We start from the raw sequence: 57,671 nt of genomic DNA, 5'->3' as shown, positions 1-57,671 counted from the left end.
GGCTGTTGGTGCTTGTTGTACAGCTTGATAACACGACGAGCTCCACTAGCTGATAGGCGGCCTTGCTTAGCTGCTAGTTGAAGTTGTTTTACTTCGTCAGCGTCACGTTTGAAGATCTTAAAAAACCAAGAATCAGACGGGATACCGTTATTAATTTTATTTTTACTCTCTGTAGAGAGATCTTTTGTATTTATAGTGCCATTTTTGTTTTTGTCTGATTGCTCGCAAGCCTTGTCAGCACTGGCCTCAAGAGTTTTTTCCACAGAAGCCCCCCCTGAGTGCCGTTTTTGTCTATTAAAACGCTTTTGTGCAGCTTGTAGCGCGTATTTGTATGCGCCAGCGAACATTTCTTGGATGGCGTCTACGCATAGAGTGATGTGACGTAGATTCTGACCTGTTGCATTGTTTGGCTTCTGTTCTCGGACAATTAAGTTCAAGTCTTCTGCTGTTTTCAGTTGTTTTTTGAGAGTGTCAAAAGTGGTTGGACGACAACCATAGCGATCGCAGTTCTCGTTGTAGACCTGTACCAATCGAGTAGTTGATGCAAAGCAGGTATGGCCATGCTTAAGAATATGGCTTGAGATAGTTTCTAGTAGGCAAGCAAGTTTACGTTGTGCCGACGGTTTATTGGCTTTGATATTGGAGGCTTGGGTTCTGAATCCTGACTTCCAGTAGCAAGGATGCAGTAAAAGCGGTGTGTTTTGCATAAAATTTGCTCAAAAAAAAGGCGTAAAAATTTGCCACCGATCTCTTTGAACGTTATACTTACACCTGCTTTGGTGTGGTGTAATTTGTGTTAACATTCGCTGAGATTGATGCTCAATCTAAACTGTTAAACTAATTACTAACCATTTGAGGCATTAGTCGCCAACTAAATGTCTCGCCTGATTAGGCTTCGGTCTAATTCATTACGGCATAATGACTTTCCTTAAGTTCGTTTGTCGTGACGCTTTAAGTTAGCCGCTTAAAGCTCGATTTCAGTAAGAAAGCCCGCTCGCCAAAGCGGGCTTTTTTATTTTCTGTTGCCCGAAATCGAATCACTTTCTCTCTATCACGGTATCGCCATGATCTAATTACAGAAAAACTCCCCTATTATTGATCGTAAATGGTTGATCAAACAAGTCTCTGTATCAAAGAGATTCCGAACAAGGTGCGTTACCATCTGGCGCTAGAGTTTACCAAAAATTTTATCTATTTAAACTCCTTTTGGACGTGTTAATATTCCGAACACATCGAATTTTGTGGATAACTCTGTGATGAAATTTACTCCTCCACCAAGTGCTGAACAGCAATTAGAAACTCAAGTTAACCAATTAAAACAACAATTTAAGCGCCGACAGTTCCCGAAAAAGAACGCCCCAGCGCTACCGTTGGATTTGTTAGTAACAATCTCAGGTTGCACCTTTGGTTTGCATAGCCAAAAAGACGGTAGACTCGTTCTAAAGGCCGATAAGGCGATTAACTTTGATAAGGGTGTCAATGTGTTGCGCTCAGTGTCGTATATTACTGGCGCGCGAGATAGCGTATCTATCGCTGGTTGGGACTGGCGACCAACGCACTTCAAGAAAGATAAACTCTATTTTCGTCCTGTCGCGCCTAGTGATTTATAAAATTCCGAATTGGCCACCAGTATTTTCGATTTTATTGAGTGTTTTTTGTACTTAATTACTAATCGCTGGTGGCGCTTTTTAATTGATCAACTTATTGGAATTTTCGTGCCGAAGATCCGAAGTTGACGAACTGCTGTTTAATTTGAGGCGCAACACTCACTTTTTGCTCTACTGGAACGTAGCTATTTGTCGGTAAAGTCGCCATTTTTCGGGAACCTAGCGACTCAAACATAGCTCGCACCACTTGATGATCTTCCTTGCTGGCCATGTTGGCGATCGCTTTGCGCTGCGCATCGGTCACATAGATAGGTAAAGAGTCCACAACATCAAGCAGCATCGAGGTTGCCTTAGCGTTTTGCTCTACCTTTTCACGCAACTCTGCGTTCACGCTTTCTAGGTACATAAGCTGGTTAGTAAGATCACCGACAAGCTCAACATTAGTCTGTTGAGTCATGTTCGCGTAGATATTACGCGCGGATTCCTCATCAAAACCTTGTTCCTGTAGCGATTCGAGGATCATTTGCTCGCTGTTCGCACTTTCCATCATCATGGCCGGATGGTCTAGGCTGATATAGTTCGGCTGCAATACGTAGTCCATACCGTGATATGAAGTCGTGATCGATGCCTCGCGTGTATCTTGGCCACCAGTCGCCCAGCTCCAACCACCAGCACGGCTATTGTGCAAACCTAAAGCAATACGGCCTGTGTCGGTATCTAAAAACTCTTGAGTGTGTTCAACAATACCGTCATCTGAACAGGTGATAGAGATTGTGCGGTTAGATGGCACGTTTTCTACCACAACCGGACGACCATTAATCATGATCACCTCAGTCTCACCGATTGAGAGCTTATTCGCTCGCTGGCGGGATTGATGGCCATAGTAACCATACGCTTCACCGAGTCGTAATAGCTCTTGAGTTCGTGGGCTGTTGAGCATCGCTTGAACGGCTTTGATGATGTAATTGCGCTTGTTGGCGCTAAGCTTGCGACCGTCATTGAATAGGCTGAAACGGTCGGATACTTGTTTAAGTGCTTTTGCTGTCACTTTCTTTTCTCCATTAATGGCTTTGGATTTCGGTTAGTAGGTCGAGAACTACGTCTCTAACGAATCGTTCCGCTTCGCTTTGGTCAGTCATGCCAATGGATTCCATCATTTTGTCGTTTTTAGAGACTTGAGCGGCCAGCTCGGAAATGACTTCCTTGGCCAGCTCGGAATCGAGGCCAATAACAGACGTGTAAAGGTGATTTTTGAGTTTTTCGGATTTGCCGATTGGGGATTGCTCGATAAGGTCAAGCACGGTGGCCAGCATGGTTGCGTAGTTCGCTTGAGATTCCATTGCATCGGCTTTCTCTTGCTCAATAGCGGTATTGAGAGAGTTAAAGCGGATCTCGAATGGCATATCGTTATCGTTCCACACCTTGCCGTCTCGGTAGATGGTGTGAATATCGATAGCGCGCTTAACGAACGCCACCACGGCTGCGCGGATTTGGTTGGCGCGTAGTGCAGATTGAATCGATGTGCGGAAGAAGCCGCCCTCGCCTAGTCCACCAGAAAGAAGATCACCAAACCCAAGCATGGATGGGTCTACGCCAAGCGTTCCGGCTAAGCGTTTAAGGTGAAACATAATGTCTTCGATGTGGGAGATATTCGGGTCAGTGGTAAAGGTATCGATCTGCAAGCCACCTTTAGCGCCGCCCATAAAGGGCAATAGCGTGTTGATGACGGTTGGAATGAAACCTAGCTTGCGGGAACGGTCTACCACCTCTTGACGGTCTTGCTTCATCTGGTCAGCGACCATGTTGATGTATTCCGCAGCTCCGGCCGCATCTAAGCCGTCAGTGTTTACCGCTACCATGCGATCGATAAGTGAAGCATTCACACGACTTGCGCCGAGCGCTGCAATGGACTGGCGAAGCATCGACCAAGCCTCAAAACAGGTAAGAAGAATGGATGTGCCGTAGTTCTGCGTCTCGATTGGCATGCGTGAATACGCATCGTCATAAAGTGAGTAGCGCTGGCCAGTGTAGTTAACTGGCGGTATATCCATATCTGGCCGCCAGATTGGCATTTTTAGTGGGATAAGCGCCCAAGGTTCGGCAAGGCGTACCAGTTCGCCGTTCGCTCGGGTTTGTAGATATTCCGCAGTAAATCCCGCTAGCTCGCCCGAACGTTCGTACTCACGAATTTGGTTTGGCAACGTGTAGTAGTTGGCCTCAAAGTGAGTAATACCCACGCCCTCTTTCGTGTATGGGCGAACATAGTTAACCCCATAAACCAGCGTTGAATACGTCCAGTTCATTAGGTTTTCGTTGATTGGAGTTAGCAGCTCTCGGTTAAGACGGCCTACGTACTCGGCGTACTTCTCATCGGTTGGATGAAGATACACAGCCATGCCATTGTCGTTTGATACCGAAAGAGCGTGACCAAGGTGCAGATTGAGCGCGGCATCAATCGTGCTGTCCTCGGCCATTTCCTTGAGTATCGGATATAGCATGAAGCGATCTTTCGGCAGCTTGTGCAGAAAAAAGCGGTCTGAGCTTTTTCGACCGTCATTGGTCAGAGCGCCGTTGCTTTCATCTAATTGGTGTTCGCGATCGTGGAATGGCGATCCCGTGTATCCAGCGCCAGATTCAAAACTTATCCCACTCTCTTTATCGTCATTCTCGTTAAAGAAAGGGAACGCTTGTTTTAAAGCTGCCGCTAGCCCAATTGATGCCTTATTTTGCGACATGTGCGACCTCGGTAATTTGAGGCGCTTTTTACAGGGATGGGGATGATCTTGGATGATAGCGCATCGCGTCAATGTGACCAATACGCTAATAAATCATTGATTTTCTATGCGTTAATTTTTTTTAGTCAAAGTTCAATTGCTTGCCTTTGAATCTTGGTTACTCACCAAAAACACTAATTTTTATTCTTGATGATAATGGCCGTGTTCGGAATAATTCTTTTGTCCCTAAAAATCTACTTCCTTAGATATTTTAGATTATTCATTAACTTAAATTGATATTGATAGTGGCGTTTTTTTGGGATGGGGAATAGGAAAGGAAAAAGTCGGGCGAAAGCTCGACTTTTTTTTTGGCTTTTATCCAAAGAATAAAAGGCACGTTCAATGAACACTGATTTAACCCGCAGTATTGAACAGGCGACAACAATCGATGAACTGGTACGCCAGTTTGAAGCCTTGCTCGCTGTCGATATTAGCGACACTCCAAAAGGCCACCAGCGCCTTAAGGCTAACCAACTAGCCAAAGATATTCTCGCCAAGTACAACGGCGACTACTCCAACGTTTCACCCGAAGATAAAGCAGCTCTGCGCGACTACACAGGTTTTGGCGGCATCGGTGGAAGAAGATCGCCTACGTGCAGAGGGCGAGAAGCGCGGCAGTTGGCAGCACAAAAACTACCAACGCACCAAAGGCAGACTGTTTGCCCTAGAAAGCCAAATCAAAACCTTTGAAGCAGCGATCAAAAACCGCGACAAAGCGAGCGATACCATCAAGAAATTGAAACCAGCAATGACGGTGTGTTAAAGGATTACCCTGACTTCCTAACTCATCCAGAGTTGTACATTGTTCGCAATGGCGTGATTGTGCGTAATGGCTACACCTACAAAGCCGAAGTTAAGAGCCGTTCTTGGAGCGCCGAGTACGATTCAAAAGCAACAATCATGATCACCAACTTCGACCGTAAATCTGGCACGGTGGACGGATTCATTACTGAAATGGACGGCGAACCAGCGTCACGCAACTATGTCGATCTACCTGTTGAGCGCATCATTGAAATTGCGCCAGTGAATCAGGATAGAGCAGCGCTAGAAGCAAAAGCGCTCCAAAGGTGTACCACTAAGTGAAGTCGCTCATACGTTTGACCGTGAGATGTTCTTTGAACTGGTCGCAGAAAAGAAAATGAAAGCCTACGGTAACAGCCGCCGTTGTTTGGTGCGAAATGCTGACGGCTCATTCTCTACGCCGTGGGATTGGATGTTGAACCAGACCAAAAGCTGATTTATCCAGATACGAGCCATAAAGCGATCGTGAAAGCCCTACTCGACCAAGTAACCAAGCAATTGGAAGATAAAGGTCGCGTGATGTTGGAACACGACATTCTAAGTTTCTTTATCGGTAGCGATTGGGACAAACAGGCGATGGAAAACGGCAACCAAGTGAGCGAACAGGCAGTTGTTGAACTGGTGACACTTGAGATCAAAGCATTCGAGGAAAAACACCCTGAGCTTTATCAAGAAGCGCTACTGAAAGCAGAGACGACTTACAAAACGTCTATCACTTTCCTTAAAGAGCTAGATAACCATCTAAGCAATTTGAAATGGACAGGTTACACCAACGCACACGAAGCGCGCCGCCTATCGGCTCGTGAGTTCACTCGTTACACCGATATTCTGACCGAACGCTCTAGCGAATACCGCACAGAGCTGGAAGATAAGCTCTTCGCTGACTTCACTAAGCTGGTGGCTAACGACCCTGACCGTGCGAAACGTCTATCACAGATCGCGTACTGGATGACGCAATACAAACCAACGACCGATACTCACCTACTGAAAAAGGTCGATGCGATTTACGGCGAAAACTCACAAGAAACCATGCTTAAGGTATGTGCCGACCTACACGCTATTGGCGAACGTGAGTTCCTATCCGGTGATGGCCTAATCTTCTCGGATGACTGGTCATTGAATCGCATGAAAGGTGCGTATGGTTCGCTATTCACTTACCGCAGCGCACAGCGTGAGGAATTTATCGAGAAGTACCTAAATGCGAATAAGCCGGAAAAGGCCGAGGTTAAAGTGACCGAAACGCAGAGAGTGAAAATCGATAATATCTCTGCCATTAACGTAGAGAGCATCGAGAAGTTTAGCGAACTAATGTCAGGCATTGGCATCGACGTTAAAATGGTGACTTCACCAATTAGCTGGAAGCCTAAGCGCGGTCGCAACCGAAAAGAGATTGTTGTAGAGCCATACGAGCGCATTGGTTTGATGGACAACAATGGCCTTAAAGGTTCGCTTAAAGTGATGTTCGCTGGTGACAAGGAAGCTAAGGCCGAGTACGGCGCTGACTTCGCATCAAACGCAAGCAGTGAATTTAATGGCGGCTGGTGGTTTATCTCTGCGAAAGCGGATTTGGAATTGCTAGCGAAATCGCTATTAACCATTCACAACACAATGGCCGAAGCTGCCTAACTCAAATTTTCGCATGCGAAAACTTTTTGGAGACAACAATGATTACCCAAATGAAATTGCCTACCGTTGAAGATCTACAGCCCTTACTCGATGAGGCGCTAGAAACAGCGCAAAGCAAAGAAGCATTTATCCAAGCTCAAGTAGATGGCATTTACAAAACACTTAAAGCCAATCCGCTCATGTACCGTCACTATGGCGCTTATTGTTGACATCCTCCCCTAGCTGATTCGCTAAGGGATTCCCATTACATGGGCGCACGCTAAATTGCTTTAGGTGCAAGTTCCTGATTCATCAAGCGGCTAACGCCGACTCTCCACAGGCTAACAAGCGGTGTCCCCGCTCTAAAATATTTAATGCGCCAACAATATCTGCATTGTTGGTGTAACCACACTTAATACACTCAAAATGAGATTGAGTTTTACGGTTATCTTTCGATGCATGACTGCAACAAGGGCAGGTTTGGCTTGTGTATTGCGCTGGCACAGCGACAACTAAACCACCATTCCATAATTGCTTGTACTCTAGTTGTCTTCTGAACTCATACCAACCCTGATCAAGTATTGATTTGTTCAGCCCTGACTTAGCTTTCACGTTTTTACCGTGCTTTTCTGCATTGCCTTTTGCTGACTTAGACATGTTTGATACACGTAAGTCCTCAATCACTATCATCGCGTGGTTCTTGCTGATTTGATGTGAGGCTTTATGTAAGTAGTCCTTGCGACAATTCGCAATGAGAGTGTGTAGCTTTTGAATTTTGGCTTTCTGTTTCTGCCAGTTAGCAGAAAACTTAACCTTTCTTGATAGCTTGCGCTGTTCGACAGCTAAGCGCTTTTCATGCTTACGGAATGCGTTAAGCGGTTTTAGATATGAGCCGTCTGACAATGTGACTAACTTGGCAACACCCATATCAATACCAACGGCAGAGCTAGAGGTATGCTTAGGTTCATCAATTTCTTGCTCAACTTGGAACGAGATATACCAGTGACCAGACTTAAAACTAACAGTACAGTTCTTAATGTTGCCTTGTACTTCTTGTGATTTGCGAAACTTCAGCCAGCCAAGCTTGCTCGGTAGCTTTACACGCTTACCATCTAGTTCGCAGTATTTGTTGAAGTTAACAAAGCGCACTGAATCTTGGTTTTTGCCTTTATTTTTAAATCTAGGCTTATCAGCAGCTAATGACTTGTCGAAGCATCGCATCCAAGCCGTATGAAGGTCTTTGAGCTTTTGCTGTAGATTGTCAGTGTATGCCTCTTTGAGCCAAGCAAGATCGTCTTCTTTCTTCCATTGCGTGAGTTGCTTACACAGTTCAGCGTAGTTCGGGATCTTCTCGCCAGAGTCCAACTTGTTTAAGCAGTGGCGCAAGCCTTGATTCCACACAAATCGAGCATGACCGCAAAGCACAGCAAGTCTAGCCGCTTGGGTAGCGGTAGGCTCTAACCGAAATTTGTATGCTTTGCGTATTAACATGACAATCAGTGTGAATCTTGATAATGTATTTATATTATCAACTTACATACAAAAGACAATATCAGTGTGCGATAATTTTAATAAGGGCAGGCATAGTTGTTATTCACTGCATTTACATATCGTTTTCGTGACAAAATACAGAAAGAAAGTGTTTGGAGATTTGCATCTACAAAGTCTTGAGGCGACTTTCAGGGAGCTTTGTTTGGGCTTTGATGCGGAGCTAAAGGAATTTAACGGAGAGCCTGACCATGTTCATTTGCTAATATCAACATCTCCGAATACACCTAGCGTTGCAAAATTGGTGAACTCGTTAAAAGCAACCAGTTCACGCAGGATTCGCAGGGAATTTAATGATGTAGCAGGAGCGTTTGGTAAGAATGTGCTTTGGAGTCGGTCTTACTTTGCTGGAACATGTGGAGGTGCGCCACTAACTGTTATTCGTCAGTACATCGAGCAACAGGATAGACCGCATTAAGGCGCTATCGCACCTTTGGCTATTCCCCTCCCTGCTCTTTCGCAGGGAGCACCCTAGCCATTAAAGGTGGGCGGTTAAATCGCTCATGGCCAAGCATGGTTATGACCTGGCAGCGATTCAGAAGTGATCACAGAGCAACACTTCAATTTCGAAGACCCTGCGATTTTGTTGTGTGCTGCGTGGGCGTACCAGCAAGAGCAAGTTGATAAAGGCTACTGGCAAGCAAACCTACATACCTACTACGTCGATGATGAAGAATTTGAATATTCTATCGAGGACGTAAATCTCGAAGCGTGGAGTGTTAACAGCAAATCGATGCATTAAGTTTTCGCATGCGAAAACTTTTGAGATAGAAAAAATAAACCCCGCCACTGAACAAATGGCGGGGATTGCACGTTGAACAGATAAGCTTTGATGCAATCAATCCTACCCCTAATAGTTTTGTTGCCGCCTATCTGTAATTTAATTTATGTGAAATAGTTTTCATATTCAACAGGTTTTTCAATATTTTTTTATTAAAAACAATGAATTATGCAACTAGGTGCTTTTCCTTCTTATGCCTGTTGACGCTGCTCTTTGTAACCCAGTTAAGTAATAGAATTGTCAAAAAGTTTTCGCATGCGAAAACACATGGAATCAATCTCACAATTTATCTGATGTTCTCGCATGCGAAAACTTGTGCAATCAGTTCTGTTTGTTACTTTTTTTCTTGTACTGTTGCTACTGGCAACGTATAGTGTGTGCCTGTTGCCAGTGACAACAATCGAGAGGCATTGATATGGCATCCAAGGAACGATGCGAAAGATTAAATCAATTAGTCCAAAAGGCAGGAAGTACCAGAAAAGCCAAGCAGCTCATTGATGGCGTTAAGGGTGTAAGCCCTTGCCACACTGCTATTTACAAAGCAATGCACGGCGGCGGTACAACTGATTACGTAGTTCAGTGCTATATCGAGGATCTTGAGGTAGCACTGAGCAAACCAAAACAGCAAACAAATTCCACCAGCAAAGGAAATTAATTAATGAGCATTATCATGGCGATTGCCAATCAAAAAGGCGGCGTTGGTAAAACAACTTGTACTTACAACTTTGGCATTAGCATCGCTAGCCAAGGCAACAAATGTCTATTCCTGGACTTTGACCCACAAAACAACTTAGGCGGCTCAATCGCACCGGAAATGGTCGAGAATCCAGAGTACACATCTGCGAGTTGCCTACACAACGCTTACAACCTTTTTGAAAATCCAGTAAAGGCTAAACCTTTCGAAGTCAGCGAAAACGTACACGTTATTGGCGGCGATAAGCGCATGGGTAACATTACTCAATCACAAATCTTAAACGTGGCTGAGTCTATCGACCTTATCAAAGACGACTACGACTATATCTTTATCGACTGTCCACCAGCGGCGAACGCGCTACAGCATGCAGCGCTACTTGTGGCCAGTAAGCTACTTATCATTAGCCAAGCACAAAAAATGTCGATCAAAGGCGTTAATGAGCTGGTTAAGACCTCGCGCCAAATCCGTCGAATGAACCCTGACTTGGAAGTATTAGGCATTGTCCTAAACCTTATCGAAGCCAACATTACAAACGACCAGCGCGAACAGGAAGCGGAACTTCGTAAAGAGTACGGCAACCTAGTTTTTGAAAACAAACTGATTAAAACAACGCGCGTAAGTGAAGCTCTAAACCAAGGCAAAGCACTGATTGAAACCAACCCTAAAGCGGCTGAGAAATTCGGCTTTACAGCGGTTTGTGAGGAACTTTGCAAGCGCATGGTAGAGGTGACAGCATGACCAAAAGTTTAAGAGATCGAATCAAGCTTAGCGACCTAGATAATCTCTTGGATGAATCAGAGGTAGAAATCCGCGATGCAGCGAAAGTGTTGGCTATCCCTAAAGACTCTTTGTATTCAGTTGAGCAAGTTCGTGAAGAATTTAACGATGAATCACTACTTGAGTTATGCGAAAGCCTAGAAGAAAACGGCCAAATTCAACCTGTCGTTGTTTACCCGTTCGATGGCAAGGGATACAAAATCCAAGAGGGTGAACGCCGTTGGCGCGCCACTATGTTGAGCGACAAGCTGACTCACGTTGAATGTATTATCCGTGAAAAGGGCGATATTTTTGGCCAGCTCATTGAAAACATCCAGCGAGAAGATTTAACGGCAATCGAATTAGGTAAGGCGTTTGACCAAGCTAAGAAAAAGCACAATCTGGATAACCGTGGCTTAGCTAAGCGCCTTGGCAAATCAGACGGCTACATTTCAAAATACCTAAATGTGCTTAAAGCCCCTGACTTTGTTTTGGAAGCATTCAAAAAAGGGATTATTGGTGATGTTGAGTCCATCAACGAACTACGCAAAGCAACCATCGATAACTCTGAGCGAGTTCGTGAAGCACTGGAAAGCGGCGAGAAGCTAACACGCCAAGATTGTGTAAAACTGCGCACTGGCGAGCTAGATAGCAAGGTGGAAGTTGCACCTCAACCTAGCAAACCAGAGAAAGCAGAAAAGACCGATAAGACACCAGTAAGCAAAAAGCCTACGGCAAACCAAAAGCCTACCAGCATTTGTGTGATGGTTAATGACCGTCATGGTTTGGTGTTCGCATCTGGTAAGCATAGCGACAAGCTAACGGTACTGTTTGATGATGGCGAACTTGAGCAAGTGCCAGTTGGTGAAGCTCAATTAGTTGGGTATCGTGTGTAAAGTTCTCGCATGCGAAAACTTTTAAAGCGGGTGGCTAATTAGCCGCCCGTTTTTCGTTAGGACGTAATACCCGCCGTCACGGTAGACACCAACCACATAGTGATCGAGCGGCACGTCTTGCCAGCCAAATAGCCCTAGTTCGTCATCGCAATAAGCGACGATATTCACCAGCTTTACCTTTTGGATATGCAGTAGATAGATATTATCTAGCGCCCCTTTAAATGGTCTGTAGATATACTCGCCATCTTTCCTTAAAGCGGGGATCTCATTCCCTGCGACTGAATGGCCATCGGCAACGCCGTCTTCGTTTATGTCGATTAGCCCGTAGTGATAACGATGCCTGATAGTAAACATCCCCTACTCCCAAATGCAAAAACGCCAGATTTGACAATTAAATCTGGCGTTTTTGTGTCTATAAAGGTTGTATAGGCAATATATGCCAAGAACTATTTTATAGCATGCCTCGAAGCGTTTGCAAGTTCGTCCAGTTGCACACTAGACTCGAACATAAAGCCTGTTTGTACCCCCTCGTTTTCTAGCTCTTGATTTACACGCCCAAGAATATCAATAAGCGATGCACCGCCGCCGCCAAACATATCCCCGAGCGCTTGGCCTTGGTGAAGCAGCTCACTATTGATTGCCTCGGCCATTGCCTTAAATGCCAGTGTCATGCGTTTTGCGCTTCGGTTGTTAGCAGCAATGAATCTCGCCAGCGCTTCGGCCTCGGGATCGTTGTCGCCAAACAAACCGGACTGAGCCAATAGCTCATCGATGTGCTGACCGGAATCTTTGGCCTGCCTTACTAGCTCGGTTGCTTGCACCAGTGAGTCAAGTGCTGACTTAGCGAGGTCAGGTTGTGAGGCGTTAATTTCCACGGCTTCTGCCAGCGTTCCAGACGTGTTTTTATGCACCTCTCCGCTAAGGTATTGCATCTCAACAAACGCGCTTGCTGCGCCGTTTAGCGCGCTCAAAATGTTGCGAATTTCGGGATCGGCTTCCTCGGCTACCAGCTTCACCAACTTCTCGTTTTTGTACGCCTTGGCAAACACGGCATTTTGCATGCGCTCAATCAGTTGCTTGGTTGGTCGGCCATCTTCGGTAAGTAGTCCGGCGGTTGAGTTATCCCCAATTTCAGTTAAGAAACTGTTTATAAATCCTTGGTTAGACTTGGCCAAAAGGTTGCCTGTTTCGCTCGGTTGGAATAGAGCAATCATGCGGTCATCGATGCGCTCTGCGTCAACCCAAGCTGTCTCGGCTGCGCTCATTTGTTGCAAGTCAGAGAGGTTGGAATCTCGGGCAAACTTAGCACGGTTAACTTTGGTGACACGTTCTCGAACCAACACTGGCTCGCGCATGCTCTCAACTTTCTCCGGTGATAGGTCGAAGCGCTCCGCATTGTCGATTAGGAACTGGCGGTACTTATCAGCCTTGCCCTCTCGATACGCCTTGATGATAGCTATGGTTCGACCGTTCCCCGACTCCACCACATTATCCGAGCCAACAATCGGTGCGCCGTGGCTAGATAGTCCAGAATCGGTTAATTGTTGTGGACGCAAATCGTTGGCCATCTTTGAGATCTGCAATTTTGAGGATACGCGAGTACGGTCGCGCGGTTGCAGTTCTTGCGGGAAGTTCGGATTGATTCGACCGTCTAAGTCGTTCGATGGAATAAGGTCGCTGGCTTCCACGACTTTAAAGCCTGTTTCTACTTCGTCGCCTTTTGCTGTCACAACGTAGCTGGTGCGACCTAGCTTGGGTTTTGGATTGTCTGTTGCGTACAGTTGAACAATCTCGGCTAGGTCATTGATGTTTTTCGCCTCTTTGATTTCGGCGCTAATTGATGTGAGTTGGTTCAATTTGACCGCTCCGGTTGGATTGGCGAGTTTTCGCATGCGAAAACTTTTGGGACAGGGAAAAGGATTAAAGGCTCTTAAGCAATGCGAAAAGCGCCTTGGCGTAGTTATGACGTTCGCTGGCTGCTAGTGCAAGGTTTAAAGATTGCTTGTAGTAATAGTCTGCTCGGATTTTAGTGAAAACATTCATCGTTTTTTCTCAAGTTCTCTGAAAAGTTTTCGCATGCGAAAACATCCGTGTCTTTCGCGCTCCATGCAAAAAGTTCTCGCATGCGAAAACTTAAGCGGCCAGTTTGTCAGGATTGTGCTCGAACCATTCAATCGCTTTTTGCTTGATGCTATCTAGCTCCAAGCCCTCTGAGTGAACGTCTCGCATTACATCAACAAACAACGATGGCTTGGCTGTATTAAACTCCCCTGCAAGGAATCTCGCAACCAGTTCGCTTTGTTCAACTGGACGTTCGCCATTGTCGCGCTCATTCTGCTCAATGTGCTTAGTGATGATCTTGATAGCCTTGCTACGGTCAGCGCGCGACCAGCTACCAAAACCACCATTTTTCTTGGCTGAGCCCGCATCGTTTTTCCAGTAGTCCAAACCGCGCGCAACATGCCCCTTGTAGCCAAACTGGAAGTTTTCGCCATCCTTGTAAACAACGTAGTTATCCCCCTTTTCAACCATTTGGTAGTTAGGGAAAAACGCCATTTCGTATTCGTACCAGTTAGGCAGAAGTAGCACTTCATTGAGCTTTTCAATCTTATCGGAGCGGCCTAACTTGGAAAATTCTTCTACCGATATTGGCTCATCCGAACTTGATACCGGTTCCTGCTCAACCTTTTGGTTAGCGCCTGTCAGTTTATTAAGAATTTCCACCAGCTCACGGTTCTTTTTGATGCGTTCACCAATCGATAGCTGGCCACTCTTAAGCTCTTTCAACAAACCCGCAGCATCGCGGTTGAGCGTCATTTTTTCTCTTAAGCTTAACACTTGATTCTCTCCGGTTTAGGCCGCCGAAGTGGCGGCCTTGGTTGTGATTAAATTTGCGCTTGGATCATGCTTGTGATGTTGCTTAGAGCGGCATCCATCAACGCTTCGTTCTCTGCTATTTGGTCGTTAGCTTCGAAGTGGGCGTAAGCCTGTTCTAGTGCGGTTTGGAACTCATCAACCAATTCCGGCGTAGGTTCACCAGTGAAATCTCGGATTTCCTTTAGTTTCTCTACATGTTCCATTTCTTCGTTATTGCCCTCTGTTTCAGATTGAGGCGCCTCACTACTTAGATTGAACGCTTTCACTAATAGCGCTTCCATTTCCGCTGTATCGTCAAATTCACCGATCAAGTCGTTGCCTTGGTATAGCGCGAACTTGTACTCGCCATCTTTAGCGATCGGATAAATGTCAGCGTGGCTTTCATTTAACCATGAACGGGCGATTAGCGGAGCGTACACGTTCGCTGGCACTGAGCCATTTACTGAGTGGATACCTGCCGCAACACTTGGTTGTACCAATGCGCCTTTTTCGTTGTAGTAGGTATCCACAGATTGCCAGTCCTTAATCGTCTCAAGTTGAGCTTTCGCTTTTTCGCTTAAGTCGGTCGCTAGAATGTCGAATAGAACGTCTAGGCTGTAAGTGAGTCCGTCCTCATCTTTCGCATTAATCGACTTCACTCGGCCTGTTGGGAAAGTCACTTCCTGCTTACCAAGTTTTAGCTCTAGGTTGGTAAAGGCTTCTAGCTGCTCAAGCGCTTTCGCTTCTTCTTCATCTAGGCTTTCACGGAATGAGGTAACGTCTAATACGTCATCCTCTGCCTGTTCGCCTTGCTGGTGCATTTCAGTTAGAGACGCGAGCTCTACCACTTTGCGCTCTTTACCAAAATCAAAGTCCACGGTTAGGCGGCCACCAAAGAAATTGCGATCGTGGTAATCGGTCATCGTGTCGCTGTTGTTGTAGTCGTATTGGCCTACATAAGCGTTAACGAACTCGATCAGCTGATCTACTGCTTCGGTATAACGGCTCATACCGTGTGGCGCTGGCGAGTTAGGGTTATCAATCTCGAACTGTAGGTAAGCTGGATTGTAGAGCATGACGTTTCTTGGCAAGTCAGTCAGCGTTAGGTCTAGTGTGCCGTAGCGAGGCTTGCGTACTGAGATTTTAACGTCATTACTGATCTTGCCAGCTTTCTTAAGCTGAGCGATAAAGGCGCGGATTCGCTTAGCGATTTCACCCGTATCTCGAATGCCCTCGCTCTCATAGATTGAGCCAAATGAATATTGAGTTGGGTCTAGTGCGAGAAGTTGTTTTTCTTCCTCGGATGCACCCTTGCTCACTTCATCTGCTGTGTCAGATTCTACGGCGTTCTTAGCACCCAATAGCTCAAGCAGTTTGTTAGCACCGTCAACCGTTAGGTAGCTGCGAGAATTGGTGTTAGCGATAAAGCGTAGCTCTTTACCCTTGTTCGACTTCGCAGAGAAGAAACTGTAGCCAAATGTATTTTCCATTTGGTTCTCTTGTTCTTCGGTTAGCGCAATATCGTTAATCTTGCCGTCAGCGTCCACCTTAGCCAGTAGCTTGTCGGCGTTCTCGCGTAGTGTTGGGCGCGAGTGAAGCGAACCCGAGCCGTTAATGGCTAACGTTGAATACAATGATTCAAAGCCGTTGATTGTGGTGAACATGGCCGGACTGACAGGCTCTAGTGGTGCGCTGTATTCCGTCTCTGCAATTTGCTCAAGCGTTTTGCCGTCCTTAAACATGTTAAAGATTGCAATAGTGCTTTCTTTCACTGCTTGGTCGTTTAGTTGAGTCGCGTTTTGCTGCGCTGCTGCGCCCTCTAGGCCAGTTTCTAGCACCTTGCCTGTGTACGTATCGATAACGCTAAAATCAGATTGGCCAATAGTGCCAACTGGTGCGTAGCGTTTCTCGCGTGTCGCCTTGAATTGACCTTTATGGTTCAAGTCAGGCAACGCAGCAAGGCTAGGGAAGCCACGGCTTTCGTATTCCGCTTCGATAGCTTTTGTGTACCACAATGGCATGACCGAGTTATGGATAGCGCGCGCCATCTGGTCATTGTCGATCTGCTCATCGTTATCCAAGTATCTAAAACCATGAATTGCCAGGATGTCTTGGTTGGTAACACTTGCCATTGCATAGTGCTGAGCAAAGAGCTCATCTGAACTTAGTTCGGATAGGTCAGGGTAGATACCGTCATCAATCGCCTTAATGAAGCGCTCAACTTTTTGGTAGTCCTCGCCTTGGTCTGCCATTGCTGGAATGACGGTTTCACCTTTTGCCTTGGTGTAAGCTACGTCTCCCTCATGGTAAACCGTAGTCGCGCTAAACGCTTTTTCTACGTCATCCAGTGCTAACGCTTCGCCGTTCTCAAACTTCTCGTATAGGTCGCCACGTAGCGCGCGTAGGTCGAACATTTTCGCCGTTGCACTAAAGAATCCGTCACGGTAGTTCAAGATAGCTTGCAGTAGGTCAGCGCGTTTCGCACGGCGGTTAAATGGAATGCGATGAGCCGTTAGGAAATCAGTGATCTCTTTGCGGTTCTTAAATTGCGCTTCCAGTGACGCTAGGGTTTCACCTTGTAGTGATTCCACTAGGTGCGCTTGTTCTGAAATACGCTTAGCTTGGTCATCCACTTTCTCGCCACGTTTTAGTGTTTTACCAGTACCTAGCGTTAGGTCAGCTAGCATAACAAGACGTTTGCGATCGCTTGGGTTTACTGACTGCATATCCTTAAGTTGGGATAGAGCTGCTTCTTGGAAGCGCATGCGGCCTTGCGTGTGTTCTGCTTGGCGCTGTAATTCAGCATCGCTTTGAACCAGCATTAGGTCTTCGGCAATCTCTTGAATCATGTCCGGCGTCACAAGGTCAATCGATGCGCTCCATAGCTTGTACGCGTTTGGATTTTCCTTGCGGTTCTTCATTTCTGGTTGCTGGCGTAGCTGCTTAGCGAACGCTGCTTTGAAGCCCACTTGTTTTAGGGTATCGAGCGTAGACTGAGGAATTTCATCAACGCCTTTGTCCTCAACCCATTGGTCTAGCGCTTCGGTTGCGATGCGCTCCGCTTCTTCTAGGTCGCCCTCAACCATGCCAAATAGCGGCTCTAGGTCAAAGTTACTTACTAATTCTGGTGGCAGTTTTTGGTCATAAGCGATCGCACCGTGGCGAATGCCATTACCAGCGTCAGCGAATTGCTCTTTCGCCGATTCTGGATCGAGGTACTTAACCACTTGATGTTGTGGCGGCGTCGTACCCAAGCCATAAGGGCGTAGACGTAGGCCATACCAGAATAGGTTATCCGTGGTTTCGTCTTTGTCTTGGTCGTTCGCGTTTGGCTCGTCGTTCTCAATTGGTTGTGGTTCTTCGTTGCTGTCATCGGTATCTTGAAGCAACTTAGATTCGCGATCGTAGTCAGCCAGAATAAGTGATTTAGCAGCTTCCCAACCTTGTAGATCGTCGCCACCAGCAAGCGGTGAACCCTCGCCGTAAGTGACAGCCAAGGTTTGGTTATCGCGCGCGTGGATCATGTACTGGCCAAAGCTATCATCGTCGTTCGCGTCAGGCGATTCGAAGTAGACAAACGGCTCGCTATCTTCGCCTTTATCCATCTTCCAGCCCTTAGCAATGGTCTTGCGACCAATAAGAGCCAATAGCCATTCTTTGCGCTCGATATTTGCTTTTCGTTCCCGTTCTTCGTCTGACAACTGAGGAAAATCGTTTTCAATTGAATCACGGATGTATTCTTTAGCCTCGGCAAGCTCTGATACCGTCATAGCACCTTTATCGAGGTCATAAATCACATCATTGATGTACGACTCTGAATAAGTGCTAGGAACGTTTTGATTTGCTGCACCTGCAAACTCTAATGAGTCTTTAAACTCTTGGCTTAGCTGCTTAACAAAGGCATCAAGATCGCCATTGAAAGCACGGTTAATGATGAAGTCGCGTTTCTCTTGCTTAGTCCATGAAGCGTCCCATTGCTCGATCACTTGAGACGAACTACCACCAGCGTTTACATTTTTCGTTGCTGTATTTGCTGCTGGCTTGATAGCAGCAAGCTGTTTTCGTAGTTCTTCTTGGATTTCGTTCTGCGTAGCAATCTGAGTTTCCAAGCGCTTCTCTTTCTTGGCCAGCTCATCGAGCTTTTGTTCCAAGTCGGTAGCTTCTTCGCCTAGTTGCGCAGCTTGTTCATCAAGTTCTTGTGCCTTTTGTTGCGCTTCTTCCAATGCTTTCTTGTCAGCGTCTTTCTTGGCCTTAGCAGCGACAAATTTCTCGCTGTTGTTTTCAAGCAACTGCGCTAGCTTGTTGGTCACTTCCTTAAGGGATAAATCCATGTTGCCCTTTGGCGCGACTACGTGAGTAATATCGCGCGAGTTCATTAGAAAGCGGAACGCGATTAACGTGTCATCTGGATTGATTTTTAGCGGATCGTTATCCGGCGCATGGAACGCAATAGAAATGCTCTGGCCATCTGAAAACGGGATTTTCACCATTTGGACAGCAACCGCACCAGACTTGCGCGGTTTGCCTACTTCAACGGCTTCTACCGATAAAGTAGGGGTTTTACGCTCCAAGTGCTTACCGAATTGCTGAGCACGAAATTCAAGCCTTGAGGCTTTCGATTTGAACGCCTCTAGCATCATTTGTGGCACAGGTTTGCACTGATACAAGTAGGTGTTCTCCAAATCCTCAAGTGACAATGCTTCTAGGATTTGATCGGCGTTTTTACCTTGCAGCACCGCTTCAATCTGCTCCGGCGTGAGTTTCTTGGCCAGATGGTCGATGCGATCCACAATCTTGATTTGATTTTGACTGGTAAACATCATGACTTTGCCGCCTCTAATTGTGCTTCAAGTTCTTTGGTTTCTTGCTTCTCTTGCTCTAATGCAGTTTCGAGATCTGCTATGCGGCGTTGTTCTTCTTCCAACTTAGTGCGAACGCTATCCCGAGCGGCTAGGGCATTGGTGTAATTGGACTGAGCGACTTGTTCAGCCGCTTTGGCTTCTTCAAGTCGCTTAGCAACAGAACGTGTAGCTGGTTGAATGTCTGAGGTGTCTTTAACGGCTTTAGCCGCTTTACGTGCAACTTGCTTGTCAAACTTGCTTTGGTTGCGCTTCATTAGGCGAACCATTTCACGCGCAAGCTCGCGCTCGTTCTTCACGCTAGGGATAGGCTGTTTAGTGCTGTTGAGTGTCATTTGGAAAATATCACCCTCATCACCAATAAACAGCGTCATTGACTGGCCATTATCAAAGAATAACTTGGCGCGTTTAACTGTCTCGCCGTCTCGTCTCGTTCTCTTGTTCGAGGCTTCTACGTCTGTAACAGTCGCACCAGCTTGTTTTAACGCAGTGATCAGACTCTTAAGGCCGCGTTCGGTCACGTTGTCAAAATCGACCACCACATAGTTATGTGACTGGTCTAGTGCAAACTTACTGTTGTTACGCAATTTCAAATTCCTCTGAATATGTCGTACAGGTAGGAAAGATTTTGTACAGCGGATTGATTAGGGAACAGGAGCGCTCAATCTTAACGTCCAGAATCCACTCGCCATGCAGCTTTTCCCCCGCTTCGAGTTCGAGTAACTTGCGATCGAACGTCAGGTATTCGCTGTTATGTCCGGCGTGTGAAAAGTCGAGCTTACGTGTGCGAGTAATGACGGTTTTTGGTCGTTTTTTACTGCGCAACGAATAGGTTAAAGTCCCACTCGTTATGGCTCGCTGAGATTGATAACCAAGAACGAATCGAATCACATCGGGATCGTCCATCTGGTTTGCATGCAGTATTTTTACTGCGTTTCGTTTAAGCAAAAATCGGTCAGCAATGGCTAGGCCAATTACTGCAAATTCCATCATTTGCCTTGACCTCCGGTATTAAAAAATCTCGCTAACATTTGGCTAGCCAGCTTGCGGATAAAGTTGATCGAGTCTGCTCCGTTGTTCGACGCAATGAGGACAAGCGCGCTGGTATAACCAGCCTCCACACCCTCGCTTTCACACAAGTAAGCGACTATCAAACCGACCACCAACGCCAGCGTTAGCTCGGTTAAAAAATCAAGGAATCCACCAGCTAGACGTTGCTCGCGTATGCCTTGGAGATATGACCCAACACCACTGAGGACAGATAGAGCCAGTACGCTAATCGCAAAGCTCTCACCAACAACTGACACTGGCATTAAATCCCCCTTTTGTATATCACCTAGCGAGTGTATTCGGAATGGTGGCTTTTGCTCAATAGACGGGCGTTACTTACTTTTGAATGGGTATCAAATAGGGCTGTTTTGCGGAAAAAAGTTAGATTTCAAGAGCCTATATAAAAAAGAAGCCTCTCACCCAAAAGGCTGGTGAGAGGCTAATCCAAGCGTTTTGTTGCGCGGCAACGCATACAAAACTTCCAACGAGGATAGTCGAGTCGAATCGATATTTGACGAGGAAGATTATATAAATATTGATTTTCGCATCAATATGCGCCCATGTTTTCGCATGCGAAAACTTTAGGGAATGGCATGTTTTAAAGTTCTCGCATGCGAAAACTTTTGCAAAAAAAGGGACAGCATCGTGTCCCTTTGGTTGATGGTTATGGCTTGATGTAGCGGATCGAGAAATGCGAACCCCGAATAGGCGTGGATGCACCTCTGTCTAAGAATTGAATAAGCTCACCGTAGTATAATTTTCCTACCCATCGACAAGTCGTTGGCACGGCATCGAAGTCGTTGGAATCACTTTGAGCCTCCGCTATAATTTTATTGCTTTTGGCGATTGCAGAGTACACAGTCGATGAGTTTGAAGCATTGCGGCGTCGTATCGCAGTCCATTCAATTTCGTAATACCCCTCAACACGAACATCAAAACCAGCAACCGGAGCGTTGTAGTTAATCAAATCAAACGGATCGAGGAAACATCCTATCCAATTCTTGAACTCCCATGTAATGCCATCTATCGTAAGGTTGCCCTCTCTTAGCCCCGCATTACAGCCCAAGGCAACCTCTCCAGCGCGTGATGAAACACCCGCTAGTTTACTATCAACGTAGTCTTTACGTGCGAGAGAGTTACCAGCCGAGCTCTGAGGCGAACCTGCATATACATTGCCGTCCTTAATGTCTACATAATTACTGCGGCGGTTAGTGTAGAAGCGCATCCGACCCTCTGAGTTAGATAGGATCTGAATACCAGAACGGATATTGGTGCCATCATAGTAAGAGGCTAACGCCCAATGCGCACTTGAACTATCTCTACAGTTGATACTGAATCCCGCACGGCCATTCGTCGCCCATGATGAATCCATAAAACTATTATCCATACGAACGGAATCAGTCGAACCACTCCATGAGCCAACTGTTATTTCACCATCAGTACGAAGCAATGAGTTACCGAAAAAGACACCAGAAAAGCCACCAGCATCGTTAATTCGTAACCAAGAACCATCTGTAGCTCTAATCCCTTGTTTACCACCAAAATCCAAGGTTTGGTTTAAATTTATATTTAGACCCGAAGAAGCTACGATGGGATTGTAGAAATAGAAACCACTCGATGCTTCCGTTTGGAGGTGGCACCAAGAAGAATTACGAGAACCAATCCAAGTTTTCTTTGTAGAGTAATCAAGCTCTAAACCCTTTCCATCAACAGAGTTAATTGCCCCTAAGTCTTTATTGTAAGACGTATAGCTAGTGACCATTCGCCCTTTGACAATACCCGCTGGCTGGCTTGCCCCCTTATTGCTAACGTATGGCGTAATGGTGTGACTACACATGTATCGAATAAGAATGTTCGTACTGTAGGCACTACGTGTTTTTACATAGATGGCGTAATTGTCACCGCTAGTATTTACCCAACCAAACTCACTAAATGGTAAGCCGCTAGGATGGTCTGTAATAACCTGACCATTTAGACCTTTAGGGTTTCCGTTACTGGCTCTCAGAATCATTTGATGTCGTGACGACTGATAGTGCAAGTCAGTGTTAAAGCCAGCACCACCAAAGAACTCAATAACCGCAGTAGAGCTTGATTGAGGCATCGTTACGTTAGCAACCTGACACCAAGAATTATCACTTCCTAAAGAGGTACGGACAACTTGAGTACGGTTGTTCGCCTCGGTGATTACCTTTTGCCCTTGAATCTTGATAGGAACATTGGAATTAAGCTCTGAGCGAGTCAGATCTAGCTTGGCCACTCCACCATTATGAGCACCACCCACCGCGATTTGAACGTAAGCATCCGACGAATTAGAACCGTTCGTTAAGTAAACCGCCCGACGATTACCAATCAACCCGTACCCGTCCAGCTTAACTTGCTCGCTCGATGGAACGTTATTACCAGCGCGAGTGCCTTGCACTTCAACACTACGATTCGAAGATACCGACTCTGTAGCGTTTAGGGAGCCGTATAGTGTTGATTCACCACCTTTGCGGATCTTTAATCGACTTGAAACGTCACTTTCTACAACCTCAAAGGTGCCATCGGTTTTCGTTTCAACATGAAAGCGCTTACCTGCATGACCTATGTGCAATTGAGAAACATTGGAACTGCCCTCATCAATGAGTAGGCCACCAGTCAATGTACCGCCTGACAGTTTTAGGTAGCGGCCATCGGCTTGCGCTTGAGTCATCTTTGAGGCTGCAAGGTCATACGCTTTCTTAACGGCACCTGCCGCCGCAAATTTCACATCGCTAGCATCATTAACCGCTGCTGTGAATGCGTAGTTCGGCACGTTTGATAGACCAACTTGAGCTTTCGTAACCTTGTGTGGGTTCGAGTTGTCTGATTTGTGTTGAGCAATGTTGGTTGTAATGGCCGCTACCGCATCTTCTTGATCCATGAGCGCGTCACCAAGCTCTTTGATTGTATCGAGCGCTTCTGCTGGCGCACCACCAATCAAAGTGCTGATACGTTCGTCGGTGTGCTTGTTCGCGTTTGTCTCTGCTTGCTCTGCGCGGTCATAAGCTGCGTTACCGCGATTTAAACCCTCAACGCCTTTGTCGTATGCTTGTTTAACAGCACCAGCGGTCGCAAGTTTACTGTTGGACGTGTCTGATACCGAGCTGGTGGCCGGATAGTTTGGTACGTTACCTAAGCCTACTTGTGCCTTTGTGACTCCGTGCGGGTTCGTTTTATTGCTAGCGTGCTCATCCACTTTTGTCGTGATTTCTTCACGCAATTTTCGAGCTGGACTACCACCAACTTGAGTCAATTTTTTTAATGCCATTCAGAAATATGCCTTTCTCAATTCATTGACTAGCAACTCCGACAAAGCGCCGGAGCACATCGTTAATGGGGAAGTAGGAAAGGTCATGGCTTACTTGAAGCCGATAACAGTCACAATGTCACCAGCTTGTAACTGCTCACCAAACGTAATTGTGTTGCCAGATAGGCTCCATACACCTGCGTTCTGCATTACACCGCACACGCTTAGAACAAGGATTGCTGACACTGTACCTGCTGGCAGAGCCACCGTAGTTGATGCAGATTCGACAGTAATATCTACCGTTCGGATCGCGTCTTTGATTGAGACGCCTAGGCTATCCTTGGTGGCATACTTACCGTCAGATTCCGCTTTGGTGTATGACGCGCCGCTAGCTGCTAGACCGCTACGCGCTTGTGAAATGATTTGAGATTTAGTTGTGTTCTCAAGCTTCGCTGCGTTAACGGCAGTTGCGCCAGCGTCTAGTGCGCCCACGTCTTCTGCGGTTAGCTCGACGTTTGCGCTTAGCGCGTGACCGTTGATGGTGCGAGTCTTTGGCACTGCATTCACAACGCGAGAGTCGTTACCCTGCATCACTGTGTGAGCGGTAGTACCAAAGTCTTTGTTGAATGCTGTTTTTTTCTCAAGCGCTGGTTCCGCGCCAACGTCAGTCGCTTCAAGCACTACGTTACCGCGCTGACCATTAACCGACGAAACGGCGTCAGTCGGTGTTAATAGTTCTTGCCAGTTCGCTAGTGTGCTCGCTGGTTGGCGCATAAGAACGAATGATTTACGCAGATCCGAACGGATTGCCATATCACCCTCTTGCGCTGTAAGAGCAAGCATTTCCGCTTCTGACTTAACAGGGAACGTTTCTTTGATAGCGATAGCTGGCAATTGGCCTTGTGGGATCTTACCAGTGCTATCTAGTGTAGCCACACCCTCTGCAACGCCTTTCTTGTTGTTAGGGATGTAGTCGTGCGTGTGGCTTGCTGGCGCTGCGCCCACATCTGAGTGAGTCAGAGTCACATCGCCCGTTAGTGGTTTGTTATTGATAGTGCGAGAAGTTGGGACAAGATTGGAGCGCGCTTCACTGACAACTTGTGCCTTGGTTTTCCCCTCTAGTTTTGATGAGTCTGTTGCGCGAGCGCCCGCTGGTAATGCACCAACGTCTTGCGCTGAAAGATCAGAAACAAGACGGTTGATGCGAGTTAATTTGTTTTGTGTAGCCATAAAAAATCCAATTTCGTTGTTAGTAAAAAGGGCATTTATGGGGAATAGGGCTAGGGGAATTTGAAAACTGATTAGCCGACCAAGGTGATCTCCGTTCCTGCTGCAATTTCGTCAACAAACTGGATAACATCACCGTCCGGTGAGATGGTGTAAGCAATATCTTTTGATTGCTGCACACCCTGTAGGAACACCAGCTTAATCGCGCGTTCTTCAAAGACTGGTGGAACAGTGAAAGTATTCGACGTACTAGCGAAGTGGCTATGGAATACTTCCATAGGCGCGCCAGCGATACCGCTGTTTATGATGGCTTCAAGGTTATCGATATGCTCTTGAAGCTCGGCAATGATAGAGCTTGAGCTTAGTGATGGGACACCTAGAGTAATCACCACTTCATCACCCGTTTCAAGTGGTTCGGCTACTTCAACCTCATTAGTGTCTTTCAAGAATTGCCAAGCACTGTCTTTGGTCTGCACGATACCTTGGATAGACAATGAATCTACTTCCGGCACTTCGTAAGGCAATGCGATTTTTGTTTCGCCACCAGACGCAATATACGGCCAATGTTCAACCGACTTGTTGTATGCAGCAGCAGCTTTGTCGTGAACCAACTTGATGGCTCTCGCAGTGGCATAAAGCTGATCGTTATCTACGTTTATCTGACTGGTTGCGTCCCAGTTGTTTACCAAGCTAAGGCCAACTTGCGCTTTGGTTACATGGTGCGGGTTTTCACGGTCTGCGTAGTGCGCATTGGCTTCGGCGCGCATCGCATATTGCTTATGTGGATCGGGATGTGAAACGTGACCTTGTAGGTCATAACCGCCTTGTTCACGATCATCAAAGTTAAGGTGTTCACTTTTGAGTTGGGTAACGCCATCTGGCACGGTAGCGCGACACAATATCAAATGATGATCTTCAACCGCTTCCTGCGGAAGCACCTTAATTTCGGACGCTTCAATGTCTGACGCTAAATCGACTTGTTTTGTCTTTACGCCAAACTTATAGAACGCTTCGAGCACCACATAAGAAGTGGCACCAGCCGGAATCTCCACATCAACATCGTGTTGTTGTCGAACGGTTAACACATAGTCGTCGCGCTCAACTAACGCCACGCCAAATTGTTCACCACTGCTCACACGCAGTTTCATTCCACCAGCAGGAGCACATTCAAAACCACGGAAAATACCAGCGCGAACGATGCCGTAAAACTTACGGTTTAGGCTGTTACTGGCCAGTGGTTCTAGGTACTGCGTATCGGTGATAAGCGGTAGCGCTTGCCAGTCCGTTAGCAGTGGCGGGATGATGATCGTTTCTTCGAAGTTTGGGCGACTCATTAGGCACCTACCTGCGCCAATTGAGCGCTATCCGTGCGAGCCGTGTTAATCACGATTTCTATCGATAGACCACGGTCAGAGTAGATCCAAACTGGTTGAGTGACAGCCACTAGAATCAGACCGCCGCTCGCATCTTTCACGCCGACGCAAGAGAACTGGTATTGTTCATCTTCTGCTAGCGTACCCGCTGGCAAGTTTGCCGTGATTACGATATTGCCGTTCACATAGGCGTAGTTCGCCTTAGAACGGTAAAACACGTTTTCAACGGTTGTCTTATCCAGTGGGATAGGCATGCAGCTAGGCTTGCCCTCAATTTCTTGGATAAGGTCAAAACCCCATTCAAGATCGCCAAATTGGAAATAAGGCTCAGTACCATTGGTAGGCAACGACGACAAGGCGCGTTCGTCGTAATAACGATTAAGCAGTTCACACTGCGATAGGACTACTTTTTGTGTAAGCACCTTTACGACCTCGTATAAGTCGTGGCGCTTTAATGGGACGGGGAATAGGAATAGGGTTAATAGTACCGTCTATCAATGGAGATCGCATCTAAGGGGATCGCATCCATTCTAGGTGTACCATACATAGGGCTAGCAGGGCGTTCTTCCTGTGTCGTCGTTCCAGTTTGAACGAAATCCTGTTTATAGATCGGTGTTGATTCTATATCGGTCGTGGTCTGTTTTCCAACCGTAACATGGTCAGAATAGCTAGGTATTTCCACCATATCCATGACTTCAAATTCAATAGAATACAATTGGCCATCTAAAACAATTCGTAATGGGATAAGAGGATGCACCACTCGCTTAATCTTCGCTTCGAATGCTCGAATGGCTTCCTCGGTAATGCCGTCCTCACCTGCAATGTCGTTCAAAGGGATGCGAATAGCACCGCGACTAGTCAGAAAAAAGTCGCTCGGGTTTAGTCCGTTTTGCAGCTCTAACTCTGACTCGGGAACTAAGAACGTGCCGTATGGAAATTGCTCTTGGTCTACTGGCGCGTAGATTCGTTCCCACTTAACACGTAACCCTTTAAATTCACGCGCGAGCGTTGAGATAAGTGGATAAATGGTCTTTTTAAAGTGAATTTCGTCCTTACGCTGCATCACAACGTGTGGCAAGTCCTCATCGGCCACTTCGCCTAGTGGGAAGATTTTTCGCAGCTCTTTAATGTCTTCTAGCAGCGATTCTTTGTCCATTTCGTACAGTGAAGAACGCGCTTTGAGCTTTTCAATGTATGACTCTACGTGAGTTTCAATTGACTCTGCGATCGCGCTTGCTAAATCTACCCAAGCGGTTTCCTTTTGACGCGCCTTGGTTAGCTGGCCAGATAGCCATTTTCTGAAGTCTCCAAATGCCATGTTTTTCGCCTTATTGGTGTAAAAGTTTTCGCATGCGAAAACTATACGGGATGATGTTTCTTAAAGTTCTCGCATGCGAAAACATCCGTGTCTTTCTTGCTCCGTGCGAAAACTTCTATGAGTAATCGAAGTTCAGTTGAATGGTTGACGCATTCACATCTAAATAGTGGTAAGTATCAATCGGGATGCGGTCAAGAATCCCAACGACTTCAACCTCAAACTCTTTAATACCCAAAGTCACGTTGAGCTCTTGGATGGCATCCCAAATTTGGTTTTTGGTAATGCGCTCATTGCGACTTGTCTGTTTGCCAAATTTCTCATCTAACGCATCGGCCAGTACCTTTGTCGCCCATTCTGGATTTGAACTTGGGTAAAGCTTACCTTTGACCGTCACGGTAAATGGCACGTCCTTACGCTCCACCAGCTTATAGCGCTCGTTATAGCCCTCTCGGCCAGCGAATAGAACTTGGATTTCCTGATTCAAAATCTCGTCGGTTTTATCGGCAGAGTAAGCACAAATAAAGATCGTATTGATGTTGCGAACGTCCGGCGTTCCTGTGAGTTTTTCCTGCTCCGCTTCACCCCAAATCGACAACCAAGTAATACCAGAAATATTGCGCTTAACAAAGGTCATGTAATCCGAGTCCCACGCTATCTGCTCGTCATAGATTGGCGAGTAAAGGGCGTTGTTTCGGATTGATTCAATGTCTTCCGGCTCTGCACCGCCGATAATGCTGGTGGAAGTTTTGATTGAGAGCTGGTCTTTATAGGCGCTTTGAACCCCCATATCGATAAGCTCTAAATACTGCGCATCGAGTAGGGTAGTCACACCATTAGTCAGCCATAGCTCAAACTCAATTACATCACCTGTCGCTGGCGCACGACCGTTATTGTTGTTACCAAAACGAACGCCTAGCTGGTCGGTTGGCTTGTAATACTCCATGTAGGCTTTGGATTTGCCGTCTGTATTACGAAACTTAAAGACGTGCGTCCATTCTTCTCCGTTCACGCGCACGATGATGTTATGAATACGCTTAGTCAGCTCTTGAGGGAACGCCACGGCCAACCAGTTTTTTCCTTCATCGACCGTGTAGGTCATCTTGGACACTTCGAACTGTTGCACCTCTACTGCGGCGCTTTCTTGCGGCATAAGATCAATGGCTTCCATTAGCGTATAGCGCAATTGATTGTCAGCCACGCATTGGCTGTATTTCGGCAAGGTAACGCGCTTTGTTCCAGTATTGGTCACTAGCGCACGGCCTTTCGATGGCGCTGCTTTTCGCCCTACATAGCCCTCAGTTTCAGCACCCGCCAAAATGGAGGTGCGTTTAGTGGCTAGCGTTAGGTAGGATTCTTGCAATGCACGGCTACTGATTGCTGCCATGCGTTCAACAATCTTGGCCACAAATAAGCAAAGGTAGTCAACGAACTGCGAACCAATATGACGCGACCACCAGCTTGAACCAGCAATCGCCTCGTTAAAGGTCTTTTTGACTTCTTCTAACTTGCTCAAAACGTAATACCTCTCTCCAACGTTTGACCGTTCACAACGATCGTCAATTTGTAGGCATCGATACCGTTCACGCTTGGCTCTACGGCAATGCCTTGAACCACCGCGTCTTTCACGTCAATTGGGAGGGTTAATAGGATTGAGTTTTCGATAGCTGCTGCTGTGGTTTCGTTTATTGGTTCATGCTTGTATGCCCCTAATCTGTTGCCCCATTTTGGAGCGCCCCAAACTTGGCCTTGAGGTGTATCGAGCCATTCAGAGACGCGCGCAACGATCGCGTGCTTCTCATCGGCTACTTTTACACCGTCAATATCGACTCGTAGTAAGTAATCAATTTCTTGGCTCAACTATCACTCCATATCAGCGCTTTGACGCTGTAACGAACGGTCATCAAAGTTGAGAGGAATAGAGCCGCTAGCCTTAGTGGCTGACGCTGGTTTGTCTTTGCTTGAGCCACCGCTAGGCGCTGCAAAGATAGTGGTTGGTTTGGTTGCATCGCTGCCGCTAACCGCGCGCCCAATGGCATCCAATGAATGCTTGCTAAGTTCCACGGTTTGAGGCTTGCCGCTCTCTTTGAGGTCTTTCATTGCTGCCTGTGCTTGCAGCTCGCTAACTCGCTCATTGCGTTGGATGGATGATTGAGTTGCAACCGTCTTATTCGAGGTGTTTTCGGTATCCACTTTCACCACGGATTGAGTGTCCGTTTTCTGGTTACTTAGCTCGGTATTGATGGATGATTCATGGCTGGCTGTGGTCACGCTGTTGGTTTGCGTGTTGTTTGCTGCCTTGGTTAGAGCGGCTACTGCCTCGGCCTCTTTACGGCGTTTGATCTCCGCATCGACGGCGGCAACCTGCTCGGCTTTCTTCTCTGGCGAGTAGACTTGGCCAAGTTCGGGATGCTCGACCATACCGGACATATCCATGCCAGTTTCCTTGGCCACTTTCACACGTTTGTCCTGGCTAATGCCTTGCTCGCTGACATTTTGCGATGCCTCTTGGGAGGTCACTTGAGTTGAGTTTTTCGCATCAAGTTCGCGCATGGTTTTCTCGTCGCCGGACACTTTAGCTGTGTGGTAGGCTTCGGCGCTCTTAAGGTGTTCCTCTTTCTCTGGCTTGGCCTTTTTGTCATCCTCAATCTCGCCGCCAAACAGCTTGTAAATGCCCTTGGCTAGATCGTTAGAATCAAAGGTCAACGCTTCCTTAGCACCATCAAAACCGAACGCACCAAGCGCCGCACCAAGCAAACCAGCACCACCACTGACTAGACCACCCAAATCGAGCACGTTCGCCAATGCCATTGAGCTTTTCTGGCCAGTTGTCGCCTCTTGGCTATCTTTGAGGTTGAACGTCTCTTTCTGCTTGTCTTTGTCAGTGAATTCGCTAAACGCATCGTAGGCCATTAAGGCCGGAGCAAGGAAAGGGATCGCCTTGCCAGCAACAGAGCCGATTTTAGACATACCTTTAAAGGCAGCACCCGCCATCGATACGCCCTTGCTGGCCACGTTTGAGGCTTTGCTGCCAATGCCTGACATAAGCGATTTGATTCGGCCACGTTTGCCACCCGCTTTACGGCCAGTATGTCCACCAGCGCGCCCACGGCGGCGTTCAAACATATCGCCAGCGAGATCTAATAGACCGCCTTGGCCATCGTTCGCCGCTGCTTTGGTTGCCGAAATCAGATCATCAAGCTTATCTAGCACATCATCGAACTGGCGTTCGCGGTCAGCACTGGACTCGTGCAATACCTCAAGCATGTTTGCTCGGTAGCTCTGATCTTTGGTGCTTGTTAGCTCACTGGCCTTGCTTATCCGGCTAGAATCGACCCCACCACGATTGACAGACACGTTACCCCTAGCACCATCACGGTTAGGTCGATCACTAGGCGTAATTTGCGTTGAATGGCTTGTCTCGAACGAATCTTTTGTCGCTGATAGTTGTTCATGGCTAACTGTCTCTATGGCTGTAACGGCCTGACTGTCTGCCTCGGGCGCTTTCTTGCCTCGGGTAAAGAGTCGGCCTAGTTTCGATTCTTTTAGCTTGTCTTTGGTTGAGGTGGCTTTTTCGGTCACTTCATCCAGTGCGTCTTTAGCGTCTTGCCCTAAGTGGTAAAGCTCTTTAGCGGAGTAGAAGAACGAACCACCAGCCGCAGCGCCAGCCGCATCGGTCGCGTCGTTTTCTTCCTGTAGGAACTCTTTCACGTTATTGATGGCCAGTTGCTTAAGGCTGGTGGCCACCTTGGCAAAAACGTTCTGGCTTTCCTTTTCCGTGTCGGTTTGCTTTTCAATTTGGCGCTCTAATGCGGTTTGTTGTGCGTTCTTGTAAGCCGATTGCTCTTGCTTACTCGCATAGCGACCATCGGAGCGTCGAAGCTTGCCGTTAGCGTCTTCCCAATAGCCCTCAAACTCTGCCAGTGCGTCAGAGACAGCCTTTTCTAACTTCTCTGGTACATCATCAAGGATTGAGGTATCCAAACGTTCAGAATTGAATTCTGGCGCTTCTACATTCACGACAACGGGCGCTTGTTTTACTGGCTCGCGCGCGTCCTCGCTTTTGAGCGTGTCAGCAATCGACTTTACGCCACTTACAGAGCTGCTTTGCTCGATCGCTTTGGCGTCCGGCTTGGCTTGTGTTTCTGCTGGCTGATTCGGCGCAAATGACAACTCAATTTCACCTGTACGCTTGGTCTTGGTTGCACTTGGTTTAGGTGTGTCGCTTGATTGTTGTTTTAATCCTTTTTGTAGATTAATGCTCGGAATAGTAGAGACGTTAAGAGAGGCATTGGAAACGCCCTTAGTTACCGCCTTTTCGATGCCCTTTGTATCCACTGCAAGGACGGCCTTTTGTTGGCTCTTTGGTAGAGTCTTGCCATCGAGTTTGCGACTAATCTCAGATAGCACGGTCAGCTCTTTGTCACTGGCTCGCTTCACTGCATCAACAACCAGTGAAAGATCAACCTCTTGTTGGTTTCTGTCCATTTTTCACCTTGTCTTGGAGCGCTTTATCTAGGCTTATGGCCATCGTTTGAGGTGTTTTGAATACCGCATCGATAGGCTGGCCACCGTAGATCGTTAAGTTCTCAATCAGTACGTTCCAACCAACGTAATCAAAACGTTGTAATGAAGTCGTTATGCCGAAAGGGTAAGAGCAACGTTCGAGTTGCTTCACCTCCTTGCTCGATAACTTTCTGGCACTGCGGAATGGTGGCGACTAGGTAGTAACGCCCCTCGTCGTACTTGGTGAGCAATCCGTGACGCGCGTTGCGTAGGCACTTTTCAACCTTGGCAAAGGCCACACGAAATTCCGTGTTGAGGTACATCGATTTCAATAGGTCGATTTTCCACACTAGGGCATCGTCTTGGTCTTTGGGTTGATCTTCGAACGTTAGGCAGTAGGCCAGCTCAGTGAGCGCCATGTGATTCGCTTGCTGCTTCCATTCAGCGCTGTCCGGTTCGTACTGGTCGCGCTCATTGCGAATGTTCTCAAGTTGCTCCGCTTCGTAACCGGTTAGTGGTTTCACGTTCGCTAGGTATGACTTGCCTTTCACGCTTAAGGTGATCTCTTGTTTTGGCAATCCATTGAGCGCTTTGGCCGATTCCATTAGCTCGCCCATATTGAGATCGAGATAGTGAGTTTCTTTGCAGTGCTCGCACTCATAGCTAAAGGGAATAGTGCCTAGCTCGCTGGTGGACATAAAAATCCACCACAATGCTGCGCGGCGATCTTCACCAGTCCATAGGCCGCTATCACTCATAGGGCGCTTACTGGTGTCTTGCATGTGGTTCAGATAGCGAGTTGTGTTGGCTTCCTCTTGGTACTCGTTGAGGTCGCAGAACAATAGAGCGTCTTCCACGGTTGGGACTCGAAACTCAATCACTTCTGAAATGTTACTTGGTAGTGGAAATGACGGAATGTGCATTACAGTATCTTGTTACCTACAGACATAAATTTTTGGAGAATGAGCGGGAATGACTGGATCTGGTTGCCGTTTTCGCGTGAAAACATCACGTTGCCAATCTTGGTAGGAAAGACTTGATAGCTCTTATAGAGAGACTTTTTGCCGTCCTCATTGAGCGTAAAAATGTTGACCTTAAACACGTACTCTTTAGGGATGTTGAGTGTGCCGTCTTGGTTTCTGACTTTCTTGATTCGGTTTTCAAACCACTTGGAGATAGTCAGGTTTTGGTCATCACGAACCGTTAGCGTGATTTCGCCAACGCTGCTGTATGTAGGCAGCGCAATCGAGCCAGAACCGACTTGGAATGAATCCGCATCGATAGAGCCAGCACCAAAATCAATATCCTTTACGTAAATATCAAAGTCCGTTGGCGCGTCCGGCGAGTCGATTTCTACCGCCCATTGCCAGCCTTGCAGCCACGGCTTATTCATAAAGTTATTGGTCGCGCGTTTGGCGAGCTGCATGTATGGATTCATGGCCACCTCGCTTAGAGCAACGATACTGGTGGAACAATGGCACGGTTCGCGCGCATTGAGTTTTCAATCTCGGCTTTACGTGCGGCTAGATCAGGTTCGGCAGCAATATCGGTCACATCCAACTTGCCAGCGATGGCAATACGGCGTTGACGCTCTGCGTTCGGGATAGTGATCAGCAATTCCAGATAATCGCCAAGTAAGCTAATGCACGGCGTTGGAAGCTGGAACGAATCAAACGGCTCATTGAGTACGTTTTGCATGTACATCAATGTCAGTGGGAATGTTTCTGCGCCCGTTAATTTCAGTTCAAGAACGTTGCCCCAAACCTCGCTACGCACATAACGGCCACGGTCATCTTTGACCACCAGCCTTGCAGCAAAGTCGGACGGTAATTCAAACTGATTGCTATCGGCTAAGTCGCTTTGTTGGATGCGGATTTTAGTGGTAAATCCGGCAATCTCTTGGTACTTGGCCAGCGCTTTACGCAGTAGGCTTAACAGCGCCTTTTCGTCGTCGTGGAGCAAGATAGGGAATCTCGCTTTCACGTCTTCGAGTAGTTCAATCGGTGTCATGGCCGCTCCGGTAGTGGCGGCGCATTTTGAGATAGGGGATAGGCTTGGTGAATATTAACTCAAACAAATAGGGCACGCGATTTAAACTTTGTTATTGTCGATGGACAACAAAGACCGAAACTCATTTTTGGACAAAAGTGAGTTAGGACAACCACTTCACTCACTTGTAAAGCATAAGAATGTTTAACGACCGACTTTGCAAACCTACACACTCATCCCATGTGTAGAAAGTTCAATAAGATACTTGTCTTTCCTCAGCTCATTTGACTACGTGATTCATTGTTTTTATACACATAAAGTTGCACAATGTTCTCAGTGTGTTTTTATTTGAGAATAATCAAATGAGTAACTTTATCTATCAAGGTGGTATTGCAATTTCTGAGGATGACTTTCAAAGTCATCTAGGCTCTTTATGCCAATTAGAAAACATTGGTGTTCTTCTTGGTGCTGGTGCATCCGTAGGATGTGGCGGTATGACAATGGAAGGAGTATGGCTTGATGCAATAAACTGTTCGCCTGATCTACTCGATGAATTACTTACTTTTAATCTCATAACTCAAGAAAACATCAATAATAAAGATGTAAATGTGGAGCAACTTTTAGATCAAGTAACTCAATATTTATCGGTATACAAAAAGACAACACCATTAAACATCGAAACAGATTTTGAGTCCCAACCAGTGGGCAAGCTTCAGAAAATCCTCCTTTGCTTATATCAATCAGTAACTAAAGCTGCACTACTGGTAAAGCAAGAATCTTTTGGTGATGAGAAATTAGGGTCTCAAGACAAGTTCCAATATCACAGAGAACTGCTTGAAAAATTAATTTCAAATCGCCAGCCAGGTCAAGCAGCTCCGATGCTTTTCACCACCAACTATGATCTTTCATTAGAGTGGGCGGCCGAAGAAATAGGTATACAACTTGTCAATGGTTTTTCTGGACTTCATACGAGAACTTTCCAACCCCAAAATTTTGATTTGAGCTTCAGAAACGTTAATGCAAAAGGTGAAGCTAGATTTGGACACTATCATGCTTACTTGCATAAATTACATGGCTCATTGTCATGGATTCAAGAGCATAACAGTGACATTAAAGAAGTCCCCTCTGCTCTGGCTAAAAGTCGCTATATTGATCCATTGATAAATGGAGAGCATGTTTATGACAAGCAATTCTTAATTTATCCAGGTGCGAATAAGTACCACCATACAATCGGCTTTGTATATGGCGAGATGTTTCGTCGGTTTAGTGAGTTCTTATCAAAGCCTCAAACAGCTATCATCATCAACGGATATGGTTTTGGTGACTACCATATCAATCGGATAATTCTAGGTGCACTACTAAACCCATCTTTACATATTGTTATTTTTTATCCTGAACTTGATAAAATCTCGGTAGATGCCGAAGGTTTAAGCGAATCTCAAAAGTGTATTAAAAAGCTCAAATCACTGTCATTGAATCAAATTACAATTGTTGGTGGAGGCTCATCTGCTTACTTCGATTCATTTGTTAAATACATCCCGAAACCAGTTTTATTCCCTCGAGATACTTCAACGCAAGATCTTGTAGCTGCGATCAATGATTTAGTTCAAAGTGGAAATCAGATATGAGCATTGAGACTATTGATTCTATTGGGTATGTGGTTGCTCTTGAGGGAACGAAAATTCGCGTTAACTTACTGGAAGGACATAAAGGTCAATTAGCATCTCACCGACGCGGTATAAGCTCTGTTTCTCAGCCAGGTGATTTAATTGGATTAGATGCAGGTACTAATCTTGTGATTGCCAGAGTTACAGACATGGCATTTGTTGATCCTGATAAAGCCCACTCTTCTAATGTGGGGACGATGAATGTAATTGACACCCCTTTAAGGCAACTCATAGCGTATTCCATCGGCTATGTATGTCAGGATGGTGATAATCGAAAATTTATTTCTGAGAGTTGGAAGCTACCTACGCTAGGCGCGAAAGCTATTCCACTATCGAGCGACTACCTAGAAAGTATCTATGGTGTTAATGAAGATGAAAAGAATTCCACTGTTGAGCTAGGCCGAGATTCTAGAACTAAAACAACCAAGATTAATGCAGGCCTCAATTCTCTACTATCAAGACACCTTGCCGTCCTAGGCAGTACGGGCTATGGAAAATCAAACTTCAATGCGTTATTGTCACAAAGAATTCGTGCGAAGTTTAAAAGCTCTAGACTCGTTATATTCGATATCAATGGCGAATATGCCGATGCTTTTATTGGACACACACGAGTGAAAGAGACGATCTTAGGCAGCCGTCCCGCCGCTAAAGTATTCCCGCCTATAGCCGTACCACCTCCGCCCCCCGAGGTTTTTGATGGTAAGCACCCTGACTATCACCAAATTCCTTATCAGGCATTTGGTTATGCAGGCTTGATCAAGCTACTAAGACCGAGCGATAAAACACAATTACCTGCATTACGAAATGCCTTGAAATCACTTCATATGGTCTGTGCAGGCAACAATGGCACTATATTTACAGGAGAGACCATACGGCCTTCTACAACTACAAATTGGTTCGAATTGGTTGATGATTGTCGGCAAGATGGACAAGAACAATTAAGTCAATGGTTGAGAAAACTAAGAAGCAACTCACTTGGGTATTTTCCAACATGGCCTCCTTTTAATGCTCTAGCTAACCTTGTTGCGGAGTTTGGCTGCCAAGCATTCACGCCCAACGGTACAAGTAAAAGGGATGCTTTTAGTTATGGCAACGTCTTGCCATTAGTTAAGATTATCCAACAACTTGTAGACGACCCTCGCTTTAACAATGTAGTTAATCTATCTGGTGGCCAAGCTATCAATAACCCTGCGATCATGTGGGACGAAGAAATTGAGAAAGAAGTTGACTATATTTTTGGTAAAAAATTGGGGGAACTGCAAGATTGGGACGTTCATATCATTAATTTGAAAAATATTGCAGACGATCATGCCCCAATGATTTTAGGTTCACTTTTAGAAATGTACTCAGATGTGTTGTTTAAAAGAGGCCAAGATCAAAATTATCCAACAATGCTTCTTTTAGAGGAAGCACATCATTACCTTAGAGACCCTTTTTCGGAGGAAGGTACTCAACTTAAAGCATACGAAAGACTTGCAAAAGAAGGGCGTAAATTTAACTGCTCTTTACTGGTGAGTACGCAGAGGCCTTCAGAGCTATCTTCTACAGTTCTTGCCATGTGTTCAAATTGGATTTCTTTGCGTTTAACTAATGAGCGGGACATCAATGCACTAAGACATGCGATAGAAAATGGTAACGAACATACTCTTAGTGAAATTTCTGGCTTACCTAGAGGGGACGCTATCGGTTTCGGTTCAGCTTTCAATATCCCTATTCGCTTTTCTATCGATGAAGCTGAGCCTAAACCAAAATCTTCTGATGCCGCATTTGCATCAATATGGACATAAGTATCTCAATTGGAATATTGGCTGTAGTTGCCAGACTTAATAACAAGTCAAAATTGGACGAAAGTAAACTATGAAGAACTGGTTTCGTCAACCCCGCTGTCAGTTTCAATTTCAGGTAATATACCTAAAGGACAGCAACTACATCTATCATTGCAAATCGCTTTCGTTTTGTCAGAGACCTCGCAGAGTTCTTTATCTGCTTCGGTTAATAACGTATCGATTCGACTCATATTCGAAACCCTCCATAGTCATATGGATTGTATATCAATATTTAGCATTAGAAATAGGTATGAGAGAGCAGGATACCCAAGAATTAGCCAAGGGTGAATTAGAGCAGATTAACCCTAGTTGAGCGTGCTGATTTGCTCTTGAACGAAAGCACCGATATATATACTTAGCTTAGCGACAATCCATATAGTCTTTGTGGTATGTCTCGAGCAAGTTACCACTATCTTTGAATATTGTCGCAATATTGTAGCCTATGCGTATTTCACCCGATAGAGGTTCTATTGTTACCGATCTTAATCTCTTCTGGCTACTGTTATACCCATCTTCTTCTTCTAAGAAAAACAATACACCGTCTTTTCCAAGGGGCATATAGCTCTTTATAGTATTAGTCTCCGTTTTTCCGTATCCAGAGATATTAATTTTACTTCCAACCTTAGATATCATTTCCTTTTTTGAGAATGTGGTATCTGTACATGTTAGGTAAAAATCTTCAGTAAGGAATTCATTGGCATAAGAACATGGTATGGAAACTATTGTCGCAACTAGAAGTAACACTTTATTCTTAATTTTTTTCACTTTATTCATACGACTATCTGTTTTGTTGTGAAGCAGCTACAGGTTTAAGCTTGCGGTAAGGATACAGTTTAATGAATTGCTATTACTTCTTACAATCGACCTGATTTGCTCTCATTAAAAGACCATTTTCAAATTCTGCCGAATAAGCAACCGTCTTATCTAAATGAGTCTGGTTCCATAGCCTAACATGAATCTCTACGTTAGCTACTGGCTTAAATACGCCTGTTACAGAATAGCTATCTTTATCAACCACCTTAAATTTGACTGGTTTGCCTCCCATTTCAGTAACTAACCAATCATCAATTACAAACATTGTTCCATTGTCAGTTTGACACGATAAGGGGGTATTATTATCTTTAGCTTGGGTGTGCATCGCCGTAAATAACGCCAATGCCAACACAATGATTATTCTCATGTTTTTACTTTCAAAACCAACCTACAAGCCTATTGAGTCATCATAATCGCATTAGGTTTAATAAGTCAAACTGTAAAGGATGGTACGGTTGTAGTCGGAGACCATGGCATGCACTGGTGCAGAAACGCTTTAGAGTAGTAGCACTAAGTCGCTTTTGTCCCCAAGCTAGGCGTCGTGAGACGTCTCTGGACAATTATCATTTGCCTTTTTAGATAATCTGGCTGATCACACATGAGATAAATTATTGCACCACCTTTGTAGGACCAAGGTGGCACTCATTAATAATTGCTTATGGGTTTACCAGCTCTGCTTGTTCTAAAACAAGCTCGACAGCTTCCGCCTGTTCATCAGGCGGGTAGCCAGTACGTTTAAGTATCTGCTTAATCTTGAGGCGCATCTTGGCTCGAAGGTTTTTTCGCTTGGCCCAGTCTGGTTGTGCACTCTTACGAATTTCCTCAGCAAGCTTTCTAGCAATAGTCAGAATGTCTTTCTGCTGCATTGCTTCACGAGCAGAATCATTAGCGATTAGCGCATCAAAGAAGGCCAGCTCCTCTTTGGTTAAATTCAGCTCTTCACCGCGATCTGCTGACTCCCGTAACTCCTTAGCCAGCTTAATCAGCTCTTCAATAACTACGCTGGTCTCAACCGAACGGTTACGGTATTTATCAAGGGAGTTACGTAGCATCTCAGAGAACGTCTTGTAAGCGACAGCGTTCTTAACCGTGCGCGTCTTTATCTCATCTTGAATGAGCTTTTTGAGCATCTCTACTGCTAGGTTCTTGTGCTCACTTTTTTCGACTTCTGCAAGGAAATCGTCATCGAGAATGCTAATGTTTGGCTTGTTCAATCCTGCGGACTGAAAGACATCTACAATCTCACCAGAAACGATAGTTTCAGACACAACTTGCCTCAATGCCGTTTGAACATTTTCATCAGACATGCGCTGTTTTGAGGTGGTCGATTTCTTAATGGCTGCGCGTAGTGTTTCAAAGAAGGCGATCTCTTCTTTGATATCTTTGGCCTCATCCATGCTGCTACATAGGCTGAATGCTTTAGATAGAGACAGGGCCGCTTTATCGAACCGTCTCTTACCATCTTCAAGGTTAAGAATGTGGTTCATGGCACCTGCAAGCAAGCCAAGAGTATTAGTTCGATAGTCGCTGTAGTCGAAGCCGTGCATGATCCCACGGCAAATATCTAGCTTGGTCATGGTCACAGCCAAAGCTTCAGCTAGGTCAATTGTCGGAGAGCCGTTACCGCTTGCTGTGTAGTTCGCAATTGCATTGCGAAGCTCAGGCGCGATACCTAAGTAATCGACAATCAAACCACCTTCTTTATCGCGGAATACACGGTTAACACGAGCGATAGCCTGCATCAAATTATGGCCTTTAAGCGGCTTATCGATATACATGGTATTCAAACAAGGCGCATCAAAACCTGTCAGCCACATATCGCAAACAATGACCAGCTTCAGTTCATCTTCAGGGTCTTTAACTCGCTTAGCGATCTTCTTCTGAATTGGTTTTTTATGGATGTGCTTTTGGTACTTGGCTGGGTCATCAGATGTGCCTGTCATGATGACTTTCATGCAGCCTTTCTCTGGGTCGTCGTTTGCCCAATCAGGCTTGAGTTCAGCAATCTTATCGTAGACCTGAACACACGCCTCACGACTAATACAGACCATCATCGCTTTTGAAAGAGACGTCTCTTCGCGAGAGGCAAAATGCTTCAATAAGTCGCGAACCAGGCGATCTACACGGTCTTCAGCACAAACTAGAGCCTCTAATGCCGCATTTCGAGTTTTGGCCTTAGCTTGATCATCTTCATCATATTCAGCAACCAACTCATCAACTTTGGAGTCTACGTCTTCCTCATTTGTACTCTTGCTCATATCAAGCTTGATTAGACGGCTCTCATAATAAAGCGGTTTGGTTGCACCGTCTTTTTGGGCCTGCTCGATGTCATAGACAGAGACATCGTCACCAAAGACGACACGAGTATCCTTGTCTTCCATTTCAATCGGCGTACCAGTGAAGCCAATGAAACCTGCATTGGGTAAAGAGTCCCTAAGGTGCTGAGCGTAGCCATATTTCATTTCACTAGTTTTCTTGTCTACACGAGCTTTTAAACCATACTGTGAGCGGTGTGCTTCATCTGCTGCAACGACGATGTTATAGCGATCTGTGAGTGGCTTACAGCGAGTCTCTCCCTTGGGCGGAGCAAATTTCTGCATGGTTGTGAAGATGATGCCGCCAGATGGGCGATTATTTAATAGCTCTCTCAGTTCATCTCGATCTTTGGCTTGAACAGGAGTATCACCAAGTAGCTCTGCATTTTCAGCAAATGTTTCGAATAGCTGCTCATCAAGGTCATTACGGTCAGTCACGACAACTATTGTTGGGTTGTTCATCGATGGCGATGCCATCAGCTTGGCGCTGTAAAATGTCATCGAGAGTGACTTACCAGAGCCTTGAGTGTGCCAGTAAACACCGCAACGTTGGTCGCCATCATGGCGAGTCGCTCGAATCGTACTTTCAACAGCAGCGCGAACACCATGAAATTGGTGATAACCAGCGATCTTCTTAATGACCTTCTCATTATCGACTTCGAATGAGACATAGTATTGAAGATAATCGAGAAGAAGCTCTTGATTGAAGAATCCACGAACCATCACCTCAAGGGCCAATGTATCGACAGTGTCATCACGAGAGCCGTCAATCGTTCTCCAAGGAGTAAATCGGTCTCTATTGGCCGTTAGTGAGCCAATGTAAGCTTCAGTCCCATCTGAGATGATTAGGGACTCGTTAAAGACAAATAGATCTTTGATGGCTTGCTTGTACGTCTGAACTTGATTGTACGCTCGCCATACATCGGCTTTGGTATCGGCAGGATTTTTGAGTTCAAGAAGTGAAATAGGTAAGCCGTTTAGAAATACGACGATGTCTGGTCTGCGGTTATCGATCTCACCATTGGTGACACCGTTGACTGAAAATTGCCTTACGGCCAACCAGTTATTGTGCTCATTATTGAAATCAACCAGCCTGACCTTATCCCCTACAGGGTGCCCACGTTCGTCTTCATACTCAACTTGAATGCCTTCGATGATTTGACGATGGAATGTGTGGTTAGCACGTTCAACAGACGGAACTGTATTGAGCAAGATACCAATGGCGGTATCGATACATTCTTCTGGCAAGTGTGAGTTGATATTCAGCAGAGCTTGGCGGAGCCGAGGTTTGAGAACGACGTCAGAGAGCGACTCTCGCTCTGGTGTACTACCTTTCGGTTCTAACTCACTGCCGTTTAACGTTTGGTAGCCGAGGCTTCCAAACCAGACCATACAATGGTCTTCTAGCATTTCTTCCGTTATTTTCATTTTATATCCATTCTTATTTATTGTTTTTGTTATGAATATGATTAAGCCAGTCCGAACCCCAATGCAGGGCTCGGACTTCCAGTTATACCGCTTCTGCAAGCTCCTGTGCTACTTCACCTACAGAAATTTGACCAGAGACCAACTTCGGCAATAGCCTGTCACGTAGTCTCGTTAACGTAATGTTCTGTCGAGCATTTATTTCGCTCTTTTCAAGTAGAGGGGCTATTAGCTCATTGTATGCATTGGCTATTTCGCTTCCACTGAATGCAAAAGAGTAAGTGTCAAAGGTGTTAGTCGTAATCGTATCAAAAACAGCACCATGAACATTTTGCTTTAATGTCGAAATCGCTTGTTTGAGGTTGAAGTAATTAAAGTAATCACCTACTTCAGTTCCTCTTACCCCATAGCAAGATTGATTCATACACATATCGGTTGCAACTAAGGCAAGCTTACCAACAGTACCACGAGCGGTGATAATTGTAGTTCCGCGAGGAAGTAGCTTTGTCGAAGATTTTTGCAAGCCAAGTTCAGTAATTTTCTCTTCAGTATCAATAACAAAAACCTCTCCATTTTCTGGAGCATCTTTCATTGAAAACCAAGGTATTTCACCGTTCCAATAACTAGGTTCAGAACGCTTAGGCGTTCCACCTCCAGTCAGTTTCACTACTTTTGAAAGCGGAGTTACTTCCCACCCCTTCGGAATCATCCCCAGCTCAGAATCTTCAAACTCGCTTGGGAACAAAGCTTGGATTTCAGGCGACAAACCATCGAAAGGCAGACCTTCCTTGTTCGCCTTCACTGGATCAAAATCGATAAACCAAGACTTAAAGATGCGCTGGGCGAGCTTTTCTAAGGTCTGGTTCATGGCTTTGTTGTTGTTTATTTTTAATTCAAGATCATAAAGATAGCCAGCAATTTTTTTTTGTATGTTGATTGGTGGAAGATTAACAGCGTAGTCCATAATTTTTGTTGGGGAGGTATGCTTTACGCTTGTCCCTGTAGATGAGGCTAATACTTCATGTCTATATGATGGTGTTCTCATCAGAAAATAAAGGAACAGCTTGTCTATTTGTTTCTCATCTTTGATATCAACTAATCCAATTCGCTGGTTATGCAAATAGGTAAAACCGTCGTCAGGAATTAATGCAGAATAGCCAAGGGTGTCACTATCTTTACTCAAGTCAGTCATGGTGACTACTAGCTGACCAGGAGAGAGCTGATAACCTTCAGGTATATCTCCTGAATGAAACTTCAATTTTGATGATTTAAAGCCTCCACCAATTGCAAAGTTGCCAGGAGTAACCAGTATTTCTGATGTAGGGTAATCAACCATGGAAGAGCCTTTGAAAGCATAGCCATGCTTGATCGTTATTAATTCACTTAGCTTTACTTTTTTCCCGCATTCAGATTTCATAGCCAACCTCCTCAAGAGATTTGGCAATTCTTTTATCAAGAGTAATTGATGTAGCTATCTGCGCTGAAAGTTGCTCTGTTAGTGTTGCCATATCCTCTTGGTATGACGCTTCATCTTCTTCTACTTCAGCGGCTCCCACATATCTACCAGGAGATAGGTTAAAGTGCGCTGATTCTATATCTTTCAATGTGGCTGATTTACAGAAACCAGGGATATCTACATAAGACTTTACAGAAAATTCTGTTTTAGCCCATGCGTGGTAGGTTTGAGCGATCTCATCGACATGTTCTTGATCGAAAACTCTTTGTGCACGAGACTCTAGACGGCCCAGATGACGAGCATCGATGAAGAGAGTTTCACCTTTACGCTTCTTGTTCTTGTTGAAGATAAACAGACATGAAGGAATCTGAGTGTTAATGAATAGCTTCGGCGGTAGAGCAACCATACACTCAACCAGATCATCTTCAATGATGGCCTTACGAATGTCACCTTCAGTATTCGCTGTAGATGTCATGGCACCATTCGCCATGACCACACCTGCACGACCAGTATCATTTAGGTGGTAAAGCATGTGTTGGATCCAAGCATAGTTAGCGTTGCTATCTGTTGGCGTTCCCCACTTCCAACGAACATCATTTGCTACTTTGCTTGCGCCCCATTTCTCTTGGTTGAACGGCGGGTTCGCCAGGATGTAATCTGCACGAACATCTTTATGTAAATCGTTCAGAAGTGTATCGGCATTCTCAGCCCCCAAATCGAAATCGATACCACGGATAAGCAGGTTCATCGCTGCCATCTTCCATGTGGTGTATGTGTATTCTTGGCCGTAAACGCTGATGTCACCGCGCTCACCACCATGGCTTTCCATGAACTTTTCAGACCATGCAACCATGCCGCCAGAACCAATCGCTGGCTCGTATAGAATACCTCGCGTCGGAGCGATGATTTCAACAAGAGTTTTTACGATGGACTCACATGTGAAGAAGGCACCTGCATCTGAACCTTCTGCAAGAGCAAATTTACCCAGGAAGAATTCATACGCCATACCTAGAACATCAGCAGAGCGATGCTCTTTGTTGTTAAAGCTCAGAGTGCCAAGCAGGTCAACTAGCTCACCCAGTTTGCTTGATGGGATTTTGAGTAGACCAAACCCACGGTAAAGCATGCCTTTTAGATCAGGGTTGTTATCTTCGATTGCCTTAGAGGCATCATCCAAAATCTTCGCAAAGTTTGGCTGTTTTGCATTGGCTACAAGATATTCCCAACGAGCCACTTCTGGAACCCAGAAGATGTTTGCTGCTTCATACAGATCAGGATCGTCGATATCCATTTCGAAGAACTCGTGGTCTTCGTCTTTAATCCATTCTTGAGCATCGCTGCGGAACTCGCCAAAAGAGTCACTTACGTACTTAAAGAAAAGAAGTGCCAGTACAGGGTGTTTGTATTCTGATGGTTGCAACGCACCACGCAACGCCACGGCTGATTCCCATAGCGTTTCAAAAAAAGCTTTATCGCCAACATTTCTAACCATTTTTCTTGTTCTCATCGTAATTTGGTATTAATCAATTATCATACCAAACCCTACTTTTATACGCCATTTACAAGGCAAACCAGAATGAAAAAGTAACTACTCAAAGAGTTTCAAACTATGGCGCTGGGATACTGTATCCATCCTCTTGATAGGGATGATTAAAAAGAACTAACTTAGCTGGCTCTAAGTACATCATTTATCATTAGTAAGACTAATCGAAAATTTATCCTATCCAAACATAGGTAGTTTCATTCGAAAATGATAATGGGGCACTTAGAAGTGTTACGAAGTGAATTTGAGAGTGACTTCCTGAAAAGCCAACTATTCGAAAGGTTTTGAACTTTACTGTCTACCGACAGTTGTTGATCACTGGCAGAGAATATTGATCGATTGGGATGGAAGTTAAGGGGACAACTGTATTATTGAAAGTATTCAGCAAAGCATTGCACCCCTTGTAACTACCAGATAGATAAGCGATTGACTCCCGCTGCCTGTGTGTAATACTGGATTCATTAAACATTTTGAAAAAGTTTCACGGCATGAGCAAAAAGATTGCGGGGGTTAGCCTCCCACCAGCAAAACCTACTGATTTTATTAAAGTAGTAGAGCTAATCGACAAGCTAGACCCAATTAAATACGGGTTTGATAGTAGCGGTAATTACTTGCACTGGAATGACTTCCAGTACCGTTCAAAAGAGTTTAAAGGCGACCAAAAGAGCTACGCTTGGCATGCCCTAAAAATCAGACGTGGCCTTAACGACATTTCGCTTGTTGATGAAAAGGGCAATCCGTTCCAGCTTAGTGCCGCCAGTCTCGACGCTAAGCTATTCCGCATCGATAAACAGCTTAAACTAGAAGATTTGTCGCTATCTGCTCAAGATAAAAAGGCACACCTAGTGAAAAGCGTGATTATGGAAGAAGCCATTAGCAGCGCTCAATTGGAGGGAGCGGCCACAACGCGCAAGGTGGCCAAGGAAATGCTTGAAACAGAACGTGAGCCGCAAGATGACTCCGAACGGATGATTATCAATAACTGGCGTTTGATCATGATGGCCGATGAACTTAAGGATGTAGAGCTCACACCAGAATTGATTAGCGGGTTTAATGGCATCGCCACCGATGGAGTGTTAGAGAATGAGCACGTTGCTGGCCAATACAGAACGGATGCAGTCATGGTTAGGGACGTGGCCACTGGCGATATTATTCATGAAGCGCCAGAACATGAGCACGTTTTGAAGCTCATTGAGCAACTATGTGACTTCGCCAACACCGACCATACCACCAGCACCAATTTTATTAACCCAATCGTTAAGGCTTGTATTCTGCACTTTATGATTGGCTACATTCACCCATTCATGGACGGCAACGGGAGAACGGCTAGGGCGCTTTTCTACTGGTTCATCCTTAAGCGTGGTTATGAGAACTTTAAGTACGTCTCGATCTCTGCACCACTTAAGAGCGCGCCAACCAAGTACATTAGAAGCTACGTTTACACCGAAACGGACGACAATGACTTAACGCACTTTGTGGACTACCAGCTAACGGTCATCATCAATGCGATTGAGCGCTTTAACGAGTACATCAAATCTAAGATTGAAGATACGAGAGAGGTGCGCGAGCTGCTAGACGAGTCCAAGCTTAAGAGCGTGTTGAAACTGCCGCACATTGTGATTCTGGCCAAGGGATTAGAAACAGCCGGACGTGTCTTTTCTGTTAAGGAAATCCAGTCTGATTTTGACGTGTCTCATACCTCTGCGCGCAAGTATCTTGAGAAGCTGGTGGAGCTGAAATTGCTGTTCAAATCAAAGGATGGCAACGAGAATACCTACATTGCACCAGCCGACTTGAAAGATAGGCTAACCAAAGCTTAAGAGCATCAAAAAAGCCGCCAAACTGGCGGCCTTTTTGTAGGGAATAGAATAGGACTGGTTGGCGATTAGAAATCTACCCAGTTGTATTGCAGTGTGATAGCTGGCTTAACAAGTGCTGCTGAATCTTCTGTCGATAGGTCGATCACGTCTGAACGTACTTTTACGTGCTCCAAGCGGAATCGATGCGAGGTTGCACCCTTACCCTTAGTTGATTCAGGCGTAGACTCGATAACGACAGTGACCATTTTCTTTTCACGAACGATCTCACGTAGCATTTCTAGCACTGTACCTGTGATCGTTTCTACGCACGTCACCGCGATTTCGCCTTTGTTCTCAAGCGCACCATTTTGGATGTAGCCCAAGCCCATTTGGCCAAAATCTTCTACGTCTGCACGACCCATTGCTGGAAACTGAGTAGAACGCACCAAAACGCTAAGATTAGGGTATTCTTCGATTTTCATCTCGAACTCTGTACCCATCATCTTTTCGCCAGCTTGGACGTTCTTAGTGAATTTCTGTTTTAAGAAATTCATATCGCCTTTTGCGTTAAATGCTCCGGCCATAATTACACCTATTCTATTGGAAGTGATTCGGAATCTGTGACTGATTAATCATTTGCTTAGGAGCGGCAGTAATAGTTACCGTATTGTAAGCGAAATTCCCGTCTCGCGTCTTAGGTGCGTTAATGTCATAACTCACCTCGCTAATACGCATAGGTAGATTGAGCGCTTTGCCAATCTTGAATCTCGCATCACTTGGAACACGGCCACCAAGGCCATCGGAACTGACTGGAACAGTATTTTGCAGCTCGGGACTTATCATCTGAGCCAGGTATTTAATGGGATCATTAACCTCTGATTTGGCATTGGTGAACGCGACAAATTTCAGCGTTGCTGTGATTTCTGGCGGTTCGTTTCCTTGCCAAACTTGTTGACTGTTCCATAGTGTCTTACTCGTCTTATCCGACACGGTTTGCGCGACTGAGGACGTTTTATCTAGGGCATTGATGTTACCCACGGAATCGCCCTCAAACGGCGCTTCCCATATCGCTCTAAAGGCAAGCTGACACTCATCAGTCATGTAACCAATGACCGTAACCTCTTGACCGCCTATGACTTGTGTAATGGCGCATTTATTGTGGATAGATACGCCATCATCATTAGGTACGCCGACAATTACAGCCATTGCTTACCCTTACTTGTCCATACCGCGAGAATCGCGCATGCGGTTAGACTTTTTGCGAGCTGCTTTAGCCGCTGAGCTGTGAGCTTTCGCGCGCGCTTTCTTAAGTGCTGCTTTTTGTGCTGCACTCATACGGCGCTTACGGCGATTGGTTTTGATGTAAGTTACCTTGCCGTCACGGATCACTTTCTTAAGCGCTTCGAGCATCATTGATTCACGAACGGCGAACTCTGCGATCGCTTCGTCTGAGTCCACGTTGTCTAGGCCACGCTCTAGGGATTCAAAGATGCGATCTGCCGCTTCTGGATCTTCCAGTGCCTCTCGCATGTCGCCATCTTTAGGCTGGCCAACTTGAGCAATAAACTCACTAGCCGCTTCCTGTAGCGATTCGTAGAGCGCTGCTTGGCCATCGGTTAGCTCGGTATCGTCATCGCCACCAGCCATGCCAAATAGCATTGCGTCTAGGTTGTCGATTGAGCTGTCACCACCATTAACCCACTGAACACAAGCCGCTGCTGCGTCTTGGCGAGCAATGATGGTTGATGCACGGTTGATTGACTCAAGAAGTTGGTCTTCTGTTACAGACTCAAAAAATGCAGTTTCAGTTTGTTCCTGCTCGGCCACTTGTGGCATCACAAATGGGCGAGCAAGAACAGAACCCTCAGAAAACATTGATTTCATTCTATTCTTGCTCTTTGTTCATTAACGGATTAGTACAGGTTCACCAAGGATTCGACGTGCGGAGCCAGTTGGACAGAACGACCAAGTGACTTTCCAGTAGTCGATTTCGACTTGCTTGATTTCCAGTGTCCAAGCGCTTTCGCCGTCTTGATCTGGATTACGAGGTGTCACTAGCGCACCAACGGCTTCATAGCCCTCTAGGATGCTGGCCATACCGTCAGTTAGCCCCTCAAGCGTTGCACCGTCAGGTTGGTGTTTTAGGCGATTACCTAGTGCGTAGAAGTCGCGTGAGATAGCGTCAGCAATAGACACGATTTGCTCAAAACGTAGGTAGTTTTCAGCCGCAGATGACGTTAGAGAGTCATCAATGAATAGGTTGCCGTTTTCGTCTGTGCCTAGTTTGTTTAGACGTGCCTTGTACATTTCTTGGTAGTTAGGCTCGCCAGCACCTTGGATTGGTTTTAGGCTAGTACGCTGAATAACAGCACGCTCAACACCTGCTGGTGTGTAGTGCCAACCGCCGACTGGAGAGGTTTTAGCAACACCAAGCGCTTTAGCTGCAAAGCCGATACCCGAGCCGCCCCATACCGCCATGTTGCCGTAGAAACGACACTTAGCGAGGTAAGGCATATGCACGAATGAAGCGCGATGGTTGTTGAAGTTCAGACCTTTTTTGAACTCCAATGCCGCTTCGTGCGTTAGGCGAGGATCAATATCGAAGTAGCCAGAAATGCGTTTGTCTTTACAGATTTGCGCTAGGTCAGTGATTACCGCTGTTTCGTAGCAGCCCAAACCACAAACGTAGTTATAGCTGTAAACGGTAGTGCGTAGTGCTTTCACTGCTTTCTGGTAATCGTCAGCCGTAATGTCGCTAATATTGCCGTTGGTCGCGCCTGTGAATTTGGTTTTCGCAATTGTAGTAACTTCGCGTTTCGCTACTTCTGCATCGATGCGACAAGTTAGGTACTGCGAACGTTCTTCAAGAACAGTCTCGATAAACGCAGCGCTACCCATTTGGTCTACTGCTGTAGGCTCTAGGGATACAACCCATTCTTCTAGCACTACAGAGCCACCAGCCGCCTGTTCTTCCTCTAGGGTAAGAGTGAACATGCCAGCGCCGTAAGTCGCTTCGTCTGCTTTCGCAAGCGTGATAGAGCGGTTATCGGATTGCGCACCGTCTTTGATAGCGATCGCTAAAAATTCGCCATCTTCAAGTGACAGGTCAGCCGAGTAGTTGATCGCTTCGTTAGTGATCGTCACTTCGTCTGCTGGTTTGGTTAGCTTGATAGCTGGATAGGTTGCCGTTTTTGGTACGACACGAACCACAAGGCCATTACCGCCGCGCAAGGCTTCATCAAGAACGCGCATGCCGTCAGCCAATTTGCCAAGGCTTGAGTGGTAAGGCTTACCTAGCTTGTCTAGGAAGTTAGCCGCCGTTACCGGAATCACTTCGAACGGCTTACCTTTTTGAGACACAATCACACCGCCAAACACTAGCTGGTTAGAGCCAGTGCCTTGCTTAGTTGTCGAGTCAACGTTAATTGGCGAAACCGCAACTTGTGAGACGTTATCCATTGAAAATTCAATCTTACTCATCTTCTGTCTCTTTCAGCGTTAGATCCTGTGCTGCAAGCTGGTCTACAATTTCTTGCAAACCCGCTTGAGCAATACCTTTCACCGCAATCACGTTGTCTTTCGTCATTTCGGTTAGTTGCTCAACCGTTGTCACACCGTGGTTAATCAGTGCTTTTTCAACGCTCGCGCTAAGCTCAAGCGCGGATAGCGCTGTGCCTTTGTCGCTGGTGGCTGTGTCTGGTTTCGTTTGAACTTCTGGTAGAACCGTTGGCTCAAGGCGAACCGAAACGAGGCCGTTTGGATAGGCCGCTTCCACTTCGTGTTTGAAGCGGTTCACGTTGAAAACTGAGAGAGGGAAATCTTTGGCCAGTGGCGGCATAACGCGACCCTGAACCGTGATTTCCTTTGGTGTGTGGTTGGTGATTAAAACGATCGTTTCTTTCATCGAATCCCCCAAGAGCGGCAGCCCGTAAGACTGCCGCTTACTTGCCTTATGCCGCTGCTGCTACAGGAGCTTCATCGATAAGTTTCACGCGGTAGAAGTAGTCTTCTCCGTCGAATGGATGGATTTCGCCGTAGGCCAGTTCGTATAGCGTGTTAGACGCTACTAGACCTTTACCGATTGGATGCGTGTACATGGTTGCTGCGATTGCATCACCTGCTACGTAGCCCGCTTCTGAGTGAGAAGAACCGCGACCGTAACAAAGCATGTCGTTCGTACCGATCACTACCGGACACTCGAACACTTTCCACATGCCGAACAACTTACCTGCGTAGTGGATAGCGTTTTTCTGTTGGTAGTTAGCCGGAGCTACGAAATATGGAGCACCTAGTGACTTAAGGATTGTTGACGCGCCAGTACCAGCAAAGATACCTGTCATGCCAGTTGTGCGAGTCGCTTGTAGGATCTTCGTAGAAACGTTTAGAAGAACTTCGTTTAGACGTTCACGATGTAGACGCCAATCTTCACCAGCCGCTACGTAGATATTGAATGTTTCTTCGCGCGTACAAGCAAAGTCCATATCTACTAGGTGGCGAGTCGCTTTTTCCGATGCCAATGTGTTGCGCATGTGGCTCATCTGTAGAGATTTCAGATCTTGGCCAAACTCGCGTTGCATTGTGAACATCGCTTGAATAGTCGCGTCTGCTGCGATTGCGTTTTGACGTGGGCGCAGTATACGAGAGTCCATATCATGGTCGATCGTTGGGATAAGGTCAGGGCGTCTTTCAATGTCTACTTCGAACTCGATGTGCAGAACCGTCCCTGCTGGTAGGGCTGATGTTGGAGTGACGGTAACTTTGCCTTTTGCATGGTCTATCTGACAGTTAATAACCATACCATTGTGAGTACCTGTCATTATTTGACTACCGTTGCTGTCTAGGTCGCGAGCCACACGTTTATGGTTAATAAATAGGGAAACAGATGTCTTCGTGAATGGGATTTCAAACTTGGTGTGTTGTAGGTCAGTCTTAGAGTCAAAGACGTGAGTTGTCTTAGTACCGTCAGGCTGTTGTTCGTCTGCGAACTTGTAACGTTGACGCATTGATGAGTATTGGCCAACCGTTGCTTGGTCGATCTCAGTACCCGCTGCGAAGTCACCGAAGTTTGAACCAGTGCGGCGGTACACTTTGAAGATCTCAACTTCGTTAGCGCCCGCAGGGATCATCGTTACAGCGTCAAGTGTTGCTGTCTCAAGAAGAACTGGAAGCACTAGGCCAACCATCTTCGCACGGATTTCAACACCCTCAGATGTTGATAGAGATTGACCGATCGACTCAAGCATCATTGCGCCTGTTGAGCCATCACGCTTAGCACCCTCTAGCATCATCATGTTACGCATAGTTGCGTGAGCTGATGCCATTAGCTCATCGCTAGGTAGGTGGCCGTAAGTATTTTCGTATTCACGCACCGCAGACTGCATGCCTGATACGATGCTAACCGCTGTTTCTTGAGACACTGACTCGAACATAGGCTCATTCGCAATGGCTGACAAAATAGCCGCGCCACGAGAATCGTCGTCAGTTAGAAATATGCCTGTTTGTGAATCGAATTGGGATTCGACACACAGATTATGCATTGCTTGAGCGCCTAAATGAATCGCCTCAATGCGTTTGTTGAAGTTAGAACGTTTATCTGCCATGTAAATAAACCTTAGTTATTAATTGAGTGTGTTCGGAATAGTTAAGCCGCAGGAAAGCGGTAAAAATTCGCTCAATTTCGGATAGTAGTTAAGATTTATTGCGAAAAAAATAGGGGTAAAATTGCATTTAAATTATTGTTATATAATGAATTTATTTCTTTTTGTGTGCTTTTGTGGGAATGGTAACGACAGGGGATTTCTATGTCGTTGATCGTGCATCTTTTTTGAGAGAAAAGGGGATAGGAAAGGGCATCTAAAAAAATTTAAAAAATTTTCAGTTGTTATAGGGTTCCTGCCAAAAAGCCGAACACGTTGCTTAGTAGCTCTTGTGTGTCAGTCTCTAAGCATGGAAGGTCAACACCATAGAAAACGGCCAAAAAGTCACGAACAATGAGTTGATAAACGACCACCAGCGCGATGCTCCATATCATCGCGGCGCGTCCAGTACGTACCAATGTGTTAGAGCTGGCCGCTTCAAGCTCTGCCAGTTTGTAGGCAAACTCTTTGCGTTCTTCGTCACTGGTAAACACACGATCACCAAACTCGGTCAGTTCGTGGATAATGCCACCTACTTTCTCGCTGGTGGCGCTATTAAATAGACTACTTGTAAACACTTTTGCTAGTCCCATCATTAGTTGCTCTCTTTAATGTGTTCTGCGAACGCTTCTGCCAGTGCTACGGCTAGCTTTTCGCGCAGTCCCAATCCCTTTTGTAACGACTCGTCGTTAGACAAAAAGAACGGCTCCAAAATCACGGCTGGCATTTTGGTTTTCATCAAGAAACGCCAACCGCGAGTATCAGTACCAGTGTTCGAGATAGGCTTAAGGCCACGATCACGCTGTCCGATAAGTCCAGCCACCGCTTTTTGTAGGCGCTGAGCAAGTGCTTGACTCTTGTCCGACTTATGCCAATGCAATGTCTCTGAACCTTGAACTGACTTATTGGCCACGCTGTTACAATGTAACTCGATGGCATAGTCAGCGCCCGATTCGTTCACATCACCGATCATCCGTGAGTAGGTGTCTCGATACATGATCACTGGAAGAATGTCTCGCTTATGTAGCTCGGCGGCCAATAAGCTGGCTAGGGGATGATTATAGCCATACTCATTCATTCCGAATGTTTCGTTGTAAGCGCCGCCATCTTTAAAACTATGGCCAACAACAATACAGACTTTTTTCATTTTATAAATTCCCAAACTTAGCTTAACTAATATGTACTTAGGTATTGACTATGTTCGGAATAGGAAATATATTTGCTTTACCAGATCGGCATCCCAATCGACTGGTGTCAACTAACGTTGAAACTTCATTTTTAACCTTTGTAATAGCTTCTTGCGCCGCGAACACTTACCTCGCGGCTTTTTTTTGCCTGCAATTTAGAAAAAAACCAGCGCGAACGCTGGCTTTGCTTGGATTATGGTCGGTTTTGAACGGGCTCTATCTTGTTTGATTTGAAGTAATCAAGAACAGGATTAACTCGATAGGGTTCTACGTGGAAGCTGGCCATCACCTGATCTTTACGCATCAAGTAAAACTGATTTCCGCTGTATCGCACCGCATCAAATATCACGTTCATTCTGCACCCATCGTACATGTACTCTCCCTCAACACTGAGGCTTTTGCGTATCACAAAGGATAGTCGCGCCTTGGTGGATTTAAGCTCGTTTCGAGTTCTAAATAGGTTAATTGCTAGTACGATGATAAGCGACATTAATCCGCATAGTTCATATGCGTTTAAATAAACTGAATAACTCATTTTGTCTTTTTTCTAGTGCGAATAGGAAAGAGATTATCAACAAAAACATTCTACAGTCTAAATACCTCCGCTGTCGCGTCTTTGATGCTCGTTTTTTTCGTCTGGTTGCTACAAATGGTAAATGAAATCGCCTTAGTGAAGTAGCCTAACGCTAAGGTGCGTTCCTCTTTCGACGCAATGATCATTGCGTCAATCACCGTGCTTGAGCTGGTCACGCCACCAGCAAGGGGAGACATGATCTCGTTTAGCGCATTCGCTTGGTTTTCTAGTTCCGGCGGCAAGTCTGGTGGCGGTAAGGTTGCACCGTTATCTGACTCACTGCCGCTTGTTGGTGGCGTTAATGCAGTATTGATTTGCGCCATAAGAGATACGGCTGCATCCACATGGCCGGAAAGACCGTTGATCACTGCCTCAAGCGCTTTCAGTTCTTCCTTGCTGGTAATTGGCAAGATACTCGGAGCGGGTACGTTGTCCTCTGTACCATCAACCTTGTGTTTGATGTTCACACCAATAGACACTTGTTCGAGGTCGGTTGGATCGGTGATCAACACTAGGTGCTCATTCCATTGCGTTAACGTGGCCACCGTTGCGCTCACTGAGTCATTCAAACCCTTAAGCGTTACCACTAACTGCGATGCGCCTTGGTAGTCCTCAATATCCTCGCTCACGCAGCCTGATAGCTTCCCTGACAAACTTTCACACTTCACCTTAAGGGATTTGCCTCGGGTAAGGTTCTCCGCTTCCTTAAGGCCGCCTACGTCTAAAAACTGGCGAAACTGTTCGATTTGCTCTTGTGTGTCTAACATCAAATTGCCTCAATCAATCGTCACCAAGTCGTTACCGTTTACCAGCGTAGCGCCACACCCAAGGGCATCGCCTACCACGGCGACCGGAACGCCATTAACAGTAAGTTTTGAACTACCAGTAATAACGCCTACGTGCGGCGGGTTATCTGGTTTTACGTGCATGACGGATATATCGCCCGTACCTAATACATTGATTCCATTCACGGTCAGTAGTGGCTGGCCAGAAACAAAAACACCTGGACTAAAGCCACCATGACCACTATCCACACTCCCTACAATTCCTACGGCTGGCATAGTGCATTACCCTAATGTAAATGGAGCTGCGGCAGCCTTAACAGCGAACTGGCCACCAGCATCGATATTGACGTTACCACTCGCTTTAATGGTCACTTCATTGCCCTCTAGGTTGGCTTTACCGGAGGCTTTTACGGTTGCATTACCACCCGCTTCGATGTTCGCATCGCCTTTCACTTTGATAGTTAGTGCGCCTCCGATTTGCTCCAATGTGTTCCCTGTTGAGCTGCGAAACGCATTGCCCTCGACGTGGATAACACATTGGCCATCTGGTGTGATTTCAATGGCCGTGCCGCTTTGGGTATGCGTTACTGAGTAGCCGCCTTGATGCGTGATGAGCTCGCGCAAACCAAATCGCACAAAGAGCGCATCTTTGCGGTCATAGGCTGGTGGCTCGGGTTCACCCTCGGCTCGTTTAGGCTGATAGGCTTCTCCGTTCACCTCGCTTGGTAGGTACGACTCATAGTTAGGCGCGTAGTAAAGCGATCCGGTAATACGGGGATAACGGGTATCACCATTACGAGGAAAATCCACCCAAACCAGATCCCCTTTTTCCACTGGCACTGCATGGCCACCACTCGGTTTTGCACCTAATGGCAGTAGAAACTCGGCAAAAGGTAAATCCTTATCGGGGATTGCATCCCAATAACCAAGCAAGCGAACGGATACCATGTACAAGCCTTTCGGATGGACAGGATTGACCACCTCGGCCTGATAGCTACCAAACAAGCGGTTAGTGACGTTGGTGCGTGTTCTGTTCTCTGACGAATCGCTCATAGGTTGCGTACTCCCAACTCGATACGACACTGATACCGGTTCCCACGTTGGCAATGGGCGACACGGTTCATGATTTGTTTCTCTGGCATGGACTCATCCAGCTCGGTAGCGGGTAGCCGTTTATGGAATAACACTGAGCACACTGAAAGAGGCGCAAAGGCGGTATTTCCGGTGAGCTCCACATCCAAAATAGGGATGATGGCCATGTGTTGATTATTCAGCGCCTTGGCTTGTGGAACGCTGACCATGACCATAGCGCCCGAACGTTGGCCACCTTGGAAGCCCTCGACGGTATCCCACGAGGCATAGTTACGGTTAAGAACGCGCTCAAACAGGGCTTCCTCTCCGATAATGGAGTAGTTCGCAATGCTGTGCTCTGCTTCCTCTGGATTCGACTGTTCCAGCTTGAATTGCTCGCTCATATCCATGTTCTTGAGCGACTTAAAGTGCATAACACCACGGCAGATAAACGCCACTGAGCCGTAATCTCTGGCCATTGTTCGAATTAAGCGAGACTTAGTACCACCAGCATTTAAATGGTACGTAGCGCCACGCTCAAAGCTGTCACATTCGATTTTTAGCTCGGGTAACAGCTCGGCCAGAATGTCTTTAGGCTGCATTTCAACAAAGAATCGAGGCGTTGTGACTGGCTCTTTAAGTAGGTGCGCATCCTTTTGGAATGCTTGAACGGTAAGCATACCGTCAGCGCTGGTGGACTTGGCCACAATGAATTTTTCAATCCAAACCTGATCGCCTCGCTCGTTCACATCGGCCATCGTGACCTCGATCTCTGAACCGCGCTTAATCCCGTAGTCATCCCGATAAACGGCAGCCTGATCCATGATTTCCATAACTAGCTTGTTGCCGTCCATCGAAGCACACTCAATGTAGGTAAACGAATGAATGTGCTCGATAGGGATGTCATTTTCGTTGGTGACAACTTTTTGGGCGAGAAAGTATTCTTTATTACTCAATGACTCGGCCTCCCATACCAATCGCGCCCCGACGGACAGTGATCGACTCGGCCTCATAAACCTCTGCAATCACTTCAAAAGAGATTGAGGAAGCAAACAGGCGAGTATTTTCATGGTCTACTTCGGCGGGTTCGGTCATCGCATCTTTACGGCCACGTATCTCGATGCTGATTTCCATTTCAGTACCCGCGAGCATGGTTTTCGCTCTGAATACATGCTTACGCTTGCCCTTGGTATGACGTAGCCAAACCATTAAACCTAGCGCTAGGCGGCTAAGGGTAGACTGGTTCCAAGTTAGGGCATTAATGCGGTAGGTAAGCGCGACAAAGGACTTATTAATCACGGCATAAGGCTGGCCTTGTTCATTGGCCAGTTCGCCATAGTCAGCAATATCGACGTACTCCGCGCCATCAACAAACCCAATCACCGGATCGCGCGTGATATAGCAAACAGGCAAAAGCTCATTACGGTTTGCTTTCACCTTGCCGCCTAATTTGGCTGTTAACTTAGATAGGAATGACACTGGATCGGTAAAGTTGCCATAATAAATCTTTCTCGACTTATCACGGCCAACAAAGCGAGAAAACTCACTGTTCTCTCGCCGTTTAGTGTCAGTCACAAGTAAAGAATCAAGCACGTTCTGGAAAAAGGCAGCCACCGCACGGTCAATGTCGGTTAACTCTGTGTGTTCCACCTTGCCATCGAATGTCACT

General features: G+C 46.1%; 55 protein-coding genes (2 of these 55 only partly in view). 13 read left to right on the top strand and 42 right to left on the bottom strand.

Annotated elements, in window-relative coordinates; translation table 11 throughout:
- A protein-coding gene (locus R7P69_RS18380; RefSeq protein WP_225466626.1) for a hypothetical protein crosses the window boundary here: on the bottom strand, positions 1 to 707 show its 5' portion. The gene continues 211 nt to the left of window position 1, outside the view; only the first 707 of its 918 coding nucleotides appear in the window; its start codon is at positions 705 to 707; its stop codon lies beyond the left edge, outside the window.
- Between the two features lie 546 nt (positions 708 to 1,253).
- Here R7P69_RS18380 and R7P69_RS18375 point away from each other — a divergent pair.
- Positions 1,254 to 1,610 (top strand): hypothetical protein, encoded by a 357-nt coding sequence (locus R7P69_RS18375; RefSeq protein WP_155486349.1) that lies wholly within the window; start codon positions 1,254 to 1,256, stop codon positions 1,608 to 1,610.
- Between the two features lie 91 nt (positions 1,611 to 1,701).
- Here R7P69_RS18375 and R7P69_RS18370 read toward each other — a convergent pair whose 3' ends face one another.
- Both R7P69_RS18370 and R7P69_RS18365 read right to left on the bottom strand, forming a co-directional pair.
- Entirely contained in the window at positions 1,702 to 2,655 is a 954-nt protein-coding gene (locus tag R7P69_RS18370; RefSeq protein ID WP_017634066.1) for a hypothetical protein, read from the bottom strand.
- Positions 2,656 to 2,668: 13 nt separating this feature from the next.
- Positions 2,669 to 4,342 (bottom strand): portal protein, encoded by a 1,674-nt coding sequence (locus R7P69_RS18365; RefSeq protein ID WP_054579114.1) that lies wholly within the window; start codon positions 4,340 to 4,342, stop codon positions 2,669 to 2,671.
- Positions 4,343 to 4,723: 381 nt separating this feature from the next.
- On the opposite strand from R7P69_RS18365, the gene R7P69_RS18360 reads away from it, so the two are divergent.
- From R7P69_RS18360 to R7P69_RS18345, 4 genes are all read left to right on the top strand, one after another.
- Positions 4,724 to 5,071 carry a hypothetical protein gene (locus tag R7P69_RS18360; RefSeq protein WP_225466627.1) on the top strand — a complete coding sequence of 116 codons (348 nt, stop codon included), beginning with the start codon at positions 4,724 to 4,726 and terminating at the stop codon, positions 5,069 to 5,071.
- Positions 5,072 to 5,137: 66 nt separating this feature from the next.
- Positions 5,138 to 5,464 carry a hypothetical protein gene (locus tag R7P69_RS18355; protein WP_053307336.1) on the top strand — a complete coding sequence of 109 codons (327 nt, stop codon included), beginning with the start codon at positions 5,138 to 5,140 and terminating at the stop codon, positions 5,462 to 5,464.
- A gap of 126 nt (positions 5,465 to 5,590) precedes the next feature.
- On the top strand, positions 5,591 to 6,808 hold the full coding sequence (locus R7P69_RS18350) for a hypothetical protein (protein ID WP_158157518.1): 1,218 nt from the start codon (positions 5,591 to 5,593) through the stop codon (positions 6,806 to 6,808).
- 38 nt (positions 6,809 to 6,846) lie between these two features.
- On the top strand, positions 6,847 to 7,017 hold the full coding sequence (locus R7P69_RS18345) for a hypothetical protein (protein WP_155484615.1): 171 nt from the start codon (positions 6,847 to 6,849) through the stop codon (positions 7,015 to 7,017).
- Between the two features lie 82 nt (positions 7,018 to 7,099).
- Here the strand turns inward: R7P69_RS18345 and R7P69_RS18340 are convergent, their stop codons facing one another.
- Complete coding sequence (locus R7P69_RS18340) at positions 7,100 to 8,278, bottom strand: RNA-guided endonuclease InsQ/TnpB family protein (protein WP_033905390.1); 1,179 nt, start codon at positions 8,276 to 8,278, stop codon at positions 7,100 to 7,102.
- Here R7P69_RS18340 and tnpA point away from each other — a divergent pair.
- From tnpA to R7P69_RS18315, 5 genes are all read left to right on the top strand, one after another.
- On the top strand, positions 8,277 to 8,753 hold the full coding sequence (gene tnpA / locus R7P69_RS18335; RefSeq protein ID WP_371131119.1) for an IS200/IS605 family transposase: 477 nt from the start codon (positions 8,277 to 8,279) through the stop codon (positions 8,751 to 8,753). The genes R7P69_RS18340 and tnpA overlap by 2 nt on opposite strands.
- A 123-nt stretch (positions 8,754 to 8,876) precedes the next feature.
- Complete coding sequence (locus tag R7P69_RS18330; protein ID WP_053307338.1) at positions 8,877 to 9,077, top strand: hypothetical protein; 201 nt, start codon at positions 8,877 to 8,879, stop codon at positions 9,075 to 9,077.
- A gap of 454 nt (positions 9,078 to 9,531) precedes the next feature.
- Positions 9,532 to 9,771 carry a hypothetical protein gene (locus R7P69_RS18325; RefSeq protein ID WP_017634062.1) on the top strand — a complete coding sequence of 80 codons (240 nt, stop codon included), beginning with the start codon at positions 9,532 to 9,534 and terminating at the stop codon, positions 9,769 to 9,771.
- A 3-nt stretch (positions 9,772 to 9,774) separates the two neighbouring features.
- A complete protein-coding gene (locus R7P69_RS18320; RefSeq protein WP_017634061.1) occupies positions 9,775 to 10,548 on the top strand; it encodes a ParA family protein in 774 nt (257 codons plus the stop codon).
- On the top strand, positions 10,545 to 11,462 hold the full coding sequence (locus R7P69_RS18315) for a ParB/RepB/Spo0J family partition protein (RefSeq protein WP_053307339.1): 918 nt from the start codon (positions 10,545 to 10,547) through the stop codon (positions 11,460 to 11,462). The genes R7P69_RS18320 and R7P69_RS18315 overlap by 4 nt, the downstream gene beginning before the upstream one ends.
- A gap of 21 nt (positions 11,463 to 11,483) precedes the next feature.
- Here the strand turns inward: R7P69_RS18315 and R7P69_RS18310 are convergent, their stop codons facing one another.
- The 19 genes from R7P69_RS18310 to R7P69_RS18220 form a co-directional block, all read right to left on the bottom strand.
- Positions 11,484 to 11,816: a hypothetical protein gene (locus R7P69_RS18310; protein WP_053307340.1), complete on the bottom strand. Its 333-nt coding sequence runs from the start codon at positions 11,814 to 11,816 to the stop codon at positions 11,484 to 11,486.
- A 92-nt stretch (positions 11,817 to 11,908) separates the two neighbouring features.
- The gene (locus tag R7P69_RS18305; protein WP_158157520.1) at positions 11,909 to 13,354 is read right to left on the bottom strand and encodes a hypothetical protein; all 1,446 of its coding nucleotides are present in this window, start codon (positions 13,352 to 13,354) and stop codon (positions 11,909 to 11,911) included.
- Positions 13,355 to 13,382: 28 nt separating this feature from the next.
- On the bottom strand, positions 13,383 to 13,505 hold the full coding sequence (locus R7P69_RS18300) for a hypothetical protein (RefSeq protein ID WP_017634057.1): 123 nt from the start codon (positions 13,503 to 13,505) through the stop codon (positions 13,383 to 13,385).
- 90 nt (positions 13,506 to 13,595) lie between these two features.
- Positions 13,596 to 14,279 (bottom strand): hypothetical protein, encoded by a 684-nt coding sequence (locus tag R7P69_RS18295; protein WP_033905424.1) that lies wholly within the window; start codon positions 14,277 to 14,279, stop codon positions 13,596 to 13,598.
- A gap of 68 nt (positions 14,280 to 14,347) precedes the next feature.
- Positions 14,348 to 19,141 (bottom strand): hypothetical protein, encoded by a 4,794-nt coding sequence (locus R7P69_RS18290; RefSeq protein ID WP_213916459.1) that lies wholly within the window; start codon positions 19,139 to 19,141, stop codon positions 14,348 to 14,350.
- The gene (locus R7P69_RS18285; protein ID WP_017634054.1) at positions 19,138 to 19,764 is read right to left on the bottom strand and encodes a hypothetical protein; all 627 of its coding nucleotides are present in this window, start codon (positions 19,762 to 19,764) and stop codon (positions 19,138 to 19,140) included. The genes R7P69_RS18290 and R7P69_RS18285 overlap by 4 nt, the downstream gene beginning before the upstream one ends.
- Positions 19,757 to 20,170: a hypothetical protein gene (locus tag R7P69_RS18280; RefSeq protein WP_155396207.1), complete on the bottom strand. Its 414-nt coding sequence runs from the start codon at positions 20,168 to 20,170 to the stop codon at positions 19,757 to 19,759. Before R7P69_RS18280 ends, R7P69_RS18285 begins: the two co-directional genes overlap by 8 nt.
- Entirely contained in the window at positions 20,167 to 20,490 is a 324-nt protein-coding gene (locus tag R7P69_RS18275; protein WP_017634052.1) for a hypothetical protein, read from the bottom strand. Before R7P69_RS18275 ends, R7P69_RS18280 begins: the two co-directional genes overlap by 4 nt.
- Before the next feature lie 401 nt (positions 20,491 to 20,891).
- Positions 20,892 to 23,516, bottom strand: coding sequence for a hypothetical protein (locus R7P69_RS18270; protein ID WP_048626750.1), 2,625 nt, complete (start codon positions 23,514 to 23,516; stop codon positions 20,892 to 20,894).
- Positions 23,517 to 23,606: 90 nt separating this feature from the next.
- Positions 23,607 to 24,725 carry a hypothetical protein gene (locus R7P69_RS18265; RefSeq protein ID WP_213916131.1) on the bottom strand — a complete coding sequence of 373 codons (1,119 nt, stop codon included), beginning with the start codon at positions 24,723 to 24,725 and terminating at the stop codon, positions 23,607 to 23,609.
- A gap of 71 nt (positions 24,726 to 24,796) precedes the next feature.
- Positions 24,797 to 26,056, bottom strand: a complete 1,260-nt coding sequence (locus tag R7P69_RS18260) for a hypothetical protein (RefSeq protein WP_017634048.1) — start codon at positions 26,054 to 26,056, stop codon at positions 24,797 to 24,799.
- Positions 26,056 to 26,517, bottom strand: coding sequence for a hypothetical protein (locus R7P69_RS18255; protein ID WP_033905433.1), 462 nt, complete (start codon positions 26,515 to 26,517; stop codon positions 26,056 to 26,058). The genes R7P69_RS18260 and R7P69_RS18255 overlap by 1 nt, the downstream gene beginning before the upstream one ends.
- Positions 26,518 to 26,573: 56 nt before the next feature.
- Positions 26,574 to 27,413 carry a hypothetical protein gene (locus R7P69_RS18250; protein WP_048626752.1) on the bottom strand — a complete coding sequence of 280 codons (840 nt, stop codon included), beginning with the start codon at positions 27,411 to 27,413 and terminating at the stop codon, positions 26,574 to 26,576.
- 115 nt (positions 27,414 to 27,528) lie between these two features.
- Complete coding sequence (locus R7P69_RS18245) at positions 27,529 to 28,926, bottom strand: hypothetical protein (protein ID WP_158159324.1); 1,398 nt, start codon at positions 28,924 to 28,926, stop codon at positions 27,529 to 27,531.
- The gene (locus tag R7P69_RS18240) at positions 28,923 to 29,270 is read right to left on the bottom strand and encodes a hypothetical protein (RefSeq protein ID WP_033905435.1); all 348 of its coding nucleotides are present in this window, start codon (positions 29,268 to 29,270) and stop codon (positions 28,923 to 28,925) included. Before R7P69_RS18240 ends, R7P69_RS18245 begins: the two co-directional genes overlap by 4 nt.
- A gap of 3 nt (positions 29,271 to 29,273) precedes the next feature.
- On the bottom strand, positions 29,274 to 31,898 hold the full coding sequence (locus R7P69_RS18235) for a hypothetical protein (RefSeq protein WP_213869206.1): 2,625 nt from the start codon (positions 31,896 to 31,898) through the stop codon (positions 29,274 to 29,276).
- Between the two features lie 128 nt (positions 31,899 to 32,026).
- On the bottom strand, positions 32,027 to 32,839 hold the full coding sequence (locus R7P69_RS18230; protein WP_033905439.1) for a hypothetical protein: 813 nt from the start codon (positions 32,837 to 32,839) through the stop codon (positions 32,027 to 32,029).
- On the bottom strand, positions 32,839 to 33,354 hold the full coding sequence (locus R7P69_RS18225; protein WP_158159326.1) for a hypothetical protein: 516 nt from the start codon (positions 33,352 to 33,354) through the stop codon (positions 32,839 to 32,841). The genes R7P69_RS18230 and R7P69_RS18225 overlap by 1 nt, the downstream gene beginning before the upstream one ends.
- An 11-nt stretch (positions 33,355 to 33,365) precedes the next feature.
- Positions 33,366 to 33,926: a hypothetical protein gene (locus R7P69_RS18220; protein WP_042522733.1), complete on the bottom strand. Its 561-nt coding sequence runs from the start codon at positions 33,924 to 33,926 to the stop codon at positions 33,366 to 33,368.
- Between the two features lie 341 nt (positions 33,927 to 34,267).
- On the opposite strand from R7P69_RS18220, the gene R7P69_RS18215 reads away from it, so the two are divergent.
- Both R7P69_RS18215 and herA read left to right on the top strand, forming a co-directional pair.
- A complete protein-coding gene (locus tag R7P69_RS18215) occupies positions 34,268 to 35,533 on the top strand; it encodes an SIR2 family anti-phage-associated protein (protein ID WP_140219535.1) in 1,266 nt (421 codons plus the stop codon).
- Positions 35,530 to 37,359, top strand: coding sequence for an anti-phage-associated helicase HerA (gene herA, locus R7P69_RS18210; RefSeq protein ID WP_158159327.1), 1,830 nt, complete (start codon positions 35,530 to 35,532; stop codon positions 37,357 to 37,359). Before R7P69_RS18215 ends, herA begins: the two co-directional genes overlap by 4 nt.
- 399 nt (positions 37,360 to 37,758) lie before the next feature.
- On the opposite strand, the gene R7P69_RS18205 is transcribed toward herA, so the two are convergent.
- From R7P69_RS18205 to R7P69_RS18185, 5 genes are all read right to left on the bottom strand, one after another.
- Positions 37,759 to 38,172: a hypothetical protein gene (locus tag R7P69_RS18205; RefSeq protein WP_158159328.1), complete on the bottom strand. Its 414-nt coding sequence runs from the start codon at positions 38,170 to 38,172 to the stop codon at positions 37,759 to 37,761.
- Between the two features lie 73 nt (positions 38,173 to 38,245).
- Positions 38,246 to 38,578, bottom strand: coding sequence for a hypothetical protein (locus R7P69_RS18200; protein ID WP_069516203.1), 333 nt, complete (start codon positions 38,576 to 38,578; stop codon positions 38,246 to 38,248).
- Between the two features lie 289 nt (positions 38,579 to 38,867).
- Positions 38,868 to 41,954, bottom strand: coding sequence for a type I restriction endonuclease subunit R (locus R7P69_RS18195; RefSeq protein ID WP_158159329.1), 3,087 nt, complete (start codon positions 41,952 to 41,954; stop codon positions 38,868 to 38,870).
- A gap of 82 nt (positions 41,955 to 42,036) precedes the next feature.
- Positions 42,037 to 43,368 carry a restriction endonuclease subunit S gene (locus tag R7P69_RS18190; protein WP_158159330.1) on the bottom strand — a complete coding sequence of 444 codons (1,332 nt, stop codon included), beginning with the start codon at positions 43,366 to 43,368 and terminating at the stop codon, positions 42,037 to 42,039.
- The gene (locus R7P69_RS18185; RefSeq protein WP_158159331.1) at positions 43,358 to 44,899 is read right to left on the bottom strand and encodes a type I restriction-modification system subunit M; all 1,542 of its coding nucleotides are present in this window, start codon (positions 44,897 to 44,899) and stop codon (positions 43,358 to 43,360) included. The genes R7P69_RS18190 and R7P69_RS18185 overlap by 11 nt, the downstream gene beginning before the upstream one ends.
- Before the next feature lie 539 nt (positions 44,900 to 45,438).
- Here R7P69_RS18185 and R7P69_RS18180 point away from each other — a divergent pair.
- A complete protein-coding gene (locus R7P69_RS18180) occupies positions 45,439 to 46,770 on the top strand; it encodes a Fic family protein (protein WP_213869207.1) in 1,332 nt (443 codons plus the stop codon).
- 65 nt (positions 46,771 to 46,835) lie between these two features.
- Here R7P69_RS18180 and R7P69_RS18175 read toward each other — a convergent pair whose 3' ends face one another.
- The 14 genes from R7P69_RS18175 to R7P69_RS18110 all read right to left on the bottom strand — a co-directional run.
- Positions 46,836 to 47,333, bottom strand: coding sequence for a hypothetical protein (locus tag R7P69_RS18175; protein WP_042522736.1), 498 nt, complete (start codon positions 47,331 to 47,333; stop codon positions 46,836 to 46,838).
- A gap of 13 nt (positions 47,334 to 47,346) precedes the next feature.
- Positions 47,347 to 47,955 (bottom strand): hypothetical protein, encoded by a 609-nt coding sequence (locus tag R7P69_RS18170; protein ID WP_017635635.1) that lies wholly within the window; start codon positions 47,953 to 47,955, stop codon positions 47,347 to 47,349.
- Positions 47,956 to 47,964: 9 nt separating this feature from the next.
- Complete coding sequence (locus tag R7P69_RS18165) at positions 47,965 to 48,633, bottom strand: hypothetical protein (protein ID WP_104968932.1); 669 nt, start codon at positions 48,631 to 48,633, stop codon at positions 47,965 to 47,967.
- A 21-nt stretch (positions 48,634 to 48,654) separates the two neighbouring features.
- Positions 48,655 to 50,229 (bottom strand): hypothetical protein, encoded by a 1,575-nt coding sequence (locus R7P69_RS18160; protein WP_225466628.1) that lies wholly within the window; start codon positions 50,227 to 50,229, stop codon positions 48,655 to 48,657.
- A complete protein-coding gene (locus R7P69_RS18155; RefSeq protein ID WP_054577210.1) occupies positions 50,222 to 50,653 on the bottom strand; it encodes a DNA-directed RNA polymerase subunit alpha C-terminal domain-containing protein in 432 nt (143 codons plus the stop codon). Before R7P69_RS18155 ends, R7P69_RS18160 begins: the two co-directional genes overlap by 8 nt.
- Before the next feature lie 46 nt (positions 50,654 to 50,699).
- The gene (locus R7P69_RS18150) at positions 50,700 to 52,349 is read right to left on the bottom strand and encodes a hypothetical protein (RefSeq protein WP_053307363.1); all 1,650 of its coding nucleotides are present in this window, start codon (positions 52,347 to 52,349) and stop codon (positions 50,700 to 50,702) included.
- 281 nt (positions 52,350 to 52,630) lie between these two features.
- Positions 52,631 to 52,981, bottom strand: a complete 351-nt coding sequence (locus R7P69_RS18145) for a hypothetical protein (RefSeq protein WP_033905455.1) — start codon at positions 52,979 to 52,981, stop codon at positions 52,631 to 52,633.
- Positions 52,981 to 53,532 carry an N-acetylmuramoyl-L-alanine amidase gene (locus R7P69_RS18140; RefSeq protein ID WP_050550060.1) on the bottom strand — a complete coding sequence of 184 codons (552 nt, stop codon included), beginning with the start codon at positions 53,530 to 53,532 and terminating at the stop codon, positions 52,981 to 52,983. Before R7P69_RS18140 ends, R7P69_RS18145 begins: the two co-directional genes overlap by 1 nt.
- 233 nt (positions 53,533 to 53,765) lie before the next feature.
- A complete protein-coding gene (locus R7P69_RS18135) occupies positions 53,766 to 53,945 on the bottom strand; it encodes a hypothetical protein (RefSeq protein WP_146192901.1) in 180 nt (59 codons plus the stop codon).
- 212 nt (positions 53,946 to 54,157) lie between these two features.
- Positions 54,158 to 54,913, bottom strand: a complete 756-nt coding sequence (locus R7P69_RS18130) for a hypothetical protein (RefSeq protein WP_033905458.1) — start codon at positions 54,911 to 54,913, stop codon at positions 54,158 to 54,160.
- A gap of 9 nt (positions 54,914 to 54,922) precedes the next feature.
- Positions 54,923 to 55,207, bottom strand: a complete 285-nt coding sequence (locus R7P69_RS18125) for a PAAR domain-containing protein (RefSeq protein ID WP_033905459.1) — start codon at positions 55,205 to 55,207, stop codon at positions 54,923 to 54,925.
- Between the two features lie 6 nt (positions 55,208 to 55,213).
- Positions 55,214 to 55,984 carry a hypothetical protein gene (locus R7P69_RS18120; RefSeq protein WP_033905460.1) on the bottom strand — a complete coding sequence of 257 codons (771 nt, stop codon included), beginning with the start codon at positions 55,982 to 55,984 and terminating at the stop codon, positions 55,214 to 55,216.
- Positions 55,981 to 56,958, bottom strand: coding sequence for a hypothetical protein (locus tag R7P69_RS18115; RefSeq protein ID WP_213892705.1), 978 nt, complete (start codon positions 56,956 to 56,958; stop codon positions 55,981 to 55,983). Before R7P69_RS18115 ends, R7P69_RS18120 begins: the two co-directional genes overlap by 4 nt.
- Positions 56,951 to 57,671, bottom strand: partial view of a hypothetical protein gene (locus tag R7P69_RS18110; RefSeq protein WP_213892703.1) — the 3' portion only. Its footprint extends 41 nt past the window's final position; the window shows 721 of its 762 coding nt (coding positions 42-762); its start codon lies off the right edge, out of view — the gene reads right to left on this strand; the stop codon is at positions 56,951 to 56,953. Before R7P69_RS18110 ends, R7P69_RS18115 begins: the two co-directional genes overlap by 8 nt.

It is taken from the genome of Vibrio sp. 661, assembly GCF_033339315.1.
GTDB lineage: Bacteria > Pseudomonadota > Gammaproteobacteria > Enterobacterales > Vibrionaceae > Vibrio > Vibrio alginolyticus.
The sequence above is the reverse complement of the archived record's forward strand: the minus strand, read 5'-3'. Positions and strand labels throughout refer to the sequence as shown.

Excerpts from the sequence above, each read along its gene's own strand:
- R7P69_RS18365 (WP_054579114.1), bottom strand. The coding sequence starts at position 4,342 with ATGTCGCAAAATAAGGCATCAATTGGGCTAGCGGCAGCTTTAAAACAA.
- R7P69_RS18360 (WP_225466627.1), top strand. The coding sequence starts at position 4,724 with ATGAACACTGATTTAACCCGCAGTATTGAACAGGCGACAACAATCGAT.
- R7P69_RS18345 (WP_155484615.1), top strand. The coding sequence starts at position 6,847 with ATGATTACCCAAATGAAATTGCCTACCGTTGAAGATCTACAGCCCTTA.
- tnpA (WP_371131119.1), top strand. The coding sequence starts at position 8,277 with ATGACAATCAGTGTGAATCTTGATAATGTATTTATATTATCAACTTAC.
- R7P69_RS18340 (WP_033905390.1), bottom strand. The coding sequence starts at position 8,278 with ATGTTAATACGCAAAGCATACAAATTTCGGTTAGAGCCTACCGCTACC.
- R7P69_RS18325 (WP_017634062.1), top strand. The coding sequence starts at position 9,532 with ATGGCATCCAAGGAACGATGCGAAAGATTAAATCAATTAGTCCAAAAG.
- R7P69_RS18320 (WP_017634061.1), top strand. The coding sequence starts at position 9,775 with ATGAGCATTATCATGGCGATTGCCAATCAAAAAGGCGGCGTTGGTAAA.
- R7P69_RS18315 (WP_053307339.1), top strand. The coding sequence starts at position 10,545 with ATGACCAAAAGTTTAAGAGATCGAATCAAGCTTAGCGACCTAGATAAT.
- R7P69_RS18310 (WP_053307340.1), bottom strand. The coding sequence starts at position 11,816 with ATGTTTACTATCAGGCATCGTTATCACTACGGGCTAATCGACATAAAC.
- R7P69_RS18305 (WP_158157520.1), bottom strand. The coding sequence starts at position 13,354 with ATGCGAAAACTCGCCAATCCAACCGGAGCGGTCAAATTGAACCAACTC.
- R7P69_RS18300 (WP_017634057.1), bottom strand. The coding sequence starts at position 13,505 with ATGAATGTTTTCACTAAAATCCGAGCAGACTATTACTACAAGCAATCT.
- R7P69_RS18295 (WP_033905424.1), bottom strand. The coding sequence starts at position 14,279 with ATGACGCTCAACCGCGATGCTGCGGGTTTGTTGAAAGAGCTTAAGAGT.
- R7P69_RS18290 (WP_213916459.1), bottom strand. The coding sequence starts at position 19,141 with ATGATGTTTACCAGTCAAAATCAAATCAAGATTGTGGATCGCATCGAC.
- R7P69_RS18280 (WP_155396207.1), bottom strand. The coding sequence starts at position 20,170 with ATGATGGAATTTGCAGTAATTGGCCTAGCCATTGCTGACCGATTTTTG.
- R7P69_RS18275 (WP_017634052.1), bottom strand. The coding sequence starts at position 20,490 with ATGCCAGTGTCAGTTGTTGGTGAGAGCTTTGCGATTAGCGTACTGGCT.
- R7P69_RS18270 (WP_048626750.1), bottom strand. The coding sequence starts at position 23,516 with ATGGCATTAAAAAAATTGACTCAAGTTGGTGGTAGTCCAGCTCGAAAA.
- R7P69_RS18265 (WP_213916131.1), bottom strand. The coding sequence starts at position 24,725 with ATGGCTACACAAAACAAATTAACTCGCATCAACCGTCTTGTTTCTGAT.
- R7P69_RS18260 (WP_017634048.1), bottom strand. The coding sequence starts at position 26,056 with ATGAGTCGCCCAAACTTCGAAGAAACGATCATCATCCCGCCACTGCTA.
- R7P69_RS18250 (WP_048626752.1), bottom strand. The coding sequence starts at position 27,413 with ATGGCATTTGGAGACTTCAGAAAATGGCTATCTGGCCAGCTAACCAAG.
- R7P69_RS18235 (WP_213869206.1), bottom strand. The coding sequence starts at position 31,898 with ATGGACAGAAACCAACAAGAGGTTGATCTTTCACTGGTTGTTGATGCA.
- R7P69_RS18230 (WP_033905439.1), bottom strand. The coding sequence starts at position 32,839 with ATGCACATTCCGTCATTTCCACTACCAAGTAACATTTCAGAAGTGATT.
- R7P69_RS18225 (WP_158159326.1), bottom strand. The coding sequence starts at position 33,354 with ATGAATCCATACATGCAGCTCGCCAAACGCGCGACCAATAACTTTATG.
- R7P69_RS18220 (WP_042522733.1), bottom strand. The coding sequence starts at position 33,926 with ATGACACCGATTGAACTACTCGAAGACGTGAAAGCGAGATTCCCTATC.
- R7P69_RS18215 (WP_140219535.1), top strand. The coding sequence starts at position 34,268 with ATGAGTAACTTTATCTATCAAGGTGGTATTGCAATTTCTGAGGATGAC.
- herA (WP_158159327.1), top strand. The coding sequence starts at position 35,530 with ATGAGCATTGAGACTATTGATTCTATTGGGTATGTGGTTGCTCTTGAG.
- R7P69_RS18205 (WP_158159328.1), bottom strand. The coding sequence starts at position 38,172 with ATGAATAAAGTGAAAAAAATTAAGAATAAAGTGTTACTTCTAGTTGCG.
- R7P69_RS18200 (WP_069516203.1), bottom strand. The coding sequence starts at position 38,578 with ATGAGAATAATCATTGTGTTGGCATTGGCGTTATTTACGGCGATGCAC.
- R7P69_RS18195 (WP_158159329.1), bottom strand. The coding sequence starts at position 41,954 with ATGAAAATAACGGAAGAAATGCTAGAAGACCATTGTATGGTCTGGTTT.
- R7P69_RS18190 (WP_158159330.1), bottom strand. The coding sequence starts at position 43,368 with ATGAAATCTGAATGCGGGAAAAAAGTAAAGCTAAGTGAATTAATAACG.
- R7P69_RS18185 (WP_158159331.1), bottom strand. The coding sequence starts at position 44,899 with ATGGTTAGAAATGTTGGCGATAAAGCTTTTTTTGAAACGCTATGGGAA.
- R7P69_RS18180 (WP_213869207.1), top strand. The coding sequence starts at position 45,439 with ATGAGCAAAAAGATTGCGGGGGTTAGCCTCCCACCAGCAAAACCTACT.
- R7P69_RS18175 (WP_042522736.1), bottom strand. The coding sequence starts at position 47,333 with ATGGCCGGAGCATTTAACGCAAAAGGCGATATGAATTTCTTAAAACAG.
- R7P69_RS18170 (WP_017635635.1), bottom strand. The coding sequence starts at position 47,955 with ATGGCTGTAATTGTCGGCGTACCTAATGATGATGGCGTATCTATCCAC.
- R7P69_RS18165 (WP_104968932.1), bottom strand. The coding sequence starts at position 48,633 with ATGAAATCAATGTTTTCTGAGGGTTCTGTTCTTGCTCGCCCATTTGTG.
- R7P69_RS18160 (WP_225466628.1), bottom strand. The coding sequence starts at position 50,229 with ATGAGTAAGATTGAATTTTCAATGGATAACGTCTCACAAGTTGCGGTT.
- R7P69_RS18155 (WP_054577210.1), bottom strand. The coding sequence starts at position 50,653 with ATGAAAGAAACGATCGTTTTAATCACCAACCACACACCAAAGGAAATC.
- R7P69_RS18150 (WP_053307363.1), bottom strand. The coding sequence starts at position 52,349 with ATGGCAGATAAACGTTCTAACTTCAACAAACGCATTGAGGCGATTCAT.
- R7P69_RS18145 (WP_033905455.1), bottom strand. The coding sequence starts at position 52,981 with ATGATGGGACTAGCAAAAGTGTTTACAAGTAGTCTATTTAATAGCGCC.
- R7P69_RS18140 (WP_050550060.1), bottom strand. The coding sequence starts at position 53,532 with ATGAAAAAAGTCTGTATTGTTGTTGGCCATAGTTTTAAAGATGGCGGC.
- R7P69_RS18135 (WP_146192901.1), bottom strand. The coding sequence starts at position 53,945 with ATGTACGATGGGTGCAGAATGAACGTGATATTTGATGCGGTGCGATAC.
- R7P69_RS18130 (WP_033905458.1), bottom strand. The coding sequence starts at position 54,913 with ATGTTAGACACACAAGAGCAAATCGAACAGTTTCGCCAGTTTTTAGAC.
- R7P69_RS18125 (WP_033905459.1), bottom strand. The coding sequence starts at position 55,207 with ATGCCAGCCGTAGGAATTGTAGGGAGTGTGGATAGTGGTCATGGTGGC.
- R7P69_RS18120 (WP_033905460.1), bottom strand. The coding sequence starts at position 55,984 with ATGAGCGATTCGTCAGAGAACAGAACACGCACCAACGTCACTAACCGC.